Raw genomic sequence first — 57,317 nt, forward strand, 5'->3', positions numbered from 1 at the left:
CTCTTCCACAGGGGCCGCGGGCTTGTTCAGACGAGCAAAGGGCTGCACCCGGCGCAGCTCCGGCCGCAGGTCGGGTATCGAAGGACATCCGCTCATGCCGCTGGGCGCGCGTTCACCCGAGCCGTCCGGCAGCCTCCCGGCGGCCGCAACGCCGGATCGGTGTGTCGCGTCAACAGCACAGCAACTCCATGCCGCCGGGCATCCGCCCCAAAGAAGGCGACAGAACACCCGGCGGCCCATTCCTCCAAAAAGGGGACATCGAACTAGAAGCCGGCTCATCCACGACTATGCTCCGTTCCGCTCCCCGACTGCCACAGCGCCAGTCGCCGGTGCCGGCCACTGGGCACGCAACACACGCCACCCAAACCCGTCCACACGGGCGAAAGGTGTGCCTGCAACCGATCCTCAGGAGCTAGCCCGAACGGCAAAATCAGTCGCCCTACAGGACGTCCACAGGACGTCACAGGTCCACAAACGACAACAAACAGCAACCGGCAACACTCATCAACAACCACGAACCCGCAGGTCGCGCCGCTTCGCCGGACAAAACCAACCGGTCATCAGTAGCATCGAAGGATGCGATCGATCTGGAAGGGTTCCATCGCGTTCGGGCTGGTGAATGTCCCGGTGAAGGTTTACACCGCCACCGAGGACCATGACATCAGGTTTCATCAGGTCCACGCCAAGGACGGCGGACGGATCAAATACGACCGTGTCTGCACCGTGTGCGGGCAGTCGGTTGCCTTTGCCGATATCGACAAGGCCTACGAATCGCCGGAGGGCGACAAGGTCATTCTGACGGACGAGGATTTCGCGAAGCTGCCGGTCGCCGAGAAGCACGAGATTCCGGTGTTGCAGTTCGTGCCGTCCGAACAGATCGATCCGATCCTGTTCGATCGCAGCTATTACCTCGAGCCCGATTCCACTACGCCGAAGGCCTACGTGCTGCTGGCGAAGACGCTCGATCAGGTCGACCGGGTGGCGTTGGTGCATTTCACACTGCGGCAGAAGACGCGCTTGGCGGCGCTGCGGGTGCGCGACGGCGTGCTGGTGTTGCAGACGCTGCTGTGGCCGGACGAGGTGCGGGCCGCGGAGTTCGAATCGCTGGACGATGTCGCGGCCCCGCGGTCTCAGGAGGTCGCGATGGCGACCACGCTGGTCGACAGTATGTCCGAGGATTTCGACCCCGACCAGTACACCGACGAATATCAGATCGAGCTGAAGAAGCTGCTCGACGAGGCGATCGAATCGGGTTCGGATCGGGTGACCCGGCACGAAGAGGCCGAACCCGCCCAGATGGATGCCGAGGTTGTCGATCTGGTGGCGGCGTTGCAGCGCAGTCTGGAGGCGACCGGGCGTGGCGGCGAATCCGGCGGAAAGTCCGGCCGCGGTGGGCGTGCGGCGAAATCCACGTCGAAATCCACGGCCAAGGCGACGACGAAGCGCGCGGCGGCGAAATCCTCGAGCACGCGATCCGGCACCAAATCGACCGCGAAGAAGGCGGCTCCCAAGGCTACCAAGCAGACTCGCAAGGGCGCTTAGGGCGAAATCCCGCCCACCGATGCGGGATCGGGATCAACCGCCCCGTGGTCGCCGATTCCGGCAATCGTGAGATATCCGACTGATTCGGCGCGCCGATCGCGCGCGGGTCGGCCATACTTTGGCGGGGCCTGGCGGTTACCGTACGGTGCAATCACAGTTCGACCCGGTCGGGGCCCGGATCGTCCCCGTACCACCAGCTTCCGGAGGAACCACATATGACCAACCCGTCGGACCCGTACGGCCAGCAGCCAGGGCAGCCGGGCTACGGGTACCCGCCCCCGGGCCCGCAGCCGGGATACGGCGCTCCCCCGCCCGGGTACGGAGCGCCGCAGCCGGCCTACGGTGCCCCGCAGCCCGGCTACGGGCAGCCCGGATACGGCACCCCGCCGCCGGGATACGGTGCGGGACAACCCAATTACGGTGCGCAGCCGCCGGCCGGCTATCCGCCCGCCGGACCCGGCTACGGATATCCGCAACCCGGATTCGGGCCGCAGGCACCGTACGCGAGCTGGTTTCAGCGGGTCGGCGGCTACCTGGTCGACGGACTGATCATCGGCGTTCCGGGCGGCATCTTCTATCTGGTCGCCGCCCTGGCGGGGACCTCCGATGTGCACTGCACCTTCGACGACAGTTCGTACAGCAGCAGCTATTCCGTCGATTCGAGTTGTACCGGTGGCGGTTTCACCGGGCTCGGCATCGCGATGATGTTGATCGCGGTCGTGCTGTGGGCGGCGATCGGCCTGTATCTGATCTATCTCGAGGGAACCACCGGCCAGACGCCGGGTAAGAAGCTCGTCGGCATCCGCGTGATCAAGGAGGTCGACGGCCAGGTTCTCGGCTTCGGAATGGCGTTCGTGCGCAAGCTCTGCCACATCCTCGACAACGCCCTGTGCGGTCTCGGCTACCTCTGGCCGCTGTGGGACGAGAAGAAGCAGACCTTCGCCGACAAGATCATCGGCACCATCGTGGTGCAGGCGCCGCCGCAGTAGCCGGCAGCTCCGACGGCCCCGTTGCTCGGTCACGAGCGGCGGGGCCGTTGTTTTTCAGATCCCCTTCGGCGCCTGCGACGGCATGTACCCGAACAGGTAGCCCGCCACCCGGCGCATCTGAATCTCCTCCGCCCCCTCGGTGATTCGATACCGGCGGTGGTGACGGTAGATGTGTTCGAACGGCTGATGGCGCGAATATCCGAGCCCGCCGTAGATCTGCATGGCGCGGTCGGCCGCCTCACAACACAATCGATTGGCCCAGTAGTTGCACATCGAGACCTGTTCCGACGCGGCGAAGGTGCCGTAGCGGTCCATCGTCCACGCCGTCTTGTGCACGAGGGTGCGCAGCATCTCGCACTGGGTGTGCAATTCGACCAAGGGGAACTGGATCGCCTGGTTCTCGGCCAGCGCCTTACCGAAAGGCTTGCGCTGCTTGGCATATTCCACGGCTCGATCGATGCAGTACTGCGCCGCGCCCAGGCTCGACGCCGCCTGGCGGATGCGGTTCTCGTTGAAGAAATGCTGAACCACGGCCAGCCCGCGCCCTTCGGGTCCGAAAACCGCATCCTCGCCGACACGCACATCCCGCAACGTGACTCGCCCGTGGTCGGTCGGCATGTTGAACGTCCACAAATACTCCTCGACTGTGAACCCGCGGGTGTCCGGCGGCACCAGGAAGGCGGTGATGCCGATGGCGTCACCCGGTTGACCGGCGGTCCGCGCGAAGATCAGATCGGCGTCCGCGCTGTGAATGCCGGTGTTCCAGGTCTTTTCGCCGTTCAGGACCCAGCCGCTACCGTCGCGCACCGCCCGGGTTTCCATATGCGTGGCGTCGGAGCCGTGCTCGGGTTCGGTGATGCCGAAGGCGAAGAATTTCGTCCCGGCCGCCAAACCCTCCACCCACTCGGATTTCTGCTGAGACGAACCGTATTCGAGCATCAACATCAGGCCGACGTTGTTGGCGACGACGGCATGTTCGTTCTGCAGATCGCAGTGCAGCCCCAGTCCGCGGCGGGCCAGGTGTTCCCGGATGACGGCCATATCGAGATTGGTTCCGCCGCGGCCGCCGTATTCGGGTGGGAAGGCGTAGCGGTAGTGTCCGGCGGCGTCGGCGCGCCGCCGCGCCCGTGCCAGTAGCTCCTCCCACTCGGCGCTGGGTAAACCGCCCCGGTCCCAGTCGGTGCGGGCGTCCTCGCGGCGGTGATCGAAGAAGCGGATGTTGTCGTTCTCGCGCTCGAGCGGCACGATTTCGCTCTCGATGAAGGCATCGAGTTCGGCGAGATAGTCGGTCAGCTCTCGGGGAATATCGAAATCCACTGCCGCTCCTACCGTTTCGCGCGGAGCCGGACGGCACATGCGTTCCGGTGGCCGCTCGCGGTTGTCGTTCGCGGAACTCACGATAACGTGCCCGGCCGGGTGTCGGTGCTGAACAACGGGAGGAGCAGCGGGATTTCGAACTCGTGCCGGACAGGCCGACGGCCGGCCCGGATATCCGGGCCGGCCGTCGAGACCGAAGGAATCGAATCGAGATCAGCGTGCGTTGGCGGTGCAGCTGCTCAAGGCGATGGTGGCCGGGCGCGGGCTGGCACTGCCCAGATCCGGGAACGGCGGAGCGCTCAAACCCAGAAAATCCCGAGCTTGCTTCTCGGCTTCGGTCTGGGTCGGACCCCAGCCGACGGCGATCCGGCCGTCGGCGCCCTGCGCCACCGCGCCACAGCCATTGCTGAAGTCGAGAATGACCCGGCAGTCACCGCGACCGCAATGCGCCTTGGCCGCCGCATCCGCGCTCGGCGCGTCCGCGTAGTTGGCGGCCGCGGCCACCACTCCGGTGCTGTCGGAGAACGCGATCGCGCCGTGCAGGTCGCCGGCGGCCTGCGCCGAGCCGGCAGCGCCCACCGTGAGCGCCGCACCGGCGAGTGCCGCGGCGGCCGCCGCCTGCGCTCGCCGCGAAAACATCTGAGACATCCGTGAATCCACCCCGATCAACTCTGCGTAACCGACGCAGCCGATCCTGCTCCACGAGGGCCTCGTATGTCCAATTCGTGAACCGGACGGCCGGTTTCGCGTTGTCGTATCAGACGGTGAAGCCCAGGGCACGCAACTGTTCGCGGCCGTCGTCGGTGATCTTGTCCGGGCCCCACGGCGGCATCCAGACCCAGTTGATCTTCAGGTCCTCCACCAGACCGCTGCGCACCAGCGCGTTGCGCGACTGATCCTCGATCACGTCGGTCAGCGGGCAGGCCGCGGACGTGAGAGTCATATCGAGCACCGCGACCTCGTCCTCGAGGCGCATACCGTAGACCAGACCGAGATCCACCACATTGATCCCGAGTTCGGGGTCGACGACATCGCGCATCGCCTCTTCCATATCCTCGAGCAGGGCGATCTGTTCCTGGCTGAGCTCCTGCTGCGGAGCCTCCGTGTTCGTCGGCTGCTCGGTGCTCGGCTGTTCGGTTGCCGGCGTCTCACTCATGACGTTCCCCATCGTTTCCGGACCCGTTGCCCATGGTCCGCTTGGTCTCTTCGGCCGAGGTGATCCGGACCACCGCATCCTTGAATGCCATCCAGCCCAGCAGCGCGCATTTCACGCGCGCGGGATACTTCGAGACCCCCGCCAGGGCGATACCGTCGCCGATGACGTCCTCGTCGCCCTCGACCGTGCCGCGGCTCGAGATCATCTCGTTGTAGGAGTCGACCACCTTCAGCGCCTGCTGCACGGGCTGGCCGATGACCTGATCGGTGAGGATCGAGGTCGCGGCCTGGCTGATCGAACAGCCCTGCCCGTCGTAGGACACATCGGCCACATCACCGTTGTCGTCGATGTGCACCCGGAGCGTCACCTCGTCACCGCAGGTCGGGTTGACGTGATGCACTTCGGCACCGAACGGCTCCCGCAACCCGCGGTGATGCGGATGCTTGTAGTGGTCCAGGATCACTTCCTGGTACATCTGTTCCATACGCATTGCGAAATCTCACGCCCCGTTCACTGGTCGCTCGCGCTCACCGGATTCAACGGTCGGCCACACCGAAGAATTTCTGTGCCTTACGGACCGCGGCCACCAGCGCCTCCACCTCGTCGAGGGTGTTGTAGACCGCGAAGGAGGCCCGGGCGGTGGCGGGGACGCCGAGTCGGCGCATCAGGGGCCAGGCGCAGTGGTGCCCGACCCGGATGGCGACACCCTCGTCGTCCAGGATCTGCCCGACGTCGTGCGGGTGGATACCGTCGACCACGAACGACACCGCACCACCGCGATCCACGTTCTCGGTCGGTCCGACGATGTGCACGCCGTCGATCGCGCCGAGTCCCTCCAGGGCGGCGCCGACCAGCGTATGTTCGTGCGCGGCAACGGCTTCCATCCCGATCGCGTCGAGATACCGCACGGCCGCGCCCAATCCGACCACCTGCGAGGTCATCGGCACGCCGGCCTCGAACCGCTGCGGCGGCGCCGCGTAGGTGGTGGCCTCCATGGTGACCGTCTCGATCATCGACCCACCGGTGATGAACGGCGGGGTCTCCTCGAGCAGGGCGTAGCGGCCGTAGAGCACGCCGACACCGGACGGACCCAGCATCTTGTGCCCGGAGAACGCGGCGAAGTCGACGCCGAGCTCACGGAAGTTCACCGGCATGTGCGGGACCGACTGGCAGGCGTCGAGCACCACCAGCGCGCCGACCGCCTTGGCGCGGCGCACCATCTCCTGCACGTCGGCGACCGCACCGGTCACATTCGACTGATGGGTGAAGGCGACGACCTTGGTCGCGGGCGAGAGCTCCAGCGAATCCAGATCGATACGACCGTCGTCGGTGATGCCGTACCACTTCAGGGTCGCGCCGGTCCGACGCGCGAGTTCCTGCCACGGAACGAGATTCGCGTGATGCTCCAGTTCGGTGATCACGATCTCGTCGCCCGGTCCCACGTGGTACGGGAAACGGTCGTCGGAGAACGAATACGTCACCAGGTTCAGCGATTCGGTCGCGTTCTTGGTGAACACGATCTCGTTCGCGTCCACCCCCACGAAGCGCGCGATATCGGCCCGTGCGCCCTCGTAGGCGTCGGTCGCCTCCTCGGCGAGCTGATGCGCGCCGCGGTGTACGGCGGCGTTGGTGTGGGTGAGGAATTCGCGTTCGGCGTCCAGGACGGCCAGCGGTCGCTGCGAGGTGGCCCCGGAATCCAGGTACACCAACGGTTTTCCGTCACGCACCGTCCGGTTCAGGATCGGGAAATCGGCCCGGATCCTGGCGACGTCGAGTGTGCGTGGCACAGCGGTCATATCAGGCTCCCGCGGTCGCGGTCTGTGTGAAGCGGACGTAGCCGTTGGCATCGAGTTCGTCGGCCAGCTCGGAGCCACCCTCGGCGACGATGCGGCCGCCCACGAACACGTGCACGAACTGCGGCTGGATGTAGCGCAGGATCCGGGTGTAGTGGGTGATCAGCAGGATGCCGCCGTTCTCGCGCTCCTTGTAGCGGTTGACGCCCTCGGAGACGATGCGCAGCGCGTCGACGTCCAGACCGGAGTCGGTCTCGTCGAGGATCGCGATCTTCGGCTTGAGCAGGCCCAGCTGCAGGATTTCGTGGCGCTTCTTCTCACCGCCGGAGAAGCCTTCGTTGACGCTGCGGTCGGCGAAGGCGGCGTCGATCTCCAGCTCGCCCATCGATTCCTTGACTTCCTTGACCCAGTGGCGCAGCTTCGGGGCCTCGCCGCGCACGGCGGTGGCGGCGGTGCGCAGGAAGTTCGACATGGACACGCCCGGCACCTCGACGGGGTACTGCATGGCCAGGAACAGCCCGGCGCGGGCGCGCTCGTCGACGGACATCGCCAGGACGTCCTCGCCGTCGAGGGTGATCGAGCCCTGGGTCACGGTGTACTTCGGGTGCCCCGCGATGGCGTAGGACAGGGTGGACTTGCCGGAGCCGTTCGGGCCCATGATGGCGTGGGTCTCGCCCGATTTCACGGTGAGGTTCACGCCCTTGAGGATCTTGATGGGCTCGCCGTTGCCGTCCGGATTGGCGACTTCGGCGTGCAGGTCCTTGATTTCGAGGGTGGTCATTGCATTCCTTCTGGGCTGATGGAGGTTTCGGGCTGCCGGGACGCGTCGGTGCTACGCACCGATGGCGGCGAGTTCGGCCTCGATGGCCGACTCCAGCCGCTCCCGGATCTCGACGACCGCGATCTTCTGGATGATCTCGTGGAAGAAACCACGCACCACCAGACGGCGGGCGGCCTCCTCCGGAATACCGCGAGCACGCAGGTAGAACAGCTGCTCATCGTCGAATCGGCCCGTCGCCGAGGCGTGTCCGGCGCCGAGGATCTCGCCGGTCTCGATCTCGAGGTTCGGCACCGAGTCGGCGCGGGCGCCGTCGGTGAGGACCAGATTGCGATTGGCCTCGTAGGTGTCGGTGCCCTCGGCCTCGGCACGGATCAGCACGTCGCCGACCCAGACGGTGTGCGCGTCGGGCTTGTCCGAACTGGGATCGCCCTGCAGCGCACCCTTGTACAGCACATTGGACTTGCAGTGCGGCTGCGCGTGGTCGACCAGCAGGCGCTGCTCGAAATGCTGGCCGTCGTCGGCGAAGTACAGGCCGAGCAGTTCGGCGTCGCCGCCGGGGCCGTCGTAGCGCACGGTCGCGGTCAGGCGCACCAGATCACCACCGAGGGTGACGTCGGTGTGCCGCAGCACGGCATCGCGACCCAGCTTGGCGTGATGGGCGGTGACGTGCACGGCGTCGTCGGCCCAGTCCTGGACCGCGACCACGGTCAGCTTGGCGCTGTCACCGAGCACGAATTCCACATTCTCGGCGTAGGTTCCGCTGCCACGCTGATCGATCACCACGGTCGCGACCGCGAAGTTGCCGAGCCGGATCTGCAGATGACCGAACGCCGTCTTGTCCGCACCGGGACCGGTGACCCGGACGACGACCGGGCGGTCCACCTCGGTCTCGGCGCCGACCGACACCACGGTCGCCTGCTCGAAGCCCGAATAAGCCTGGGCGGCAACGCGATCGGTGGGCACGCCGCCGGCGCCGAGCCGGGGGTCGTCGCGGCCGACGGTCTCGACCGTCACACCGTCGATCGCGGCGCCGTCGACGGCGCCCACCTCGATGCCGGCCCGGCCGTCACGCACGGCGGTGCCGTCGTGCAGACCGCGCAGCCGGCGCAGCGGGGTGAACCGCCACGCCTCGTCGTGGGCCGAGGGCACCTCGAAGGCGGCCACGTCGAACGAGGCGAACAGCTCACCCTTGTTGACGGCCGGCACGCGGGCCTCGCCCGCGACAGCAACGTTCTCGACCGGCATCAGCCGACCGCTCCTTCCATCTGCAGCTCGATGAGCCGGTTCAGTTCCAGCGCGTACTCCATCGGCAATTCCTTGGCGATCGGCTCGACGAAGCCGCGCACCACCATCGCCATCGCCTCGTCCTCGGTGAGGCCGCGGCTCATCAGGTAGAACAGCTGATCCTCGGACACCTTCGAGACGGTGGCCTCGTGGCCCATCGTCACGTCGTCCTCGCGGATGTCGACATAGGGGTAGGTGTCGGAGCGGCTGATCGTATCCACCAGCAGCGCATCGCATTTCACGGTCGACTTGGAGCCGTGCGCACCCTTGTTGACCTGGACCAGGCCACGATAGGAGGCCCGGCCGCCACCGCGCGCGACCGACTTCGACACGATGGTCGACGAGGTGTGCGGCGCCAGGTGCAGCATCTTGGCGCCGGTGTCCTGGTGCTGGCCCTCACCGGCGAACGCCACCGAGAGCACCTCGCCCTTGGCGTGCTCACCGGTCATCCACACCGCGGGGTACTTCATGGTGACCTTGGAACCGATATTGCCGTCGATCCACTCCATGGTCGCGCCCGCGCCCGCCTTGGCCCGCTTGGTGACCAGGTTGTAGACGTTGTTCGACCAGTTCTGGATGGTGGTGTAGCGGCAGCGGCCCCCGTCCTTGACGATGATCTCCACGACCGCCGAGTGCAGCGAGTCCGACTTGTAGATCGGCGCGGTACAACCCTCGACGTAGTGCACGTACGCGCCCTCGTCGACGATGATCAGTGTGCGCTCGAACTGGCCCATGTTCTCGGTGTTGATCCGGAAGTAGGCCTGCAGCGGGATGTCGACGTGCACGCCCGGCGGCACGTAGATGAACGAGCCACCCGACCACACCGCGGTGTTCAGCGCGGAGAACTTGTTGTCACCGGCCGGAATGACCGAACCGAAGTACTGCTGGAAGATCTCCGGGTGCTCGCGCAGACCGGTGTCGGTGTCGAGGAAGATCACGCCCTGAGACTCGAGGTCTTCGCGGATCTGGTGGTAGACCACCTCCGACTCGTACTGGGCGGCCACACCGGCGACCAGGCGCTGCTTCTCCGCCTCCGGGATGCCCAGCTTGTCGTAGGTGTTCTTGATGTCCTCGGGCAGATCTTCCCAGCTCTCGGCCTGCTTCTCGGTCGAGCGCACGAAGTACTTGATGTTGTCGAAGTCGATGCCCTCGAGATTGGAGCCCCAGTTCGGCATCGGCTTGCGGTCGAAGATCCGCAGCGCCTTGAGGCGGATGTCGAGCATCCACTCCGGCTCGTTCTTCTTCGCCGAGATATCGCGCACGACGTCCTCGGACAGGCCGCGCTTGGCGCTGGCGCCGGCGATATCCGAATCCGCCCAGCCGTAGCCGTAATTACCCAGCGAGGCGATGGTCTCCTCTTGGGTCAGCGGCTGATTCTGGGGCGCATCGGATTCACGGCTCGCCGTGGTGGTCGACGTCATTCGGCACTCCTTCCGGAGTCGTTTCGAGCGGCCGTTGCGGGCTGGGCAACGGGGCGGGTGGGCTGAGCGGTGCTCGTAGGGGGAACGGACAGGGGGACGTGGGTGGTGCAGGCGCAATCACCGTTGGCGATGGTCGCCAGTCGCTGCACATGGGTGCCGAGCAACTCGCGAAACGCCTCCAGTTCGGCCGCGCACAGCTCCGGGAATTCCTCGGCGACATGCGAGACCGGGCAATGATGCTGGCATATCTGCACGCCGGAACCGACCTTGCGGGTGGTCGCGGCGAATCCCGCATCGCTGAACGCCTCGGCGATCTCGTCGGCCTTGGCCTCGATCTCCACCGGGGTGTGCTGGGCCAGGCGGTCGATACCGGCAACGATGGAACCCACCCGGCGCCGGGCGAATTCCATGATCGCCGAATCGCCACCGAGTTCACGCAGCTGCCGCATCGCGGCACCGGCCAGATCGTCGTAAGCGTGCCCCAGCCGGCCACGACCGGCCGCGGTCAGCTGGAACTGCTTGGCGGGACGCCCGCGGCCCTGCTGCTGCCACGGGGCCGAGCGCATCGCCCGCGCCTCGCCGGATTCGATCAGCGCATCCAGGTGCCGGCGCACACCGGCCGGACTCAGGCCCAGCCGCTGACCGATCGCGGTGGCGGTGATCGGTCCCTCCTCCAGCAACAGCTGGACGACGGCGGCCCGGGTATGTCCCTCACCGGTGGCGGCCGGGGACGCGGCGACGGACCGGGCGCCCTGCTGACGCTCGGTTTTCACCTCGTTCTCCCGCAAACCCACGGTTTTCACAACATCAGTGTGACGGAATTATTTCCCGCATTCTAGTAAGGGTCCCCTGATTAGCGGCTCGGCGCGGCTCCCACCTGGGCCTGCGCGGCCCGTGCGATGCACCACAGTCCGCTCCCCGACGGCGCGCCCGCCCCGGCACGCACCCCGGCTACGCTTGGCATCCGTGGCGGTTGTGGAAGGCGCATGGCGTAGGAGCATCGAGATCGGACGCCGGGCACTCGGCCTGGACGTCCCGCCCGCCGATCACACCATCGCGGTCCTACACACCGTCGAGCCCGACGCGCCGGGCCTGGATGCGCGCGAGACCGCGCAGTTCGCCCGCATCCGGCTGCTCGGGGCGACCGGATCGGTGCTGATGGCGATCAGCGCTCTCGGGGTCGCCGCCCAGCCGGTGCTGCAGAATCCGGTCTCAGGGGTCCGGGTGATCGGCGTGTTCGCACGCTGGCAGACCTCCTCGCTCGCGCTCTGCATGATCGGCACGGTCTTCGTCGTGATGGCCTGGCTGCTGCTCGGCCGGTTCGCGGTCGGCGGATTCGGCGGCTCCCCGGTCCACCGGCTCAGTCGCTCCCAGCTCGACCGCACGCTCCTGCTGTGGATCATCCCGCTCTCGGTGGCGCCGCCGCTGTTCTCCAACGACGTCTATTCGTATCTGGCTCAGAGCGAGATCGCCGCCCGCGGCCTGGATCCGTACGAGGTCGGTCCCGCCACCGGCCTGGGCCTGCACAACGTGCTCACCTACAACGTGCCCAACATCTGGCGCGACACCCCCGCCCCCTACGGGCCGCTGTTTCTGTGGATGGGCCGCGGAATCGCGCACCTGACCGGCGACAACATCATTCTCGGGGTATGGGCGCACCGGTTGCTGGCACTGGCCGGCGTGGCCTTGATCGTCTGGGCCCTGCCGCGGCTGTCGCGGCGTTGCGGGGTCGCGCCGGTCAGTGCGCTGTGGCTCGGCGCGGCCAATCCCCTCGTGCTGTTCCACCTGGTCGGTGGCGTGCACAACGACGCGCTGATGCTGGGCCTGATGCTCGCCGGCACGGAGTTCTGCCTGCGCGCGCTGGCCACCGAGCACGCTCCCGGTCTGGGCGGTTTCGATCAGCGCGGCTGGATGCTGCTGATCTTCGGAACCGTGGTGATCACCCTGTCGTCGTCGGTGAAGTTCACCTCGATCATCGCGCTCGGATTCGTGGGCATGGCGCTGGCCCGGCGCTGGGGGCGGGGGTGGAAGCCACTGCTGACCTCGGCCGCGGTCCTCGGCGCCATCACGATCGTCACCACCCTGTTCGTCAGCTACGCCTCCGGACTCGGGTTCGGCTGGACGCATACGCTCAATACCGCCAGCGCCGTGCGCAGTTGGATGTCGCTGCCGACCGCGATCGGCATCATCACCGGATTCGGCGGCGTGCTCCTGGGTCTGGGCGATCACACCACCGCGCTGCTGAGCATCACCCGCCCGATCGCGGGCGCGGTGGCCGCGATGATCACGCTGCGGATGCTCATCGCCACCTGGACCGGCCGGCTGCAGCCGGTGGGTGCCATGGGCGTATCACTGGCCGCGATCGTCCTGCTCTTCCCGGTGGTGCAGCCGTGGTATCTGCTGTGGGCGATCGTGCCGCTCGCGGCCTGGGCGACGACGGCCGCCTTCCGGGTGCCGGCGGTGATCTTCTCCGCGGTGGTGAGCGTGATGCTGATGCCTCGCGGCGCCGACTTCGGCGTTTTCCAGATCATCGAGGCGGCCGTCGCGGTCGTCGTCGTCGCGCTCGGTTTCATCGCCGTGACCCGGAATATGCTGCCGTGGCGCAACCGGACAGGGGTGTCTGCTCCGTCACAGCCGGGCCCGGCATACGGTGTCTCCTCGTGAGTGCGCCCTACGCCGGCGAGGCGACACCGTGACCACCGCAGCGCAGCCAGCCGTCCGCATCGACGGCGTCGTGAAACGCTACGGCGAGACCACCGCCGTCGACGGCATCGCGTTCGAGGTCGGCCGCGCGGAGGTGCTCGCGCTGCTCGGCCCGAACGGCGCCGGCAAGACCACCACCGTGGAGATGTGCGAGGGCTTCCTGTCGCCGGACGCGGGTTCGGTGCGGGTGCTGGGCCTGGACCCGGTCGCCGATTCCGACCGGCTGCGCCCGCGCATCGGCGTGATGCTGCAGGGCGGCGGCGCGTATCCGGGGTCACGCGCCGGGGAGATGCTCGACCTGGTCGCCTCCTACGCGGCCGATCCGCTCGATCCGCAGTGGCTGCTCGACACCCTCGGCCTGCACGACGCCCGCCGCACCCCCTACCGGCGGCTCTCCGGCGGTCAGCAGCAGCGACTGGCCCTGGCCTGCGCGCTGGTCGGGCGCCCGGAGCTGGTGTTTCTCGACGAGCCGACCGCCGGGATGGATGCCCAGGCCCGGCATCTGGTGTGGGAGCTGATCGATGCGCTGCGCCGCGACGGCGTCGGCGTCCTGCTCACCACGCACATGATGGACGAGGCCGAACAGCTGGCCGACCGGCTGGTCATCATCGATCACGGCCGGATCGTCGCCGCCGGCACCCCGGCCGAGGTCACCTCCGCCGGCGCCGAGGGGCAGTTGCGTTTCAGCGCACCGCCGAAACTCGATCTGTCGCTGCTGGAAAGCGCACTGCCGGAAGGCTTCTCGCCCACCGAGACCGCGCCGGGTTCCTATCTGCTGCGCGGCGACATCACCCCGCAGGTGCTGGCCACCGTGACCGCCTGGTGCGCACGAATCGACGTGCTGCCCACCGATATTCGCATCGACCAGCGCCGGCTGGAGGATGTATTCCTCGAACTGACCGGACGGGAGTTGCGCGGATGACCGAGTCACGGCCCGGAGGAGGCAGCGTGCGTAACCACGGAGGGCCCCTCGGGCATTCGCCGAAGGACGCAGCATGACCCGGACCGCCGATCGTTTCGCCCCCGGCACCTTCACCCCCGCGCCGCGCCCCGCCCCGCGCGCGGCGATGCTGGCCGCCCAGACCCGCATGGAACTGATCCTGTTGCTGCGCAACGGCGAACAGCTGCTGCTCACCATGTTCATCCCGATCACGCTGCTGATCGGACTGACCCTGCTGCCGTTGGGTTCCAGTCTCGGTGAACACCACAAGGTGGACCGCATCGTGCCCGCGGTGATGATGGTCGCGATCATGTCCACCGCCTTCACCGGCCAGGCCATCGCCGTCGGCTTCGACCGCCGCTACGGAGCGTTGAAACGCCTGGGCGCCACCGCGTTACCGCGCTGGGGCATCGTCGGCGGCAAATGCGCGGCCGTGCTGATCGTGGTCGTCCTCCAGTCGGTGCTGCTCGGGCTGATCGGCGTCGCGCTGGGCTGGCGGCCCGCGATCGGCGGGCTGCTGCTCGGCGCGCTGGTCATCGCCCTCGGCACCGCCTCCTTCGCGGCCATGGGGCTGCTGCTGGGCGGCACACTGAAGGCCGAGATCGTGCTCGCGCTCGCCAATATCCTCTGGTTCGTGATGCTCGGCGTCGCCAGCCTGGTCTTCGCCTCGGACAATCTGCCGGAGGCGGTCACGGTGATCGCCCGCCTGATTCCGTCCGGTGCGCTGGCCGAGGCCCTCGATCGGGCCCTGCACACCGGCGTGGACTGGTACGGGATCGTCGTCCTCGTGGTCTGGGGTGTGGTGACCGGCTGGCTGGCCACCCGATTCTTCCGATTCGACTGAGACGCACCGAAGCCGGCAGGCGAGAGCAACGACACAACGTAGTAGCCCCCGTGCGGGGGCAGATTCGGCTGCGTCTACCATCGTTTCGTGCTGACACGCGCATTTGTGCGACTCGTCGATTTTCTTCCGCTGCCCTCGCTCCGGGTGCAGCGCATCATCGCGCTGGCGGTCATCCTGTCCCAGGCCGGGATCTCGGTGACCGGTTCGATCGTGCGCGTCACCTCCTCCGGACTGGGCTGCCCGACCTGGCCGCAGTGCTTCCCGGGCAGCTTCACCCCCGTCGCGCACGCCGAGGTTCCGGCGCTGCATCAGGCGGTGGAGTTCTCCAACCGGCTGCTCACCTTCGCCGTGACCCTGTGCGCCGCGCTGGTGGTGCTGGCGGTCGTCCGCGCGCGCCGGCGCCGTGAAGTGATCGGCTACGCGTGGCTGATGCCCGGCGGCACGGTGCTGCAGGCCGTCATCGGTGGAATCACCGTCCGCAGCGGCCTGCTGTGGTGGACGGTGTCGGTGCATCTGCTGGCCTCGATGTTGATGGTGTGGCTGGCGACCCTGCTGTTCGCCAAGATCGGCGAGCCCGACGACGGTGTCGACGTGGTGCAGGTGCCGGCGCCGCTGCGCTGGCTCACCGCGCTCAGCGCCGTCGCGATGACCGGAACGCTGATCGCCGGAACACTCGTCACCGGCGCCGGACCGCACGCCGGGGACAAGAGCGTCGAACGGCCCGTCGCCCGCCTGCAGGTGGAGATCGTGACGCTGGTCCACGCCCACGCGGAGTTGCTGGTGGCCTATCTGGCGCTGCTGATCGGGCTCGGCTTCGGGCTGGCCGCGGTGGGCATGACGCGCGCGATCCGGATTCGGCTGATCGTGGTGATCGCGACCGTATGCGGGCAGGCGCTGGTCGGCATCGTGCAGTACTTCACCCATGTTCCGGCGGCCCTGGTGGTGGTCCACGTCGGCGGCGCGACCGCGTGCATCGCCGCAACCGCGGCACTGTGGGCGGCCATGCGGACCCGCGAACGCGTCAGCGCACCCGCCCCGGAGACCGCCCGTACCTCCTGAGCCAGGCTCGCTCGATCCGGGATTCCCGAGATCGCCCGTGCCGGGTCATAATTCACCCATGCCGACCTATGCGTACCGCTGCCGGGAATGCACGGAATCGTTCGAGCTGACCCGGCCGATGAGCGAATCCGCCGCCCCGGCGATCTGCCCGGGCGGCCACTCCGACACCGTCAAACTCCTCACCACGGTCGCCCTGACCGGCAAGGCGGCCGGTTCGGCCGCACCGGCGCCGGCGGCTGCCGGGGGTGGCTGCTGCGGCGGCGGATGTTGCGGCTGACGGTGTCCAAGCGGACAGGTGCGGGTCGTCGGCGAGCGGGTCCCGGGCGCCGGTGAGTCTGCTGGAGATCCTCATCCCTATCCGGCCGAGCCCGGCGAGCCGATTCGGCGTCGGGTAGGTGGCGATGAGCCGGCTGCCGCCGGCACTGCGCGCCGCGACCACCGCCGGCGGCGAATCGACCTGCGGCTGCGTCAGATACGGCAGCACGCCCTCCCGAAGTAGTTGTCCGGCAACGGGATCGGAGAAGAATCCGACTGCCGGCCGGTCGTCGGCCACCGCCCGGCCCTGACAGACCAGGACCGCGGTCCGGCTCGCCGCTTTATCCGCTACCCCGCCGATTATGGCCCCTCGGCGGACCGGTCAGGCCGTGGCGCCGGGCCCGATCCACTCCGCGAAGCGGCGCTCGATTCCGCCGGTGGCCAGCTGACTCGCGAGCCAACCGTTCACCACGGCCGCGGTCACGGGCTCGTTCTTCGGCAGCAGGAATACCTTGCCGAACGAATCGAACGGTTTCTCGGGGTGCAGCACGCGCAGATCCGGATGTTGCCGGGCGCGATAGCGGCCCTCGACCGAGTCGGTGACGAACACATCGGCGCGACCGGCCGAGATCTGGTCGAAGATGGTCACGTTGTCCGGCCACACGGTCAGCTGGGCGTGCGGGAAATGGGTGCGCGCGAATTGTTCGTTGGTTCCGCCCCGATTGACTATCACCCGCACCTGCGGTTGATCGATCTGGGCGATCGTGGCGTAGGCGTCGGCGTCCGCGGCGCGCACGATCGGTGTCTTGCCGTCGGTACCGTAGCTCAGCGAGAAGTCCGCGTAGGCGCGCCGTGCGGCGGAATCGGAGATCCCGCCGACGGCGAGATCGCAGCTGCGCGCGGCGAAATCGGCGCTCATCGACGACCAGGTGGTGGGCACGAATCGAAGCGGCCGATGCAGCAGCTCGGCCATGTCTCGCACCAGGTCGATATCGATGCCCCGATAGCCGCCCCGACCGTCCGCGACCGAATACGGCGGATAGTCGCCGGTGGTGCAGACGCGCATCGCCTCGGGCGCATCGGCACGCGCCGGGGCGGCAACAGCCAGGAGCGTGGCCGCAACAGCCGCCGCGACGGCCGGGATTCGGCGCGGAATCGCCTTCCCCATGCGGTCACCGCTCGTTGCGAGCCTTCGGGTACCTGCTCTGCCGGGCTACCCAGCCGGCCATCTTGGCCCAATGCCCCTTGGCGGGGTTGGCCGCGGCGCTCAGATCGCGGTCCCAGTGCTCGGTCTCGGCCAGTCCGTCGACGGCCTCGACCACGGCCTTGGCGGTGGGCAGATCGTCGACGACCCGGTCGCCGAGAACGCCGTCGGCGCCGACCAGGGTGATCCGCACGCCGATGCGTCCGATCGGCTGCAGCACGGCCATGCCCGAACCGCCGTGTTCGGCGACGAACTTCTTGACCGAATCGATGACGGCGGCCGACGGCTTCGCCGGGGCCACGGTGGCGGTTTCGCTCATGGCGGCGAGTTTACCGCCCGGTAGTGTGGCCGCGACCGCCCTGTCGGCGGGCCCGGGCGGCGCCGGGTGTAGAACTGGATTCCATGCGCGCCATTCAGGTCAGCGAACACGGTGGTCCCGAGGTGCTCGTCGCCACGGAGGTCGACGATCCCGTCATCGGTCCGAATCAGCTGCTCGTCGACACCGAGGCGGCGGGTGTCAATTTCATCGACACCTATATCCGCACCGGCACCTATCCGCAGCCGGTGCCCTACATTCCGGGGTCGGAAGGCACCGGCGTGGTGGCCGCGGTCGGCGCCGAGGTGACCGATTTCACCGTCGGCGACCGCGTGGCGTGGGCGGCCGCCCCCGGTAGTTACGCCGAGCGAGTCGCGGTGGATACGGCGGTGGCGGTCGCGGTTCCGGACAGGGTCCCGGCGGCGGTGGCGGCCTCGGCACTGCTGCAGGGAATGACCGCGCACTATCTGATCGAATCGGTCTACAAGCCGGCGCCGGGGGAAACGATTCTGGTGCATGCCGGCGCCGGCGGGGTGGGACTGTTGTTGACCCAGCTCGCGGCGGCCCGCGATATCCGCGTCATCACCACCGTATCCACCGATGCCAAGGAGGAGTTGTCGCGCGAGGCCGGGGCTACACATGTGCTGCGCTACGGCGACGATCTGGCGCAGCGGGTGCGCGAGCTCACCGCCGGTGAAGGCGTGGCGGCGGTCTACGACGGTGTGGGCGCGGCGACCTTCGAGGCGAGCCTGGCGTCGTTGCGGATTCGCGGCATGCTGGCCCTGTTCGGCGCCGCCAGCGGTCAGGTTCCCCCGTTCGATCTGCAGCGGCTCAACCCGGCGGGGTCACTGTTCGTCACCCGCCCGACGCTCGCGCACTACACCCGCGACCGCGCCGAATTGACCTGGCGCGCAGGCGATGTCATGAACGCGATCGCGGACGGAACGCTGCGGGTGCGCATCGGTGCGGAATATCCACTGGCCGAGGCTGCGCAGGCGCATCGCGACCTGCAGGCCCGCAAGACCACCGGGTCGATCGTGCTGGTGCCCTGACCGGGATCAGTAGTCGCGGCCGGTGAGCCCCCGGTAGACGAACCGGGTCAAGCCCGCCATCGCCTGCTCGTCGTCGATGTCGAGCACGCCCTCCTGGACCGCGTCGACGGCGGCTCGCACGAGCAGAAACATCAGTGCCACACTGAATCCCGGGGTCGCGGGCAGCCGTAGTCCGGCCGCGTCGAAGCCGTCGACATGGTCGACGATCTCGGCCAGTTGATCCGCCGAGAATCGACGGGCGATCCGGGCGAAGTCCTCGTCGACGAGCGCGGCCTGCGCGACCGCCCGCAGGACCGGCCAATGGTCGCGCGAGAACCTCCAGAACGCCTCGACGTGAAAGGCGACCGCCTCGGGCCGGGTGAAGTCGGGATCGTGGGCTCCCGTCTCCGCGGAGGTGTCCCCCTCGGCGGCGAAATCTTCCAGCAGCGCCTGCAGCAACTGCTCCTTCCCGGCGAAGTGGTTGTAGAACGACCCCGCCGATCGGCCCGCCGCGGCGGTGATGTCGACGATCTTGGTGTTCAGGTACCCGCGTTCGGCGAACAGGCGCCGCGCCGCGTCCTTGAGCGCCTGCTCGGTCTCCGCGGACCGTTCCTTGCGACTGCCGCCCCGCTCGCGTCCGGTCGCCATCACACCTCCTTGACTCCGGACATTAGCAACCCGCACACTGAATCTACATTCAGTGAATTTTAATTCAGCAATGGAGTCCTCATGTCAGCACGTGTACTCATCGCCGGAGCCGGCCCGACCGGACTCACCCTCGCCATCGATCTGGCCCGTCGCGGCATCGACCTGCGGATCGTGGACCGTGCCGCGACCCCGTTCGCCGGCTCCCGGGGGGACGGGATCCAGCCCCGCACCCTGGAGGTCTTCGACGACCTGGGCGTGCTGGACGCAGTGCTGGCGGCGGGTTCGCCGATGCCGCTCATCCGCATCCATCTCGGTGGCGAGCCGGTCGCCGAACGCCGGATGAGCGAAATGTGCGACCCGACCCCGGCGGTGCCGTATCCGAATCCGTGGGTGCTCGGACAGTCCGATACCGAACGGCTGCTGCGTGCCCGGCTCGCCGATTTCGGGGTGGCGGTCGAATTCGGCACGGCCGTGGCCGATTTCGCGCAGGATGCGGAGGGGGTCACCGTCACTCTGGCCGGCCCGGCGGGCATCGAGACGGCGCGGGTGGCCTATCTGGTCGGCGCCGACGGCGGCGCGAGCGCCGTCCGCCGAACTCTCGGTGTCGCGTTCGCGGGAACCACCGACGAATCGATCCGGATGCTGCTCGGCGATGTGACGGCCACCGGACTCGACCACGAATTCGGCTACTGGTTCGCACCCGCCGACGCACCGGCGGAGGGCATCTCGCTGACCCCACTGCCCGGTGGCGCCCTGTTCCAGTTCGCGACGCCGCTGAGCCGGGATGCCGAACCGACCCGGGAGCTGCTGCAGCGCCGGCTCGAGCAGGTGTCGGGGCGCGCGGACATCGTCCTCGCGGAGCCGGTCTGGTCGACGGTGTGGCGGCCGAATCTCCGGCTCGCCGAACGATTCCGGGTGGGTCGGGTGCTGCTGGCCGGCGATGCCGCGCACGTCCATCCGCCGACCGGCGGCCAGGGCATGAACACCGGGATCCAGGACGCCTACAACCTCGGTTGGAAACTGGCCGCGGCCCTCGACGGCGACGACCGTCCGCTCGACAGCTACGAGCCCGAACGCCGGGGCGTCGCCCTGCAGGTACTCGGACTGAGCTCCGAGCTCCTGACCAGACATCTCGCCGGTCGCGAGGACGCCCTCGAACGCGGACCGCAGACCCGGCAACTCGGCATCACGTACCGCTCCCCCGCCGACAACGGCGCCCTCACCGCCGGCGATCGCGCGCCGGACGCACCGCTGCGCCGCGGCGACGGCACCGTCGTGCGACTGTTCGATCTGTTCCGGGGGCCGCACGCGACGCGGTTGTCGTTCGGCACGCCCGTCACCACCGCCGCAGAGCCGGGCATCCGCGCCTACTCCATCGTCGAGCCCGGCCGACAGGTCGCGACCGGGCAATTGGTCGCGGTCGACGGGCATGCCTTCGCCGCCTACGCCGCCACAGCCGGGACCGAAGTGCTGGTGCGGCCGGACGGACACCTCGCCTGGCGCCGGCAGAGGTGACCCGCCGACGAACCGGGCCATGCCATAGTGGATGATCTGTGCTGCCGCCCAAGCCGATTCGCCCGCTTCGCCGTACCGTCGTACGGTGATCGGACGGCCGCTCGGGCCGGCCGGCAGAACAGGCATCGGTCAGGGGTTGATCCAGATGTTGGTGAAGGTTCGCAACGACGACCCGTCGCGGCTGTCCAATTCCGAACGGACGGTGGCGAACTGGCTGAAGACCTGGACCGGCGCGCACGGCCTACCGGGTATCGCGGTGGTGGCCGCCGGGGCCGCCGACGTCATCGTGTGGACGCCGAAAACCTGTGTCGTGATCGTCATCAAGGATTTCACCGAGCGGGCCAGCGGCACGCTGGCGGTGTCGGGATATCGACCCTGGACCATCGACGAGCGCATCGCGCCCCTCACCGGCACCGAGGCCGGCACCGAGCCGATGACCGAGATCCGCGCCCGCACCGGGGAGATCGCCGAACTGCTGCGCGGCGCGCCGGGACGGGAACGCGTCGGCGTGACCGGCATGGTGCTGGTGATGCCGCAACTGGGCAGCCGGGTCACCCTCGAACAGGGCGAATTGCCCGACGGCATCGATGTGGTCCTGGGGGACGGTCCGGCCGCGCTGCGCGCCTACTTCACCCGGATCACCGCCGACGCGCCCGACACCTGGGACGCCACGCAGGTCGGTCAGGCCTTGGGCACCCTCGGATTCGCGGCGGCCGCAACACATTCCGATCTGACCGCGGAGGGCTTTCCCGCCCGCTTGGACCGGACTCCCCCACCCGCCGATCCGGTACCGAGCGCGCGCCCACCGCGCGTGCCGGCTGGTGCACCGCTGCCCGGTGCCGGACCCGCCCCGGCGAGCGCGCCGATCTCCGCAGGGGGTGCTCCGGTCTCGATGGCCCGCCCGCAACCGGCCGCACCGCCCGGGCCGGTCCCGCAACCCGTATCGGCCACGGCGACATCGGGATTCGGCCCCGGCGCCCCCGCGACCGGACCGCAACCCACGTACGGCGGTAGCGCCCAACCGTATTCCGTGCCCTTCGATCCGCGGCCGCCGGCGCCGCCGCGGCGCCGCAACCGCGGCGTGGTGCCGCTGATTCTGCTGGCCCTGCTGGTGGTCGTGCTGGGGCTCGCCGCGACGTGCACCGCGGGCGGCAAGGCCGGATCCGGACCATCGCACGCACCGGCCCCCGAGCGGACCACCACGACGCACTACACTCCCGCGCCCGAACGCAGCGTTCCGACCCAGACCCCAGGCAAGGCGTGCTACCCGTTCCAGCCCGGCTGCCCCGGCTGATCCGAGCGGGCGCGGGCCGAAGCTCGCCGTGCCGGACGCGGCCGGAACATCGTCGCAGTCGGGATCGGCGGCCCAGACGTCAGCCGAACAGGGTCGAGCCGATGGTGTGCCAGCCCAGAACCGAATCCACGGCCAGACCGCAGAACACCACCGCGAGGTAGTTGTTGGACTGCAGGAAGAGCCGCAACGGTTTCACCGACGCACCGCGGCGCACACCCGAATACAGCTGATGCGCCATCAACAGGAACCACGCGCCCGCGACCAGAGCGACCGCCGCGTACACGACGCCGGTCGCCGGAATCAGCGCCAGGGTCGCGAGCACGGTCAGCCAGGTGTAGACGACGATCTGCTTGGTGACGGTCCGCTCGGTGGCCACCACCGGCAGCATCGGCACCCCGGCCGCGCGGTAGTCGTCCTTGTAGCGCATGGCCAGCGCCCAGGTGTGCGGCGGCGTCCAGAAGAAGATGACCGCGAACAGCGCGATCGCGGGCCAGCCGATGCTGCCGGTGACCGCCGACCAGCCGACCAGAGCGGGCATACATCCCGCGGCACCGCCCCAGACCACGTTCTGCGAGGTCCGGCGTTTCAGGCCGAGGGTGTAGACGAAGACGTAGAACAGAATCGTCGCCACGACCAGCAGGCCGGACAGCAGATTCGCCTGCCACCACAGCCACGCGAACGACCCCGCACCCAGGACGACGCCGAAGACGAAGGCGTTCCGCGTCGGCACCGCCTCGCGGGCCAGCGGCCGCTTGGAGGTCCGTTTCATGACCTTGTCGATGTCGGCGTCGGCGACGCAGTTGAGCGTGTTCGCGCTCGCCGCGCCCATCCACCCGCCGAAGAGGGTGGCCACGATCAGCCGGATGTCGACGTGGCCGCGGTCGGCCAGCAGCATGGTCGGGATGGTGGCGACCAGCAGCAGTTCGATCACTCGCGGCTTGGTGAGGGCGATGTAGGCGAGCACTCGGCGGGTCAGTGCCGACAGCGGGCCGCTGCCCTGGACACGGTCGGCGAGCGCCGTCGCGGAGGAGCCATGCGCATCACCCGGCTGTTGCCCAATCCGCACTGTCTCTCCTCGCAGGTGGTGCATCGATCCGGTAGGGAAGCAGCGGGTCCGGCGGCGTGGCGAGCCTGCCGCGCGCAGCCGTTTCCGCTGTCACCGCAGAGTGCGGCGCGGGCGGCGCAGCCTCTACTACAGACGATGGTAGACCCCCGCGGGTTGGGCTCCGGCACCCACCCGCCGCGAAACCGCCCGTGCCCCAGGCGATCGGCGTGGTCAGGGCGTCCACGGCAGTGGCGCGACCCACAGCCGCGGCGTGGACGGACGCGCGAGGGGGGCCGTTCCGGGACGGCGCCGGTCACCGGATCGACAGGCGGAATCGTTCACCGTAACGCCGTGGTGCGGCACGGGGTGCGGACGGCGGGTTCCCCGCTCACATGGAGAGCGTGACCTCTAGGGTGGTGGGTACACAGCCCGCAAGCCGCCGTTGTACCCCACACGAGAAGGTCAGGAGAACCTCGGTCGTGTCAGTCACAGACGACATCCGCGCCCTCACTCAGCCCGTCCACCCCGCCGACTGGACCGAACTGGACACCAGAGCGGTCGATACCGTTCGTGTCCTGGCCGCCGACGCGGTGCAGAACGCGGGCAACGGCCATCCCGGCACCGCGATGAGCTTGGCGCCGCTGGCCTACACGCTCTACCAGCGGGTGATGAACTACGACCCCAGCGACCCGGACTGGACCGGCCGCGACCGCTTCGTGCTCTCCTGCGGTCACTCCAGCCTCACCCAGTACATCCAGCTGTATTTGGCGGGTATCGGACTCGAGCTCGACGATCTGAAGCATCTGCGCCAGTGGGGTTCGCTGACCCCCGGCCACCCCGAGTTCCGGCACACCCGCGGTGTGGAGATCACCACCGGCCCGCTCGGCCAGGGTCTGGCCTCGGCGGTCGGTATGGCGATGGCTTCGCGTCGGGAGCGTGGCCTGTTCGACCCGTCCGCCCCGCACGGCGCGAGCCCGTTCGACCACTACATCTACGTCATCGCCTCCGACGGTGACATCGAAGAGGGTGTGACCTCCGAGGCGTCGTCGCTGGCCGGCACACAGCAGCTGGGCAACCTGATCGTCTTCTACGACGACAACCGGATCTCCATCGAGGACGACACCTCGATCGCGCTCACCGAGGACACCGCCGAGCGCTACCGCGCCTACGGCTGGCATGTGCAGACCGTCGAGGGCGGCGAGAACGTCACCGGCATCCTGGAGGCGATCGAGGCCGCCAAGGCGGTGACCGACAAGCCGTCGTTCATCCTGCTGCGGACCGTCATCGGCTATCCGGCGCCGAACAAGATGAACACCGGGGCCGCGCACGGCGCCGCGCTCGGCGCCGACGAGGTGGCCGAGGTGAAGAAGGCGCTCGGCTTCGACCCGGACCAGAGCTTCGTGGTCGACGACGAGGTGATCGCGCACACCCGCGGCAACGCAGCCTCCCGCGCCAAGGCCGCCCGCGCCGCCTGGCAGGAACGCTTCGACGCGTGGGCGCAGGGCAACCCCGAGAACAAGGAACTGTTCGACCGGCTGGCGCAGCGTCGGCTGCCCAAGGGCTGGACCGAGGCCCTGCCGTCGTTCGAGACCGACCCGAAGGGGATGGCCACCCGCAAGGCCTCCGGCAAGGTGCTGGCCGCGCTGGCGCCGGTGCTGCCGGAGCTCTGGGGTGGCTCGGCCGACCTGGCCGAATCCAACAACACCACGATGCCGAACGTCCCCAGCTTCGGGCCGTCGACGATCTCCACCGGAATGTGGAAGGCCGAGCCCTACGGCCGGACGCTGCACTTCGGCGTGCGTGAGCATGCGATGGGCTCGATCCTCAACGGCATCGCCCTGCACGGACCGACCCGGCCCTACGGCGGCACCTTCCTGGTGTTCTCCGACTACATGCGTCCGGCGGTGCGACTGGCCGCGCTCATGCGGGTTCCGGCGATCTACGTGTGGACCCACGACTCCATCGGCCTCGGCGAGGACGGCCCGACCCATCAGCCGATCGAGCACCTGGCGGCGCTGCGCGCCATTCCGGGTCTGAACGTGGTCCGTCCCGGCGACGCCAACGAGACCGTGTACGCCTGGCGGACCATCCTCGAACTCGAAAGCGCCGAGCAGCATTCGCATTTCGTGCCGGCCGACCACCCGCACACCGACGGCCCGTCCGCGCTGGCGCTGACCCGTCAGGACGTGCCGACCCTGGAGGGCACCAGCTACGAGGGCGTGTCCCGGGGCGGCTACATCCTGGCCGAATCCTCCACCGGCACACCGCAGGTGATCCTGATCGCCACCGGATCCGAACTACAGCTCGCTGTCGCCGCGCGCACTACGCTGGAGGAGCAGGGCATCGGCACCCGGGTGGTGTCCATGCCGTGCGTGGAGTGGTTCGACGCGCAGGACCAGTCCTACCGCGACGAGGTGCTGCCCCCGCAGATCACCGCTCGCGTCACGGTCGAGGCCGGGATCGCGATGCCCTGGCACCGCTTCACCGGCAGCGACGGCGAGAACGTGTCGATCGAGCACTTCGGTGCCTCGGCGCCGTTCAAGGTCCTGTTCGAGGAATTCGGCATCACCGCCGAGGCCGTCGTCGATGCCGCGCAGCGCTCACTCGCCAAGGTGAAGGGATAAGCAATGGCACAGAACGAGAATCTCGCCGAACTGTCGCAGGCCGGCGTATCGGTCTGGCTCGACGACCTGTCACGCAATCGAATTCGCTCGGGCAATCTGGCCGAGCTGGTGGCCACCCGCAGCGTCGTCGGCGTCACCACCAACCCGACCATCTTCCAGGTCGCGCTGAGCGACGGTCACGCCTACGACGACCAGGTCAAGGAACTGGCCGCCCAGGGCGCCGACGCCGACGCCGCCATCCGCACGATCACCACCGACGACGTCCGCTCGGCGTGTGACGTGCTGGCCGAGGTGTTCGAGGCCACCGGCGGCGTCGACGGCCGGGTGTCGATCGAGGTCGACCCGCGGCTGGCGTTCGACACCGACAAGACCGTCGCCCAGGCGGTCGAGCTGTGGAAGATCGTCGACCGGCCGAATCTGTTCATCAAGATCCCGGCCACCGAGGAAGGACTGCCGGCGATCACCAAGGTGATCGCGGAGGGTATCAGCGTCAACGTCACGCTGATCTTCTCGGTGGAGCGCTACCGCAGCGTGATGGGCGCCTACCTGGACGGCCTGCGCAAGGCGCGCATCGCCGGCCACGATCTGGCCCACATCCACTCGGTGGCATCGTTCTTCGTCTCCCGGGTGGACACCGAGATCGACAAGCGGCTCGAGCAGATCGGGACGCCGGAGGCGCTGGCGCTGCGCGGTAAGGCGGGTATCGCCAACGCGCGCCTGGCCTACGCCGCGTATCAGGACGTCTTCGACGGCGGTAAGCACACCTCGACCTATTCGCATCTGGCCTCCTCCGGCGCCAACCGGCAGCGGCCGCTGTGGGCGTCGACGGGTGTGAAGAATCCGGACTACCCCGACACCATGTACATCACCGAACTGGTGGCGCCGAATACGGTGAACACGCTGCCGGAGAAGACCCTCGAAGCCTTCGCCGACCACGGTGAGCTGCGCGGCGACACCGTCTCGGGCACCGCGGCCGAGGCGCAGGGTGTCTTCGACGCGCTCCGCGACGTCGGGGTCGATCTCGACGACGTCTTCGTGGTGCTCGAGCGCGAGGGCGTGGAGAAGTTCGAGAAGTCGTGGGACGAGCTGCTCACCGCGACGGCCACCGAATTGAAGAGCACCGGAAGCAACTGACCGCGATGGCCGGCCAGAAGAAGACGGCCGCCCCGGGGAATCCGCTGCGCGAGGAGCGCGACAAGCGGCTTCCCCGGATCGCCGGCCCGTGCAGCATGGTGATCTTCGGGGTGACAGGCGATCTGTCGCGCAAGAAGCTGATGCCGGCCATCTACGACCTCGCGAACCGGGGGCTGCTGCCGCCGGGCTTCGCGCTGGTCGGTTTCGCCCGGCGCGACTACGCCGACGAGGATTTCGCCGAGGTCGTCCTGGATGCGGTCAAGACGCACGCGCGCACCCCGTTCCGTCAGGAAGTGTGGGATCAGCTGTCGGAGGGCATTCGCTTCGTCCAGGGCACCTTCGACGACGATGCCGCCTTCGGCACGCTCGCGCAGACGCTGAAGAAGCTCGACGCCGAACGCGGCACCGGCGGCAACCACGCCTTCTACCTGTCGATTCCGCCGAACGCCTTTCCGGTTGTGCTGGAACAGCTTTCGCGCACCGGACTGGCCAAACCGCCGGAGTCCGGGCCGGGTAAACCGCAGCCCTGGCGGCGGGTGGTCATCGAAAAGCCCTTCGGTCACGATCTGCAGAGTGCGCAGGAACTCAACGCGCTGGTCAATCGGGTCTTCCCCGAGGAGACGGTGTTCCGCATCGACCACTACCTCGGCAAGGAGACGGTGCAGAACCTGTTGGCACTACGGTTCGCGAACGAACTGTTCGAGCCGATCTGGAACGCCAACTTCGTCGACCACGTGCAGATCACGATGGCCGAGGACATCGGATTGGGCGGGCGCGCAGGCTATTACGACGGCATCGGCGCCGCGCGCGATGTGATCCAGAACCATCTGCTGCAGTTGCTGGCGTTGACCGCGATGGAGGATCCGGTCAGTTTCCAGCCGCGGCAGCTGCAGATCGAGAAGATCAAGGTCCTCTCGGCGACGAAACTGGTCGAACCGCTGGAGGAGACCACGGCTCGCGGGCAGTACGCGGCCGGATGGCAGGGCAGCGAACGGGTGGTGGGCCTGCTCGAGGAGGAAGGTTTCGACCCGCATTCGCGCACCGAAACCTACGCCGCCATCACCCTCAACGTCGACACCCGGCGCTGGGCCGGGGTGCCGTTCTACCTGCGCACCGGAAAACGCCTGGGCCGCAGGGTCACCGAGATCGCCGTCATGTTCAAGCGGGCGCCGCATCTGCCCTTCGATCAGACGATGACCGAGGAACTGGGGCAGAACGCGCTGGTCATCCGGGTACAGCCGGATGAGGGCATCACCATGCGGTTCGGGTCGAAGGTGCCCGGCTCCAGCATGGAGGTCCGCGACGTCAACATGGATTTCAGCTACGGCGAGTCGTTCACCGAATCCTCCCCCGAGGCCTACGAGCGGCTCATCCTCGATGTGCTGCTGGGCGAGCCGTCGCTGTTCCCCGTCAACGAGGAGGTCGAATTGGCCTGGCGCATCCTCGATCCCGTGCTCGAGCACTGGGCGGCGGGCGGGAAGCCCGAACCCTACGAGGCCGGGACCTGGGGTCCGTCCTCCGCCGACGAGATGCTCGCCCGCACCGGGCGGGAATGGCGGCGGCCGTGATCGTCGACATGCCCGACACCAGCACGCGGGACGTGACCAAGCGGCTGGTCAGCTTGCGGGAATCCAACGGCGTGATCGCGATGGGCCGGGTGCTCACCCTGGTGGTGTGCACACTGGACTCCTCCGAGGCGGAGGACGCGATCGACGCGGCCAACGATGCCAGTCGCGAACATCCCTGTCGCGTGATCGTGCTGGCGCGTGGCGATCGGTTCGCCGAGACCAAGCTGGACGCGCAGATCCGGGTCGGCGGCGATGCGGGGGCGGCCGAGGTGATAGTGCTGCGGTTGCAGGGTGAACTGGTCAACAACGAAAGCAGTGTCGTCATCCCGTTCCTGCTGCCCGACACTCCGGTGGTCGCCTGGTGGCCGCGCGGCGCGCCGGAATTCCCGTCGCGGGACTCGGTGGGACGCTTGGCGATTCGGCGCATTACCGATTCCACCTATGCGCCCGATCCACGTGCGGCGATCACCCGGCGGCTCGATTCCTACGCACCCGGTGACACCGACCTGGCCTGGAGCCGGATCACCTTCTGGCGCGCGCTGCTGGCCTCGGCTCTCGATGTGCCGCCGTACGAACCGATCGAGTCGGTGACGGTCTCCGGACTGGCCGAGGAGCCGGCGCTCGATATCCTGGCCGGCTGGCTGGCGGCGAAGCTGGACTGCCCGATCCGCCGGCAGACCGGGGAACTGAAGGTCGAAGTGCACCGGCCGACGGTCTCGATCGGCATCGCCCGCCCGCAAACCGGCCGGACCGCGACGCTGACCCGTACGGGTGAGCCCGACCAGCGGTTCGCGCTCGCCCGCCGCGAAACCAAGGACTGCCTGGCCGAGGAGCTACGGCGCCTCGACGCCGACGAAGTGTACGCCGAGGCCCTGGCCGGAATCGGGAAGGTGATCTATGAGTAAGCCCCGGATCGAGGTTTTTCCCGGAACCGAGGAACTGGTCACGGCCGCGGCCGTGCACTTCGTCCGGGTCGTGACCCGGGCACAGGCCGAACGCGGATCGGCCTCGGTCGTGCTCACCGGCGGCGGCACCGGGATCGGGCTGCTGGAGCAGGTGCGCAAGGCGCCCGGTGCGATCGACTTCGGGCGGCTGGATATCTTCTGGGGTGATGAGCGCTTCGTGCCCGCGGGCGATCCCGAACGCAACGAGCTGCAGGCCCGCCAGGCCCTCCTCGACCACGTCCCGGTGGATCCCGCGCGTGTCCATCCGGTCGCGACCTCCGACGGCGAATATCCCGATCCGGTCGAAGCGGCGGCGGAGTATTCGGCGGCCGTTCACGCCCACCTCACCACCTACGGCGCCTTCGATCTGCATCTGCTCGGCATGGGCGGCGAAGGCCACATCAATTCGCTGTTCCCGCATACTCCGGCGGTCGCCGAGGAACACGAACTCGTGGTGGCCGTGACCGATTCGCCGAAACCGCCCCCGGTGCGGGTCACGCTGACCCTGCCCGCGGTCGCCCGCGCCCGGCACGTGGTGCTGGTGGTCGGTGGCGAGTCGAAGGCCGAGGCGGTGGCTGCCGCCCTAGCCGGTGCCTCCCCGCTGGAGGTCCCGGCGGCCGGAGCGCACGGCAGCGAATCCACCACCTGGCTGCTGGACGAGGCCGCGGCGGCGAAACTGCCCTGAGGTCGGTTTCAGGAGGTGGCGGTCTCGGTCTGCGCCCAGGCCGCCACGGGCAGGCTCAGATAGACCCCGACGAGGTACCCGGCGGGCAGCAGCCGCACCGCCGCGTCGTGGATCTGCTCCGCCCGTCGTTGGCGGTCGGCCGCGCGGTCGGGAAACCATTTCGAGTGCACTTCGATCAGCACATCGAGATCGAACCGGTCGAACGGTCCGGCGGCCCGGCACCGCACCAGGACATCGCCCGGTTGCAGGCAACCGTCGTACGGTTCGTCCGCGCAGGCGACCGCGACCGAGACGATATGCGGCAGTTCCGCGACCAGCCGTCGTGTGGCATCGTCGGTCACACGATGGGCGCAGGTGATGTCGACGAGAGGCACCCGGCAAGCATGCCAGATCCGGTCGGCGGACCTCCGGACCGGTGACGACGCAGCGTAACCCCTACTGCCCCACCGAATTCCACTGCGCCTCGCGCTCGGCCAGATCCGCGAGCCCACGCAGCAGGAATGCGTCGACCGCGTCGGTCCGTTCGAGCTGAACCAGATGTCCGGCTCCCGGCACTTCCTGGACCGCGCGCAGGTCGGGGACGTGGGCTCGCAGGACGGCGAGCGGATCGCGGCCGCTGAAGCCCTCCATATCGGGATCGTTCTCGCCGTAGAGGAAATATGTCGGCACCGCGACGGTGCTGGGCAATCCCTCGGTCAGCTCCCAATTCCGATCCAGGGCGCGGTACCAGGTCAGCCCGCCGGTGAACCCGGTGTGTTCGAATTCGGCAGCGAGCGTATCGAATTCGGATTCCGACAGCCACGGCCACGGCAACGACGGCGCCGCGGGCAGGGCGTCGAGATACCCGATGCCGGGCGGATTCTTCCAGGTGTCGAGGTAGTGGAAGTCCCCGCTCAGCGCGTAGTAGACGCGAGCGAGGAATTCGCGGGGACGCGCGGCGAGTTCGGCATCGGCCACGCCCGGTTCCTGGAAGTACGACAGATGCAGGAAATGCCGCTCGGCGGCGCGGGTCCAGAATGCCGAGGGCGCTTTGGGCGGACGTGGAGCGTAGGGATTGTTCAGCACCATGATGGCGGCCACCCGCTCGGGCGCTCGCAACGCCAGTTCCCACACCAGCTGCGCGCCGAAATCCAAGCCGACGAACACCGCCCGCTCGGCGCCGAGGTCGTCGAGCAGTCCCAGCAGGTCGCCGATCACCGCACGATTGGTGCACGACTCGACCCCGCCGGGAGCCTCGGTCCGGCCGTAGCCGCGCAGGTCCGGGGCGATCGCGTGATATCCGGCCGCCGCCAGGGCCCGCAGTTGCCGATGCCACACGAACCAGCCGTGCGGGAACCCGTGGCAGAACACCACCGGAGCCCCCTCGCCTGCTTCGGCGATGTGCAGCCGAATCCCGTTGGTTTCCACGAACCGATGTGCCGGCTCCACCGCGCCTCCCTGGTACTAGAACACGTTCTCGTTTCACGGTAGTGTCCCGGAGTCGTGAACGGAATACTGACCGATCGAGTCGCCGTCGTCACCGGGGCGAGCCGCGGGATCGGCAAGGGCATCGCGCTGGAGCTGGGGGCCGCCGGTGCGACGGTCTACGTCACCGGGCGGTCCGACCGTCCCGGGCGCCTGCCGGGTACGGTCGCCGGCACGGCTGCCGAGATCGATGCGCTGGGCGGGCGCGGAGTGCCGTTCGTCTGCGATCACCGCGACGACGATGCGGTCGCCCGGCTGTTCGAGACCGTACGGGCCGACCACGGCCGCCTGGATGTGCTGGTCAACAACGTCTACAACTCGCCCGCGTCGGCGCGCTGGCTGGGCAAGCCGTTCTGGGAGGTCCCGCCGCGCGCCTGGGACGAGGGCTTCGACATCGGCGTCCGATCGCATTACGCCGCAGCGCATTTCGCGGCGCCGCTACTGATCGAATCCGGCGGACTGATCGTCGACATCTCCTCACCGGGCGCCGACCGTTTCACCCACAACGTCGTCTACGGTGTGGGCAAGGCCGCGGTCGACCGGCTTACCGCCGATATGGCGCACGACCTCGCCGAGACCGACGTCACCGTGGTGTCGCTGTGGCCGGGAATCGTCGACACCGAGCTGCTCCAGCTCGTTCCCGCCGACGCGAACGGACGCCGGTTGATCACGCTGCCCGGCGAGGGCACCTTCGACCTCGCCCAGGCCGAAACCCCGCGCTTCGCCGGCCGGGCGGTGGTGGCTCTCGCCGCCGATCCGGATCGCCGGGCCCGCACCGGCCGAGCGTGGCGGGTCGCCGATCTCGCCGAGGCCTACGGCTTCACCGATATCGACGGCCGCGTGCCGCGGACCGGATAGGCACATATCGGTCGCGCTTTCCCCTAACCTGGGCGGCGGGTCGCAGGGCGCGGCCCGCAGCGAAGGAGGGTGGATGGACGCCACGGCGACTTTCGATGCGGTGATGGCAGCGGCCGATGCCCCGATCTACGTGGTGACTGTGGCCACCGAATCCGCACGCGCCGGATGCGTGGTCGGATTCGCCTCCCAGGTCGGCATCGAACCGCGGCGATTCCTGCTGTGCCTGTCCGAACTGAACCACACCTACCGGGTGGCCGCCGATGCCACACATGTCGCGGTCCACCTCATCGATTCCGGAGCGCGGGCGCTGGCCCAGCTGTTCGGCGCGGAAACCGGCGACGACGTCGACAAGTTCAGCTGGTGCCGCTGGCATCGCGGACCCGAACAGGTCGTGGTGCTCGACGACGCGACCGCGTGGTTCGCCGCCCGGATCCTCGAGCGGCACGATTTCGGTGATCATCTCGGGCTGCTGGTCGCCCCACTGGAGGGCGCCGCGCCGCCCGAGCACACCGTCGGACTGCGCTACCGCGACCTCGCCGATCTCACCCCCGGGCATCCGGCCTGATCCGAGGATCGGGGGCGTTCAGGGCGATATCCAGGAAGCTTTGCACCGAGCGTCCCGGCGCCGGTCGAGTACGCCAGGCCAGCCGCAACGCGGAGGCGGGGGCATCCGGAATGTCGAGATACGCCACCCCGGGATGCGGAGCCCGGACGCGTGCCAGTTCGGGCACCGCGCCGATACCGCGATCGGCGGCGATCAACTCGATCCATTCGTCGAAATTCGTGCAGGTGACGATCTCGCGCGCGGGATCGGCCGTAGCCCAACTGGATTCGTCGGTGGTGCCGGACACGGTATTGACCACCAGCGGGTAGGGCGCGAGGTCGCGCCACCGCAGCCCGGGCGTCGTCGCGAGGGTGGAGCGGTTCGAAACCGCCGCCACTCGTCGCTCGGTGCCGATGATTCGGCTCGTCAGCGTCGCCGGCAGCCGAATATCCTTGCGGTACAGCGCGATATCGATCCGGCCCGCCGCTACGGCGGCGACCGGATCGTCGATGCGATGAATCCCCACCCGTCCGCCCAGGGCTTCGAATCGGGTGCGCACCTCGGTGAACCAGTCGTCGGGAAGTAGCCAGGAGAAGCCGACCGATACCCGCGCGCGCAGGCGCAGATCGGCGGTGACCGCATCCGCCTCGGCGATGATGCGGGTCGCCGCGGCGAGCAGGTACTCCCCCTCGGCGGTGAGGGCGAAGCGGCGCGCACTGCGCTCGATCAACCGGCAGTCCAGAATCCGCTCGGCCTGCTGCACGGTGCGCGTCAGCGAGGGTTGGGTGGTGTGCAGTCGCGCCGCGGCCCGGGTGTAGTTGCGTTCCTCGCTCAGCACCACGAAAGCGCGCAGATGACGCAGCTCCAGATCCATACGTTCAGCGTATACACCGTGCGCAGGAAGCATTTCACAGCGCCGGACCCGGCCCCGTAACGTGCACGGATGTGACCATCGCACCCGCTCGACAGACCTCCTGGGCTCCGGCGTTGCGCGCCGCGGCCGGACTGGCCGCGGCCATGGGCATCGGCCGGTTCGCCTTCACCCCGTTGCTGCCGGTGATGATCGATGCCGGCCGGTTCAGCGCCCACACCGGCGCGGTGATCGCCGCGGCCAACTACGCGGGGTATCTGCTCGGCGCGGTGGCATTGGCGCGATTCCCGGAATTCAACGGCCGCACCGTCTTCCGGACCGCCGCGGCGGCGTTGATCGTCAGCGAGGCGGCGATGGCCGTACCCGCACCGGCCGTGGTTCCGGTCGTGTTGCGCACGGTGGCGGGCGTGGCCAGCGCGGTGCTGTTCATCGGCTGTGCACAGATCGCCGCCCGGCACGAGAACCGAAGGCGCGCAGCGGGTATCGCCTTCGCCGGGGTCGGCACCGGCATCGCCGCGACCGGCGCGCTGGTAATGATCGCGCAGACCGCGCTGTCCTGGCAGGCGCTGTGGCTCGCCGCCGCCGCCCTCACCGCGCTGCTGGTCTGGCCGGCGCTCGGACTCGAGGTTCGCGCGGGTACCCGCGCGGGCACCGCCACGGTCCGGTCGCCGCGGTCCTGGCGCCTGTTACTGGCGACCTATTTCCTGGAAGGTCTCGGCTATATCGTGCTCGGCACCTTCCTGGTCGCCGCCGTCGACGCCGCCGGCCACCGGACCGCCGGGACGGCCGTGTGGATCGTGGTGGGGCTGGCCGCGGCACCGGCGACGCTGGTGTGGGGTGCGCTCGCCCGCCGGATGATGCCCGCGCTCGCCCTGGTCAGCGCCCTGATTCTGCAATGTGCCTCGGCGTTGCTGCCGACGCTGTGGACGGGGGTGTGGCCCGCGGTCGCCTCGGCGGCACTGTTCGGCGCGACCTTCATGGGTATCACGCTGCTGGCCCTGGAAATTGGGGACGATCTGGCGGGGGCGGGCGCGGCGGCAACCCTGACCGCGGGTTACGGGCTCGGCCAGATGCTCGGCCCGCTGGTGGTCGCTCCGGTACTGGGCGACAGTTACGACGCCGCCTTCACCATCGCGGCGGTGATCCTCGCCGTGGCCGCGGCGGGGGCGCTGGCGATCGTGCCGCGCCGCACCCACGAAAACGGCGGCCCGGCCCAGGCCGAACCGCCGTATCCGATCAGGAGAACTTGATCTCGAAGCCGATGCCCAGCACGGCGATGAACCAGATCAGGCCCACGAAAATGGTGATTCGGTCGAGGTTCTTCTCGACCACCGTGGATCCGGACAGACTCGACTGCACCCCACCACCGAACAGGCTGGACAAGCCTCCACCCTTCGCGCGGTGCAGCAGCACCAGCAGCACCAGCAGCACGCTGGTGATCACCAGGAGGATATCCAGGAACATTTGCATGCCGACAGTTTATGCGGATGCTCAGCCCACCACCGAACCGGCCGTCATCCCGCCGTCGACGACGAATTCCGCGCCGGTGCAGTAGCTGGATTCGGTACTGGCGAGGAAAACCACCAGATCCGACACCTCGGCGGGCAGACCCAGCCGGGCCCGCACATTCGCACCGCGATCGACCTCGACCTCCTCGGTGACCCCGATCATCGGCGTCAGGATCCCGCCGGGATGCACCGAGTTGACGCGCACGCCCTCCGGAGCGAGTTCCAGCGCGGCCGACTTGGTCAGTCCACGCACACCGAATTTCGAGGCCGTATAGGCGTGCATGCCGCTCACCCCCTGGATGCCCGCGGCGGAGGAAATATTGACCACCGCGGCGGGGCGGGCGGCGACCAGGGCATCGCGGGCCGCGCTCAGTCCCAGGAACGGGCCGGTGAGGTTGATATCGATGACCCGCTGCCACTGCTTTTCGGTATAGGTCCCCAGTGGTCCGCCGTCGAGCACCCCGGCATTGTTGACCAGCACGTTCAGCAGGCCGAATCGCTGCACGGTCGCGGCGACAGCGGCCTGCCAGTCGGCCGCTTCGGTCACGTCGAGGTGAACATAGGCGGCCCGCTCGCCCAATTCCTCCGCGAGGGCGCGCCCGGCGTCGTCGGCGATATCGCCCAGCATCACGCTCGCACCCTCGGCGACGAAGGCGCGCGCATGAGCGGCGCCCATTCCCGACGCACCGCCGCTGATCAGGGCGACTCGTCCCGTCAACCGTCCACTCATGTATCCGTCTCTCGTTTCTCTCGTCGATGACCCGATCAGTGCGCCGGTACGGCCGGGCCGTCCAGCCGAAGCACACATCGGGTTCCGGTGTAGATGCTGGGCATGCACGCGTTGCAGTGAATGCAGGCCGAGCGGGTGTCCGACTCGGAACGGATGTGCTGCAACAGATCCGGTTCGCGCAGCAGGGCCCGGCCCATCGCCACGAATTCGAACCCCTCGCGCCGAGCCCGGCGCATATCCTCGAGGTCGGTGACGCCGCCCAGCAACACCAGCGGCATCGACAGTTCACGGCGGAACTGGCGCGCGCGCTCCAGCAGATAGGTGCCGTGGTACGGGTATTCGCGCAGGAAGGCCCGGCCGACCACCGTGAAACCGAGCCGGGTGGGCGCCGGCAGCGTTTCCGCGAAGGCCTTCCGCGGCGCGTCACCGTGGAACAGCAGCATGGGATTGAGCAGCGAGCTGCCGGCGGTCAGTTCGAGCGCGTCCAATCCGCCGTCGGCTTCCAGCCAGGACGCCACCCGCAGCGATTCGGCAAGCGAAAAGCCACCGCGCACACCGTCTTCCATATTCAGCTTGGCCAGGATCGCGAGTCGGCCGCCGACCGCTTCGCGCACCGCGAGCGCGATCTCCCGGGCCAGTCGGGCCCGATTGGCCAGCGGTCCGCCGTAGCCGTCCTTGCGCCGATTCAGCAGCGGGCTCAGAAACGAGCTGACCAGGTAGTTGTGACCGAAATGCAGCTCCACAGCGTCGAATCCGGCCTCCTCGGCCAGCAGCACCGCCCGCACGTGCGCGGCCACCAGGTCCTGGATCTCGGCCACCGAGGGTGACCGCATCATCTTCATACTCAGCGGCGACCACAGCCGCGTCGGCGCGAGCGCGGGTGCCCGGTTCGAGGCCGCGTTGGCCACCGGCCCCGCATGTCCGATCTGCGCGCTGACCTTCGCCCCTTCGGCATGAATGGCGTCGGTCAGCCGCCGCAGCCCCGGCACCGCCTCGGGGCGCATCCAGATCTGATGGCGGTCGGTGCGGCCGCCCGGCGCGACGGCGCAGTAGGCGATGGTGCTCATTCCCACGCCACCCGCCGCGATCTCGCGGTGGAACTCGATCAGTTCGTCGGTGACCAGGGCATCGGGCGTGCGGCCCTCGAAGGTCGCCGCCTTGATCACCCGGTTACGCAGGGTGATCGGGCCCAGATCGACGGGTTCGAAGATATCGTTCACTGCTACTCCTGTACGGCCGGCTGCGATCCGGCGGAAGTGGGTGATGGCGCGGTGAGCCCGGCGACGACGAATTCGCGCAGCGTCGCGACCGCGGGCGCTGCGATGTCGTAGTCCTCGGTGCTGCCGAAGCGCACGATGATCAGATCGAAGGCCAGCTGCCAGCGTCGGCGGGCCTCACCGGGCGTCAATTCCGGCAGCAGCTGCGACCACGACTCCATCCGGAACCACTGGTGTTGCCACGACATCGGGCGGCGGCGAAGGATCAGCCCGGCCAGCAGCCGCAGATGCAGCCGGCCCATCGGATCGGCGGCCAGCCCGACGAACGGCTCGAGTACCGCGTCGACCACCGCCGGGACCGACCGCGGTTCGGTGGCCGTGGCCGCCGCCAGCCCCTCGGCCCACAGCGGTCCGAGCCGGTCCTCGATCAACGCGGCGATCAGCGCCTCCTTGGAACCGAAGTGGTAGTGCACCGCCGCCGGATTGGCGCCCGCGGCCACGCAGATCGCCCGCACCGAGACCTCCTCGTAGCGCTCGGTGAGCAGGAGCCGCTCGGCGGCCGCCAGGAGTTTCTCGCGGGTGCTCGTCGCCACCTTCTCACTCATGCCCGCTAGTGAACCACGACACAGAACAGGTTTCAATCATTGATTGAATCAGTGAGACAAACCGGAGCTCGATCGGCACATCTGCAGTAGTGGACATGTCAAGGAATACTGGGGGACTCTCACTCGTTCAGGTGATTGAACTTTTGATCAGATCCGCAGGAGGCGGCCATGCAGTTCGGCATCTTCACCGTCGGCGACGTCACCGTCGATCCGACGACGGGCGTCGCGCCCACCGAGGGCGAGCGCATCCAGGCAATGATGCGGCTCGCGCTCGAGGCCGAGAAGGTCGGCCTCGACGTGTTCGCGACCGGCGAGCACCACAATCCCCCGTTCGTCCCGTCCTCCCCGACCACCATGCTCGGCTGGGTCGCGGCCCGCACCGAGAAGTTGCTGCTGTCGACCTCGACCACGCTGATCACCACCAACGATCCGGTGAAGATCGCCGAGGACTACGCGATGCTGCAGCATCTGGCCGGCGGCCGGGTCGACCTGATGATGGGTCGTGGCAATACCGGGCCGGTCTATCCGTGGTTCGGGAAGGACATTCGCAAGGGCGTGGAGCTGGCGATCGAGAACTACCATCTGCTGCGCCGACTGTGGCGTGAACCGGTGGTCGATTGGCAGGGGCAATTCCGTACGCCGCTGCAGGGATTCACGTCCACCCCCGCTCCGCTGGACGGCACCCCGCCGTTCGTCTGGCACGGCTCGATCCGGTCCCCGGAGATCGCCGAACAGGCCGCGTACTACGGCGACGGCTTCTTCCACAACAACATCTTCTGGAACAAGGAGCACACCCAGGAGATGGTGCGGCTGTACCGGCAGCGCTTCGAGCACTACGGTCACGGCGCCGCCGACCAGGCCATCGTCGGCCTGGGCGGCCAGGTATTCATGGCCGAAACCGAGGCCGCGGCCAAGAAGTTCTTCCGCCCGTACTTCGACAACGCGCCCGTCTACGGCCACGGTCCCTCGCTCGAGGATTTCACCGAGATGACGCCGCTGACCGTCGGCACCCCTGAACAGGTCATCGAGCGCACCCTCGGCTTCGCCGACTATGCCGGCGACTACCAGCGCCAGCTCTTCCTGATCGACCATGCCGGCCTGCCCCTGGAGGTGGCGCTCGAACAGATCCGGATCCTCGGCACCGAGGTGGTGCCGGTATTGCGCAAGGAGTTCGAATTGCGCCGTCCGGCTCACGTTCCCAGCGATCCGCCGACCCACGCCACGCTGGTGGCGGCCGGACCGGACGCCCCGCACCATCTGGTCGAGCCGGCGCGCGAGCGGCTGCTCGCCGCCGCCGACCAGGCCTGATTCGTCCACCACCGCATCGAACGAGGAGCGCACCGATGTCGCATACCGTCGTCGTACTCACCGCCGGATTGTCGCAACCCTCGAGCACCCGGCTGCTCGCCGACCAGCTCGCCGATGCGGTGGCCGCCGCCGTCGGCGCCCGCGGCGAGGCCGTCGAATTCGAGGTTATCGAATTACGCGATCTGGCAAGCGATCTCGCTGCCACCATGGTGTCGGGTGGCCTGCCCACGCCCGCGGTGGCCGCGGCACGGGAGAAGGTGTCGGCGGCCGACGGCCTCATCGCCGTCACCCCGGTCTTCGCCGCGAGCTATTCCGGCTTGTTCAAGATGTTCATCGACGTGCTCGACACCGAGGCGCTCAACGCGATGCCGGTCCTCATCGCCGCCACGGCCGGTACGGCCCGGCACGCCCTGGTGCTCGAACACGCGATGCGGCCGCTGTTCACCTATCTTCGTGCGGTCGTCGTTCCGACCGGCGTCTTCGCGGCAACGGAGGATTTCGGATCGGCCGGTCTCGGCGAACGAATCCAGCGGGCGGCCGCCGAATTCGCCACCCTGGTGGTCGCGGTGCCGACCGGCGTGGACGGATTCCTGCCGGAGCCGACTCGTGCGCGCCAGTCCGGTAATCATGTCGGCGGAGTGACACCGTTCGCCCAATTGCTGGCCGGGCATACCGGCCATGTCGAACGCCCGCATCGAACGGCCGAGCGGTAGGGAATTCCCACCCACGCAGGCCCGCGGCCGCTCGCAGCGGGGAAATCCCGTGCGCGGGCGGCCACAGGCAACATGATGGAGGGGTGACACCTGCCCCCGAAGTACTTCTCGACCACCACTTGCGCGCCTCGGTTCGGGAGGTGACGCCGGGCCCGAAGCGCGGCAGCACCGAACCGATCGGCCACGACAGTTCGATCACCGTCGGCACCTGTCTCGAGCTGTTCGACGCGCAGGCGGCGAGCCGGCATCTGGATCTGGCGGCGCGGCGGCTGGGCACGGCCAGACGCGGCTACTACAGCATCGGGTCCAGCGGACACGAGGGCAATGTGGTGTTGGGGCACACGTTGCGCAGCACCGATCCGGCTCTGCTGCACTACCGTTCGGGCGCCTTGTTCGTCCATCGCTGCCGGCAGGTTCCCGGTCTGGATCCGATTCGCGATGTGCTGCTGGGTGTCGTCGCCGCGGCCGCCGACCCGATCTCCGGTGGACGACACAAGGTTTTCGGCAGTGCGCCCGCGGGGGTGATACCGCAAACCTCCACCATCGCCTCCCATCTTCCCCGTGCGATGGGACTCGCCTTCGCGCTCGACCGGGCACGCCGCCTGAACCTGAGCACACCGTGGCCGCGAGATGCCGTGGTGCTGTGCACTTTCGGTGACGCCTCGGCCAATCATTCGACCGCGCTCGGTGCGATCAACGCCGCGATCCACACCGCGCACCAGGGCATCGCGATGCCGCTGCTGTTCGTCTGCGAGGACAACGGGCTCGGCATCAGCGTGCCCACTCCGCCGGACTGGATCGAGTCGGCCTTCGGGTCCCGGCCGGGCCTGCGCTACTACGATGCCGACGGGTCCGATCTGCTGCAGTCGCTGTCGGTGGCGTCCGCGGCCGCGGAATCGGTGCGCGCGCGGCGGCGGCCCGCCCTCCTGCGGTTGCGCACGGTGCGGTTGCTCGGTCACGCCGGATCGGATGTCGAGGCAGCATACCGGCGGCCGGAGGATATCGATGCCGACCGGCGGCGGGACCCGGTCGCGGCGACCGCGCGCCTGCTGGTCGAGATCGGCGCGGGGACGGCCGAGGAAATCCTCGCCCGCTACGACGCCATCGGAGCACAGGTCGAGGCGGCGGCGGCCCGGGTGGTGAACGAGCCACATCTCGATTCGGCCGAGGCGGTTCGGGCGCCCCTGCGGTTCGATAGCAGCCGGCCGGTCACCCCGCGCGGCAGCCGGCCGAGCGATCGAACGTCGGTGACCAGGTCATTTTCCGACGCGCGTCCGGCTCCTGACCGAGTCACCGAGTCCGGGCCCGCCGACTTCGTGACACACTCCGGCCCGGAGGGCGGCGGGTCCGTCGCCCCCGAACCCGCGCGCTCGGAGCCCGGCGCGGACGAGGCCGGTCGTCCGGGACCGATGACGCTGGCGCAGGCCGTCAACCACACGCTCGCCGCCCTGCTCGACCGCGATGCCGACATCCTGGTCTTCGGCGAGGACGTCGGCCGCAAGGGCGGCGTGTACGGCGTGACCAAGGGCTTGCAGCGGCGGTTCGGCGCCCGGCGCGTCTTCGACACTCTGCTGGACGAGCAGAGCGTCCTCGGCACCGCATTGGGCGCGGGTCTGGCCGGCCTTCTTCCCGTCCCGGAGATCCAGTATCTGGCCTATCTGCACAATGCGCTCGATCAGATCCGCGGCGAAGCGGCCACTCTGTCGTTCTTCTCCGCGGGACAGTACCGCAACCCGATGGTGGTGCGGATCGCCGCATTCGCCTACCAGCGCGGCTTCGGCGGGCATTTCCACAACGACAATTCCGTTGCGGCACTGCGGGACATCCCCGGTGTCGTGGTTGCCGCGCCGGCGCGAGCCGACGATGCCGCGGCCATGCTGCGCAGCTGTGTCGAGGCCGCGCGCACCGACGGCCGGGTCTGCCTCTTCCTCGAACCCATCGCGCTGTACCACACCCGGGATCTGCACCGTCCCGGCGACGAGGGCTGGCTGGCCACGCCGAGCGAGGGCCCGGCCGCGATCGCCCGGGGCCGAATCCACGGGGACGGCGCCCATCTGACGATCGTCACCTTCGCCAACGGGGTGCCGATGAGCCTGCGCGCCGCACAACGCCTGGCCGACAGCGGGATTCACGCCCGCGTCCTCGACCTGCGCTGGCTCGCTCCGCTTCCGATCGACGATCTGCTGCACCACGCGCACGCCACCGGAGCCGTCCTGATCGCCGACGAAACCCGGCGCAGCGGCGGGGTGTCGGAATCGGTGTGCACCGCCCTGGTCGATCACGGTTTCGACGGTCGCCTCGGTCGCGTCACCAGTGACGACAGTTTCGTACCGCTCGGGCCCGCCGCCAATTCGGTCCTGCTGACCGAAGCCGCGATCGAGTCCGCCGCGCGCCGACTGCTGGAGTCCGGGGCACCCGTGCGGAAATGACGCGCGCCGCGGCAGCGGTGCACACGACGCTGGTCAGTCGACGGACGCTGTCACTCAGCGCAGCGTGACCGTCGTCGGGAGCGCCGCGAACCCGCGATTGTTCGACGAATGGATGCGCCGCAGACCCGCCGGATCGATCTCGTAATCGCTGATGCGCGTGCTGATCTCGCCGAGCGCGGTGCGCAGTTCCAGCAATCCGAGGTTCGAGCCGAGGCAGTGGTGACGGCCGCTGCCGAACACCAGCGCGTCGCGGGTGTCACGATCGAGGTCGAATGCGTCGGGCCGGTCGAAGACCTCTGGATCCCGATTCGCCGAACCGGTCAGCAGCAGCATCCGCGCCCCCGCCGGGATCGTGACCCCGTGCAATTCCACGGCTTCGGTGGTGGTCCGCAGTTGCGACTGGGTGGCCGGGTCGTAGCGCATCCCCTCCGCGATCCAGTCGTCGAGCCGACCGCCGAGCGCCGCGGCGCGTTGCTGCGGGTGCGTCCAACCCGCGTACCAGATGTTGCCGAGGGTGAGCATGGTCGTCTCGATACCGGCACCGACCAGCAGGATGAGAACGCCCACGATCTCTTCCGGGGTGAGCCGGTCGTCGCCGTCGGCGGCATCGAGCAGACCGGACAGCAGGTCGTCGGCGCGGTTCTTACTGCGTTCGATGGTCAGTTCGGTGTAGTAGCCGACCAGTGCGCCGATGGCCTGCATCGCCTCGGGCCGCAGATCGGTCGATTCCTCCTCGGTGTACATGATCTCCATGCCGAGTTTGCGCACCAGGTCACGGTCCGCGCTCGGCACCCCCACCAGTTCGGAGATGACTTCGGTCGGGTACGGCCCGGCGAACTCGCTCATCAGATCGAAACTGCCCCGCTCGAGCAGCGGCGCCAGCAGGCCCGTGGCAATCTCGCGCAGTCGTGGCGCCAGGGCCTGGACCCGCCGGGCGGTGAACGCACGGGCGACCAGGCCCCGCATCCGGGTGTGCTTCGGCGGGTCCATCGCGACGAACGAGAAGAACCGTTCGGCCTGCGGGCCCCAGAACGCCGGCTCCATCCGCAACCCGTTGGCGCTCGAGAAGCGATCCGAATCGCGCAGTGCCGCAATCACATCGGAGTACCTCGACAGCGCCCAGAAGTCGTCGTCGGCATTGCGGTAGACCGGGGCTTCGGTGCGCAACCGGGCGTAGATCGGATAGGGATCCTCGTGAACCCCGAAATCGTACGGACTGAACTGCACTGACATATCGAGCCTCCCCAGCCGCACGGCAGGGGGCCGCGCCGGTTCGTCATCCGAGCTGACAGGATGACAGTAGACGATAATCGAGCGTCATCGTCGAAGAGAGGAGTGGTGTGATGGACCCGCTGACCGGATCACACGACCGACATGCGGATCCGGTGGCTCCCCCCGGGATCGACGTGACCACGCCGCACCCGGCCCGGCGTTACGACTACTGGCTGGGCGGCGTGGACAATTTCGAGGCCGACCGCGCCTCCGCGGAAGCCGTGGCCGAGGCGTTTCCCAGCGTGCAGATCGCGGCGTTGGAGAATCGCGCGTTCCTGCGTCGCGTCGTCGGCTACCTGGCCGCCGAGGCCGGGATTCGTCAGTTCCTCGATCTGGGCGCCGGTCTGCCTACCGCCGGGAACGTGCACGAGATCGCGCAGGCCGTCGCTCCGGAGTCGCGGATCGTCTACGTCGACAACGACCCCATCGTCGCCCTGCACGCACGCAGCCTGCTCGACAGCGCGCCCGAGGGGGCGACCAGGTATCTCGAGGCCGATGCCCGCCGGCCGGAGACGATCCTGACCCATCCGGACCTGCTCGCCACCCTGGATCTGTCGCACCCGGTGGCGCTGATCATGCTCGCGGTCATGCATTTCCTCCCCGACGACGACCGGCCCTACGACGTGGTCGAACAGCTGATCGAGGCCCTGGCGCCGGGCAGCTATCTGGTGATGTCACATGCCACCAGTGACCATCTGTCCGAAGAGGATCTGGCCGACAGCGAGCGGGCGAACAAGCGCAGCGGTATCCCGTTCCGGTTGCGGTCGACCGTCGAATTCAGCCGATTCTTCACCGGCCTGGAGCTGGTGGAGCCCGGCATCGTCTCGATCATCAACTGGCCCACCGAATCTCATCGCGCGCATCCGCGACCCGAGGCCGTCTCGATGCTCGGCGCCGTCGCCCGCAAACCCTGACCCGACCCGCATCCGGCTCATGGCTTCGGTGCCGGACCGAGTGCCGCTCCGCGGCTCGACGGTCACCGCCGTGCGCAGCGACGATGCGGCCCCGATACCGCACCAGCGGTACCGGGGCCGATTCGCGTTGTGTCGCGGGCGATTACGCGTCGTCGCCGATCAGGGCAGCGGGCCGCCCGCGGCGATCGCCGAGAGCGTCGCGAACTCGTCGCCCTTGAGCGAGGCACCGCCGACGAGCGCACCGTCGATGTCGGGGGCCGCGATCAGCTCGCCGACATTCTTGGCATTGACCGAACCGCCGTAGAGGATGCGCACACCCGCCGCAACCTCCGGACCGGCGAGTTCCGCCAGTTCGGTACGCAGCGCGCCGCAGACCTCCTGCGCATCGGCCGGCGTGGCGACCCGGCCCGTGCCGATCGCCCACACCGGTTCATAGGCGATGACCACCTTGGCGATCTGCTCGGCGGACAGGCCCTTGAGCGAACCGCGCAATTGCTCGAGGTTGTACTCCACGTGGGTCTGCGCCTCGCGGACCCCGAGACCTTCGCCGATGCACACGATCGGGGTCATGTCGTACTGCAGCACCTTCTTGGCCTTCGCCAGCACCGTGGCGTCGTCCTCGTTGTGGTACTGCCGCCGTTCGGAGTGCCCGACCACGACGAAGCTGCAGGACAGCTTCGCCAGCATCGCCGCACTGATCTCACCGGTGTAGGCACCCGAATCGTGCACCGAGACGTCCTGGGCGCCGAAGGTGAGCCGGAGCCGGTCGCCCTCGATCAGCGTCTGGATGCTGCGAATATCGGTGAACGGTGGAAGGACGGTGACGTCGACCTTGTCGAAGTACTTGTCCGGCAGGGCGAACGCGATCTTCTGCACCAGGGCGATGGCCTCGAGGTGATTGAGGTTCATCTTCCAGTTGCCGGCGATCAACGGTTTGCGTGCCATGCTCAAGCCTCCCCGTCTTCCAGAACGCTGATCCCCGGAAGCTGTTTGCCCTCCAGGTATTCCAGCGAGGCGCCACCACCGGTGGAGATATGGGAGAAACCGTCCTCCGGCAGGCCGAGGGTGCGCACGGCCGCGGCCGAGTCGCCGCCGCCGACCACGGTGAACGCGCCCTTACCGGTCGCCGTGACCAGAGCCTCGGCCACCGCGCGGGTGCCGGCCGCGAAGGCCTCGAACTCGAACACGCCCATCGGGCCGTTCCAGAACACCGTCCGTGCCTCGGTCAGCAGCGCGGCGAACCGCTTGGCCGACTCCGGACCGATGTCAAGGCCCATCCAGCCATCGGGAATCTCGTTGGCGGACACCGTCTTCGACTCCGCGTCGGCCGCGAACTTGTCGGCCACCACGATGTCGACCGGCAGATGGATCACGTCGGCGTAGCGCTCGAGCAGATCCTTGCAGGTGTCGACCATCTCCTCCTGGAGCAGCGAGGATCCGACCGAAAGGCCCTGAGCGACAAGAAAGGTGAAGCACATGCCGCCGCCGATGACGAGAGTGTCGACCTTGGGGGCCAGCGCCTCGATGACGGCGAGCTTGTCGGAGACCTTCGAGCCGCCGAGCACCACCGCGTAGGGGCGTTCGGTGTCGGTGGTCAGCTTGCGCAGCACGTCGACTTCCGCGGCCACCAGCGTGCCGGCGTAGTGCGGCAGCAGCTGGGCCACGTCGTAGACGGAGGCCTGCTTGCGGTGCACGACGCCGAAACCGTCGGAGACGAAGGCGCCGTCGTCACCGACCAGCTCGACCAGAGCACGAGCCAGCTTCTGCCGCTGCGCATCGTCCTTGCTGGTCTCACGGGGATCGAAGCGGATGTTCTCCAGCAGCAGCACGTCACCGTCGGTGAGGCCTTCCGAACGCGCGAGCGCGTCCTGGCCCACGACATCGCCGGCGAGCTGGACGTTGCGGCCCAGCTCTTCGCTCAGTTTCGCCGCGACCGGCGCGAGGGAGAGCGTCGGATCCGGCTCGCCCTTGGGACGGCCGAGGTGCGCGGTGACGACGACCTTGGCGCCGGCCTCGGCGAGCGCCTTGATGGTGGGCACGGAGGCGATGATCCGGCCCGGATCGGTGATCTGTCCGTTGTCGAGGGGGACGTTCAGGTCGGAGCGTACGAGGACGCCCCGGCCTTCGACACCCTCGGCCAGCAGATCCTGAAGGGTCTTGACTGCCATGGGTTTACAGCGACTTGCCGACGAGGCCGATCAGGTCGGCGAGACGGTTGGAGTAGCCCCACTCGTTGTCGTACCACGACACGACCTTCACCTGGTCGTCGATCACCTTGGTCAGCGGCGCGTCGTAGATCGACGAGTGCGGGTCGGTCACGATGTCGCTGGAGACGATCGGGTCGACGTTGTACTTCAGGATGCCCTTGAGCGGTCCCTCGGCGGCGGCCTGGTAGGCGGCGTTGATCTCCTCGACGGTGGCCGACTTGCGCAGAGTGGCGGTCAGGTCGGTGACCGAACCGGTCGGCACCGGCACGCGCAGCGCGTAACCGTCGAGCTTGCCGTTCAGCTCCGGCAGGACCAGGCCGATGGCCTTGGCCGCACCGGTGCCGGTGGGCACGATGTTCAGCGCGGCGGCGCGGGCGCGGCGCAGATCCTTGTGCGGGCCGTCCTGCAGGTTCTGGTCCTGGGTGTAGGCGTGGATCGTGGTCATCAGGCCACGCTCGATGCCGAATTCGTCGTTCAGGACCTTGGCCAGCGGGCCGAGGCAGTTGGTGGTGCACGACGCGTTGGAGATGATGTTCTGGCTGCCGTCGTACTGGTTGTCGTTGACGCCCATGACCACGGTCAGGTCCTCGCCCTTGGCGGGCGCGGAGATGATGACCTTCTTGGCGCCGGCGGCCAGGTGTCCCTTGGCCTTGGTGGCGTCGGTGAAGATGCCCGTCGATTCGACGACCACGTCCACACCCAGGTCGCCCCACGGCAGCGCGGACGGGCCCTCCTTGATGGCCAGTGCCTTGATCCGCTGGTCGCCGACCACGATGGTGTCGTCACCGTCGAGCGACACGTCCTGCGGCAGCCGGCCGAGGATCGAGTCGTACTTCAGCAGCGTGGCCAGGGTCGCGTTGTCGGTGAGGTCGTTGACCGCGACGATCTCGATGTCGGTGGTGCCCAGCGCTTTCTGCGCCTCCACCGCACGGAAGAAGTTACGTCCGATACGACCGAAGCCGTTGATGCCTACCCGGACAGTCACGTTATCGCTCCTCAGCTTTCAAGCGGATTCATTCCGATGCCAGACCACCCTAATGCCCGGCCATAACATCACGGACACGCCCCTGCCGCGACCTCACCGACCCGGCGCTGCGCCGGTGAGCGTGCAGATGCCGCCCGCGACCGGCGTCGTTGCCGCCGCCCGGGCTTGCCCGTCGCGGCCGGGGTACCCACCTACGCGGCTTTCACCGAACTCGGCGCAGGAAATCCGGTTACTCCGAAATCCGGATGCTCCGCCCGCCGAGGACCAGCGACCGCCGGGGGTTCGGTAGCGAGAGCCTATCGCACGACGATCGCCGCCGAAGCCGTGCCGAGCGCCGGTTGTGGACAACCATGAGCCTGTGGAGAAACCATCGGTCCTGCGCCACAAGGACATTCGCGACATCGGCCGCCGGCTCGTCCCCGTTCGGCGGCCGGCTACCCGATCCCGGGCCGGTTCGGGCGGCCCGGGATCGCGCGACTCATGCGTCTTCGAGAAGTTCGGCGGTGACCGCCGATTCGGTATCCGGAACGCCCAGTTCCTTGGCGCGCCGGTCCGCCATGGACAACAGCCGGCGAATCCGGCCGGCGACGGCATCCTTGGTCATCGGCGGGTCGGCCAGCTGGCCGAGCTCTTCCAGCGACGCCTGGCGATGCTGGACCCGCAGCCGACCGGCGGCGGCCAGATGGTCGGGCACATCCTCACCGAGGATCTCGAGCGCGCGTTCGACCCGCGCCGCGGCGGCGACCGCGGCCCGCGCCGAGCGTCGCAGATTGGCATCGTCGAAATTGGCCAGGCGGTTCGCGGTGGCGCGGACCTCGCGGCGCATGCGCCGCTCCTCCCAGGTCAGCCGGGTGTCCTGAGCGCCCATGCGAGTCAGCAGCGCGCCGATCGCCTCGCCGTCGCGCACCACGACCCGGTCGGTGCCGCGTACCTCGCGAGCCTTGGCCGAAATACCCATTCGCCGGGCGGCACCCACGAGCGCCAGCGCCGCCTCCGGGCCAGGGCAGCTCACCTCTAGTGCGGAGGAGCGTCCGGGTTCGGTCAGCGAGCCGTGTGCCAGGAAGGCGCCGCGCCAGGCCGCTTCGGAGTCACCGATACTGCCGCCGACGACCTGGGCCGGCAGGCCCCGGACCGGACGGCCGCGCACGTCGAGCAATCCGGTCTGGCGGGCTAGTGCTTCGCCCTCCTTGGACACGCGCACGACGTAGCGGGAGGTTTTCCGCAAACCGCCCGCGCCGAGCACGTGCACATCCGATCCGTAGCCGTAGAGCTCGAAGATCTCGCGCCGTAGTCGCCGCGCGATCGAACCCATGTCGACCTCGGCCTCGACGATCACCCGACCGCCGACGATGTGCAGGCCACCGGCGAACCGGAGTAGTGCCGACAGTTCCGCCTTGCGTGCGCTCACCTGCGAGACGGTCAGACGGCTCAACTCGTCTTTCACCTCGGCTGTCATCGCCACGAGACCCGCTCCTTTCCACCCAACACGGACCGCACCTGCTGGACCGGATGCCGTCCTTCGACTCGAAGCCCTGCCAATTCCGGCCGAGGTTGGCGGATCACCTGATCCAGTGCGGCGGCTAGCTTTCCAGGGTGGTGCCGGTCCGTCCCCGCCTCGGCGACATCAGCGAAGGTTACTCGTGCACGCAGCTGTTCGGCAGCTCTTGCCACATGTTCACGTTCCCTACCCTCGGGTACGGACCCGGAGTCCACCAGCACGTGGTCCACGGCGAAATCCGGTGCGTGCTGGGACAATACATGCAGATGCCGTTCGGCGGAGAATCCCGTGGTCTCGCCCGGCTCGGCCGCCAGGTTCAGGACCAGCACTTTCACCGCCCGGGTATGCATCAGCGCCTCCCGCAGATCCGGCACCAGCATGTGCGGAATGACGCTGGTGAACCACGATCCCGGGCCCAGCACCACCACGTCGGCATGTTCGATCGCCGCGGTGGCCTCCGGGCTGGCCGGCGGGTCGGACGGAATCAACCGGACCCGGCGCACCTTGCCCGGAGTGGTGGCGACCGCCACCTGACCGCGGATACAGCGGCTCACCCGCGGATCGGCCTCCAGCCCGGAGACGTCGGCCTCGATGGTCAGCGCGGTCGGCGACATGGGTAGCACCCGTCCCGTGCAGCGCAGGATCGCAGCCATCTCGTCGAGTGCGGCGATCGGGTCGCCCAGCACTTCGGCCAGGCCGGCGAGAACCAGATTGCCCACCGAATGCCCGGCCAGAGCGCCGGTTCCGCCGAAGCGGTGCTGGGCCGTGCGCGCCCACAGGCCCTCGGGATCCTCCGCCAGCGCGGCGAGGGCCATCCGGAGATCACCGGGCGGCAGCATTCCCAGTTCCGATCGCAGCCGGCCGGAGGACCCGCCGTCGTCGGCGACCGTGACGACCGCGGTGATCCGCCGGGTGAGCCGCCGCGCCGCGGTCAGGGTGGCGTAGAGGCCGTGGCCTCCGCCGAGTGCCACCAGCGCGGTCTCGTCGGCCTCGCCGGATTTCGCCGGGGCAGAGCTATCGCCCACGGCGGAGGTGTCGCCGCTATGCTCCCCGCCGCTCATTCGCGCCCCAGATCTCGGTGAACCACCCGGACCACGTCGGTCGATGCGCTGTCGGGCCGTCCCAGCAACTGGCCGAGCTCCTCGGCGATGGCCACACTGCGGTGTTTACCGCCCGTGCACCCCACTGCCACGGTCATATATCGCTTACCCTCCTGGCGGTAGCCGCTGGTGGTCACGTCGACCAGATGGCGGCAGGTGTTCACATAGTCCTCGGCGCCGGGTCGCGACAAAACGTACTCGCTCACCACCGAGTCCTGCCCGGTATGTTCCCGCAGTTCCGGGATCCAATGCGGGTTCGGGAGAAAACGCACGTCGAAAACCATGTCGGCATCCAGGGGAACGCCGTATTTGAATCCGAAGGATTGGATCGTCACCTGCAGCGCGGCCGGAGCTCCACCGCCGTAGGCCTCTTCGAGTTTGCGATGCAGCTGATGCACCGACAGTGCCGTCGTGTCGATCACGAGGTCGGCGGCGGTCTTGACCTTGGACAGCGCGCGGCGCTCGGCGGCGATACCGGCCGACAGCGTCCCGTCGGCGCTTTCGCTCTGCAGCGGATGGCGACGGCGGGCGTAGCCGAAGCGCCGGATCAGCACATCGTCGGAGGCCTCCAGAAACAGCAGCCGGGTACCGACGCCGCTGGCCCGCAACTGATCGGTCACGCCGGACAGATCACCGGTGAAGAAGCGGCTGCGCACGTCCATGACCAGGGCCAATTTGGTGATCGGCGGGTCGGCGGCGGCGCCGAGTTCGATCAGCCGTCCGATCAGTTCGGGCGGCAGATTGTCGGCGACGTACCAGCCCAGGTCCTCGAGGACCCGGGCTGCGGTGCCGCGGCCCGCTCCGGACAGGCCGGTGACGATGACCACCTCGACCGGGTGGGCCGCCGCCGAGGACCGGTTGCCGGCACTCGCACTGGGGTTGGATTCGACGCTCGTCATGTCCTATCGGGTCCGTCCATGGCTGCCATTCGATCATCCTGCCCGTCCCGACCGGCGCCGGCCGCGCGCACACCGCCGGCGCAACCGAGCCGTGATCGAGACGTCATTCCGAGTTGAGCGCCGCGAGTACGGCCTTGGCCGTCGCCACCCCGATCCCGGGCACCTCGGTGATTTCCTCCACCGTAGCCTGCTTGAGTTTGGCCACCGATCCGAAGTGGGTCACCAACGCGGTGCGCCGCGCTTCACCGAGACCGCGCACCGAATCCAGCGCGGAGGCCGTCATCCGGCGCGAACGCTTACTGCGATGGAAGGTGATGGCGAAGCGGTGCGCCTCGTCGCGCACCCGCTGCAACAGGAACAGCGACTCGCTGTTGCGCGGCATGATCACCGGATCGGGCTCCCCCGGGACCCACACCTCCTCCAGGCGTTTGGCCAGGCCGATCACCGCCACATCGGTGATGCCCAGATCGTCGAGCACCTCGGCCGCGGCCGCCACCTGCGGGGCGCCGCCGTCGACCACGTACAAATTCGGCGGGTAGGAGAATTTGCGCGGGCGACCGGTCGCGGGGTCGATACCGGGCGGCAGGTCGGCGGGCTCGGCCTCCGCGGTCGCGATCGCCGCGGTGTCCGGCCCGCCTGCGCCGGCACCGTCCGCGGGATCGGCCGGGGCGTGTGCCGCGCTCTTCGCCGCCGCACTCATCTCGTCCAGTTCCCGGCGCAACCGATAAAACCGCCGCCGGGTGACCTCGGCGATACTCGCCACATCGTCGGATCGGCCCTCCCCCGCGGCCTCCTTGATCGTGTAGTGGCGGTATTCGGATTTGCGCGGCAACCCGTCCTCGAAGACCACCAGCGAGGCGACCACATCGGTGCCCTGGACGTGGCTGATGTCGACACATTCGATCCGCAGCGGCGCGCTGTCGAGGTCGAGGGCGTCCTGAATGCCTTGCAGCGCAGCCGATCTCGCGGTCAAGTCGCCCGCGCGCTTGAGTTTGTGCTGAGCCAGGGCCTCCTGTGCATTGCGCTGCACCGTCTCCATCAAGGCCTTCTTGTCGCCGCGTTGCGGCACCCGCAGCGCTACCGACGAACCGCGCAACCTCGACAGCCAGCCCTGGACCTGATCCGGATCACCGGGCAATTCCGGCACCAGCACCTCCCGCGGGACCGCGGTCGCGGGGGTCTCGGTATCGGTGTGTTCGGCGAAGGCGGCCTGCTCGCCGTAGAACTGGGTGACGAACTGTTCGACGAGCGCGGCCAGCTCGCTCGGACCCCGGGCGCCCTCGTCGAGGGCCGCGGCACCCGCGGCATCCTCGGCGGCCGCCCAATTCAGATCGGCCGCGTCGCCGGATTTGTCGACGACCCAACCACGCTGACCGCGCACCCGGCCGTCGCGCACGTGGAAGATCTGCACCGCGACCTCGAGTTCGTCGGCGGCGAAGGCGATGACATCGGCGTCGGTACCGGTCCCCAGCACCACCGCCTGCTTCTCCAGCGCCCGTTTCAGGGCGGCCACGTCGTCGCGCAGGCGTGCCGCGGTCTCGAAGTCCAGATCCGCCGCGGCCGCCTGCATCCGGCGTTCCAGCTCACGCACCATCCGATCCGTACGACCGGACAGGAAGTCGCAGAAATCCTCGGCGATCCGGCGGTGTTCCGCGGCGTCCACCCGGCCGACGCAGGGCGCCGAACATTTGTCGATGTAGCCGAGGAGGCACGGACGCCCGATCTGCCTGTGCCGCTTGAACACTCCGGCCGAACAGGTGCGCACGGGGAACACCCGCAACAGCAGGTCCACGGTTTCGCGGATGGCCCAGGCGTGGGCATACGGTCCGAAGTAGCGCACCCCCTTCTTGCGCGCACCGCGATAGACGAAGACGCGGGGATATTCCTCGTTCATACTCACCGCGAGCATCGGATAGGTCTTGTCGTCGCGGTAGCGCACGTTGAAGCGCGGATCGAATTCCTTGATCCAGTTGTACTCCAGCTGCAGCGCCTCGACCTCGGTGGACACCACCGTCCATTCGACGCTCGCGGCCGTGGTGACCATCTGGCGCGTGCGCGGGTGCAGCGAGGAGACGTCGGCGAAGTAGGAATTCAGGCGGCTGCGCAGACTCTTGGCCTTACCGACATAGATCACCTGCCCGTAGGAGTCCCGGAACTTGTAGACGCCGGGTTCGACGGGAATGGTGCCCGGTGCGGGCCGATAGGTCGCGGGATCTGCCACGGGAACCAGGTTAACGACCGGCACCGACAGCGGTGCCGGCCCGGGAGCGAGCGGACGGCACCGCCGTCACCGATGCATCCGGTGCGCACCCGCGACGATCGCGTCGCACAGCGCCCGCTCGGGTTCCGACAACCGGCTGTGCCGGCGCAGCAGCACGAATTCGAGCTCCCCGAGTTCGGGCAGCTTGTCGTCGTCGACCGCGAAAAGACCGGGCGGAAGCAAGGTTTCGGCATGCGCCACCACGCCCAGCCCAGCCAGCACCGCCGCCCGCAGGCCGAGCTGACTGTCGCTCACGCAGGCGATCCGCCAGCTGCGGCCCTCCCGTTCGAGTGCCCGCAGCGCAACGTGGCGGGTGAGACTCGGCGGCGGGTAGGTGACCACCGGGACGGGGTCGGCGATACGACCGAGACCGGGACGCCCGGCCCACACCAGCCGATCCCGCCACAGCAGTTCCCCGTGTCGTTCACCGGTGAGCCGCTTGGCCACCATCAGGTCCAGTTCGCCGGCGGCCATGCGGGTCTTGAGATTCTCGCTGAGCCCCACGGTCAGCTCCAGATCGACACCGGGGTGGGAGCGCTGGAACTCGAGCAACATATCCGGCAGTTCGCGGGCGACCAGGTCGTCGGAGGCGCCCAGGCGGATCAATCCGGTCAGCCGGGAATCGGAGAAGTACCGGTCCGCCTCGGCCTGGGCGTCGAGAATGGCGCGGGCGAAGCCCACCATGGCGGCCCCGTCGGCGGTGAGCGCCAGATTGCGGGTGTCGCGGCGGATCAGTTCACGACCCGCGGCCTGCTCGAGCCGGGCGATATGACCGCTGACCGTCGACTGCCGCAATCCCAGAATGCGGCCGGCGGCGGTGAATCCGCCGGCCCGCTCGACGGCGAGGAAGGTACGCAGCAGTTCCGGATCGAACATATTCATCACACTACGCGTTCCTAGATATCGCACCCATCGACTTTCATGATCAGTGGCGTGGGTCGTACCGTGGCGTGGTGACGCTGCTGGCCAAACTCCGCATCGATGGATTCCTGCTGGGACTGTTCGCCGCGATGGCGATCGGCCTGCTCCTGCCCGCGCGTGGCGGCGCGGCCGACGTCCTGGACTGGGCCACCAAGGTAGCGATCGCGGTGTTGTTCCTGCTGTACGGCACCCGGCTGGAACCGCGAGAGGCACTCGCCGGGCTGCGGCACTGGCGGTTGCACACCACGGTGCTGGCCGCGACATATGTGCTGTTCCCGCTTCTCGGACTGGCGATGCGCTTGCTGGTTCCGTCGGTGCTGACCGACGACCTCTACACCGGCATGTTGTATCTGTGCCTGCTGCCGTCGACCGTGCAGTCCTCGATCGCGTTCACCGCCATCGCCAGGGGCAACGTCGCGGCCGCGGTGGTCAGCGCCTCGGTGTCGAATCTGCTGGGCGTCTTCCTCACACCGTTACTGGTGATGTTGCTGATGCAGACCACCGGCAACGCCACGGTCTCGCCGATGTCCATCGTCGAGATCGTGGTGCAACTGCTGCTGCCGTTCATCGCCGGTCAGCTGTTGCGCCCGAAGCTGCACTGGCTGCTGGCACACACCACGGTCACCAAGATCGTCGACCGCGGCTCGGTGTACCTGGTGGTGTACGCGGCCTTCAGCGCCGGCATGGTCGAACACGTCTGGCAGGGGCTCGCCGTGGGACGCCTGCTGGCGGTCGTGGGCGTAGCGATCGTCCTACTGGCGGTGGTGCTCGGGGTGACCGCGGGCGTGGCCCGGCTGCTGGGGTTCGACCGTGCCGATCGCATCGTGGTGATCTTCTGCGGGTCCAAGAAGAGCCTGGCGACCGGCCTCCCGATGGCCACCGTCCTGTTCGCCGGACATCCGGTGGGCCTGATCGTGCTGCCGCTCATGATCTTCCATCAGATCCAGCTGATCACCTGCGCCGCCCTCTCCGGGCGCTGGGGCCGGGCGGCCGACGAAGCCGAGGCGGCCCGGCTCGCCGCCGCCGCGGACGGGACCGCCACCGCCGGCGTCACCCGGATTCCGCGAGCCTGACCGCACCGGACGACGAGAACCCTTCGCGCGCGGCCACTTCGGCGTGCAATGTCGCCGCGAGATCGCCCCGCTCACCGACGACGACATCGTCCAGGCCCAGCCATTCGGCCATGGCTTCCAGCTCCGCGGCCAGCTCGTGCGCGATCCGCGCATGCGGCCGGTCGGGTTCGGCGAAGGCGCCCAGGACTCGCAGCCGGCCGGTGGCGCGGTCGGCGCGCAGGTCGACCCGCGCGACCAGTTCTCCGTCGAGCAGGAACGGGAAGACGTAGTACCCGTGCACCCGCTTGTGTTCGGGGGTGTAGATCTCGATGCGATAGTGGAAATCGAACAGCCGCTCGGTTCGCGGACGGAAGAAGATCAGCGGATCGAACGGGCACAGCAGCGCGCGCCGCTCGATCCGACGCGGAATCCGGACATCCGTGCGCAGATAGGCCGGGCGATCCCACCCATCCACCTGCACCGGTTCCAGTTCGCCCGCGTCGACCAATTCGGCCACCGCCGGTTCGCACTGACGCCGGTGCAGCCGGTAGTAGTCGCGCAGATCGGCCTCGGTGGCGACGCCGAGGGCCGCGGCGGCCCGCCGGACCAATTCCCGCACCGCGTCCGGCTCCTCGACCCGCCGGCGCACGATCTCGGCCGGCAACACCCGCTCGGTGAGGTCGTAATGACGCTGGAATCCGACCCGTTTGTCCACCGACAGCTCGCCGGTGGCGAACAACATCTCACACACCACCTTGGTGTCGCTGTGATTCCAGCCCCAATGATCCTTGCGCCGTGGGCGATTCAGTTCCAGCTGCCGCTCCACCTCGGCGGCGGTGCAGGCACCGACCTCCGCGATCACGGCGAGGACCTGCTCGGGCAGCCGTGGGTTCTCCTCGAGCACCCTACGGGCGCCACCCCAGCGGCCGTGCTCGTAACCGGCCATCCGCCACCGCAGCAACGGCCAATCCGCCACCGGGATCAGCGCGGCCTCGTGCGCCCAGTACTCGACCAGACGCCGCGGCCGTCGAGCGCTGTGTCCCCACGCCGCCTCGTCCAGCGCGGCGGGATCGTACGCACCGATCCGCGCGAACACCGGAGCGTAATGCGCGCGCACCACCGCCGCGACCGAATCCAATTGCAACAGCTGAGTATTGCGCACGACGCCGAGAACAGCGCGGCGCGACGAGGCGAGCGCAGGACCGGTGGCGCGGTCACGGGCGGGTCCGGCGAATCCCTGGGCGGCGAGCGCGGCGCGACGGGCCGCGGCGGCAGTGATGGTGCGCACTCCCCGAATCTGCCATGGACCACCGACAGATATTCCGCGGGCAGGCGCACCGCCCCCGCATCTGCTACGTTGAACACGTTCGATACACCAATGTATCCATTTCGCAGAATGCGGAGGAGTGCCCGTGGCGCCGTCAGCACAGCCGGATGTCATCGTCGTCGGAGCCGGACTGGCCGGGCTGGTCGCCACCTACGAGCTCACCCGCGCCGGTCGCCGCGTCCTGGTACTCGATCAGGAGAATCGCAACAATCTCGGCGGGCAGGCCTTCTGGTCGCTGGGCGGGTTGTTCTTCGTCGACAGCCCGGAACAGCGCCGCCTCGGCATCAAAGACTCCTTCGCCCTGGCCTGGCAGGACTGGGAGGGCTCGGCCGGCTTCGACCGGGAGGACGAGGATCACTGGGCACGACAGTGGGCCCGCGCCTACGTCGAGTTCGCCGCCGGCGAGAAGCGTCGCTACCTGCACGATCTCGGCCTGCGCGTCACTCCCCTGGTCGGCTGGGCCGAGCGCGGCGGCGCCACCGCGGACGGGCACGGCAACTCGGTGCCTCGCTTCCACCTCACCTGGGGCACCGGGCCGGAGGT

54 protein-coding genes (1 of these 54 running past the window's edge) are annotated in these 57,317 nt (G+C 68.6%); 24 read left to right on the forward strand and 30 right to left on the reverse strand.

Translation table 11 applies throughout. The annotated features are described in order from the left end of the window. Positions 1-576 precede the first annotated feature (576 nt). Both ku and ON37_RS14340 read left to right on the forward strand, forming a co-directional pair. Positions 577-1,542: a non-homologous end joining protein Ku gene (gene ku / locus ON37_RS14335; protein ID WP_040719892.1), complete on the forward strand. Its 966-nt coding sequence runs from the start codon at positions 577-579 to the stop codon at positions 1,540-1,542. A gap of 215 nt (positions 1,543-1,757) precedes the next feature. After that, entirely contained in the window at positions 1,758-2,531 is a 774-nt protein-coding gene (locus ON37_RS14340; protein WP_040719894.1) for an RDD family protein, read from the forward strand. Positions 2,532-2,585: 54 nt separating this feature from the next. Here ON37_RS14340 and ON37_RS14345 read toward each other — a convergent pair whose 3' ends face one another. From ON37_RS14345 to ON37_RS14385, 9 genes are all read right to left on the reverse strand, one after another. Beyond that, positions 2,586-3,887 (reverse strand): acyl-CoA dehydrogenase family protein, encoded by a 1,302-nt coding sequence (locus ON37_RS14345; protein WP_210741745.1) that lies wholly within the window; start codon positions 3,885-3,887, stop codon positions 2,586-2,588. A gap of 174 nt (positions 3,888-4,061) precedes the next feature. Further along, complete coding sequence (locus ON37_RS30980) at positions 4,062-4,496, reverse strand: DUF4189 domain-containing protein (protein WP_245553199.1); 435 nt, start codon at positions 4,494-4,496, stop codon at positions 4,062-4,064. A gap of 109 nt (positions 4,497-4,605) precedes the next feature. After that, a complete protein-coding gene (locus tag ON37_RS14355; RefSeq protein WP_040719898.1) occupies positions 4,606-5,004 on the reverse strand; it encodes a metal-sulfur cluster assembly factor in 399 nt (132 codons plus the stop codon). Further along, on the reverse strand, positions 4,997-5,494 hold the full coding sequence (gene sufU / locus ON37_RS14360; RefSeq protein WP_040719900.1) for a Fe-S cluster assembly sulfur transfer protein SufU: 498 nt from the start codon (positions 5,492-5,494) through the stop codon (positions 4,997-4,999). The genes ON37_RS14355 and sufU overlap by 8 nt, the downstream gene beginning before the upstream one ends. A 46-nt stretch (positions 5,495-5,540) precedes the next feature. Further along, positions 5,541-6,800: a cysteine desulfurase gene (locus ON37_RS14365; protein WP_040719901.1), complete on the reverse strand. Its 1,260-nt coding sequence runs from the start codon at positions 6,798-6,800 to the stop codon at positions 5,541-5,543. A gap of 1 nt (position 6,801) precedes the next feature. Then, the gene (sufC, locus tag ON37_RS14370) at positions 6,802-7,578 is read right to left on the reverse strand and encodes a Fe-S cluster assembly ATPase SufC (protein ID WP_040719903.1); all 777 of its coding nucleotides are present in this window, start codon (positions 7,576-7,578) and stop codon (positions 6,802-6,804) included. 51 nt (positions 7,579-7,629) lie between these two features. Then, on the reverse strand, positions 7,630-8,823 hold the full coding sequence (gene sufD / locus ON37_RS14375; protein ID WP_040719905.1) for a Fe-S cluster assembly protein SufD: 1,194 nt from the start codon (positions 8,821-8,823) through the stop codon (positions 7,630-7,632). Then, a complete protein-coding gene (gene sufB / locus ON37_RS14380) occupies positions 8,823-10,283 on the reverse strand; it encodes a Fe-S cluster assembly protein SufB (protein WP_040719906.1) in 1,461 nt (486 codons plus the stop codon). Before sufB ends, sufD begins: the two co-directional genes overlap by 1 nt. Then, on the reverse strand, positions 10,280-11,077 hold the full coding sequence (locus ON37_RS14385) for a helix-turn-helix transcriptional regulator (protein WP_051031599.1): 798 nt from the start codon (positions 11,075-11,077) through the stop codon (positions 10,280-10,282). Before ON37_RS14385 ends, sufB begins: the two co-directional genes overlap by 4 nt. 172 nt (positions 11,078-11,249) lie before the next feature. On the opposite strand from ON37_RS14385, the gene mptB reads away from it, so the two are divergent. The 5 genes from mptB (at position 11,250) to ON37_RS14410 (ending at position 16,106) form a co-directional block, all read left to right on the forward strand. Then, the gene (gene mptB, locus ON37_RS14390; protein WP_040719908.1) at positions 11,250-12,947 is read left to right on the forward strand and encodes a polyprenol phosphomannose-dependent alpha 1,6 mannosyltransferase MptB; all 1,698 of its coding nucleotides are present in this window, start codon (positions 11,250-11,252) and stop codon (positions 12,945-12,947) included. A 28-nt stretch (positions 12,948-12,975) separates the two neighbouring features. Beyond that, the gene (locus ON37_RS14395; RefSeq protein ID WP_040719910.1) at positions 12,976-13,908 is read left to right on the forward strand and encodes an ABC transporter ATP-binding protein; all 933 of its coding nucleotides are present in this window, start codon (positions 12,976-12,978) and stop codon (positions 13,906-13,908) included. 73 nt (positions 13,909-13,981) lie between these two features. Further along, entirely contained in the window at positions 13,982-14,770 is a 789-nt protein-coding gene (locus tag ON37_RS14400) for an ABC transporter permease (RefSeq protein WP_040719912.1), read from the forward strand. Positions 14,771-14,857: 87 nt separating this feature from the next. Continuing rightward, a complete protein-coding gene (locus ON37_RS14405) occupies positions 14,858-15,829 on the forward strand; it encodes a COX15/CtaA family protein (protein ID WP_040719914.1) in 972 nt (323 codons plus the stop codon). Positions 15,830-15,887: 58 nt separating this feature from the next. Continuing rightward, positions 15,888-16,106 carry an FmdB family zinc ribbon protein gene (locus tag ON37_RS14410; protein WP_040719915.1) on the forward strand — a complete coding sequence of 73 codons (219 nt, stop codon included), beginning with the start codon at positions 15,888-15,890 and terminating at the stop codon, positions 16,104-16,106. Positions 16,107-16,466: 360 nt separating this feature from the next. Here ON37_RS14410 and ON37_RS14415 read toward each other — a convergent pair whose 3' ends face one another. Further along, entirely contained in the window at positions 16,467-17,252 is a 786-nt protein-coding gene (locus ON37_RS14415) for a transporter substrate-binding domain-containing protein (RefSeq protein WP_040719917.1), read from the reverse strand. Positions 17,253-17,256: 4 nt separating this feature from the next. Next, positions 17,257-17,607 carry a hypothetical protein gene (locus tag ON37_RS14420; protein ID WP_040719918.1) on the reverse strand — a complete coding sequence of 117 codons (351 nt, stop codon included), beginning with the start codon at positions 17,605-17,607 and terminating at the stop codon, positions 17,257-17,259. Between the two features lie 83 nt (positions 17,608-17,690). On the opposite strand from ON37_RS14420, the gene ON37_RS14425 reads away from it, so the two are divergent. Beyond that, positions 17,691-18,656 carry a quinone oxidoreductase family protein gene (locus ON37_RS14425; protein ID WP_040719920.1) on the forward strand — a complete coding sequence of 322 codons (966 nt, stop codon included), beginning with the start codon at positions 17,691-17,693 and terminating at the stop codon, positions 18,654-18,656. 6 nt (positions 18,657-18,662) lie between these two features. Here the strand turns inward: ON37_RS14425 and ON37_RS14430 are convergent, their stop codons facing one another. After that, entirely contained in the window at positions 18,663-19,283 is a 621-nt protein-coding gene (locus ON37_RS14430) for a TetR/AcrR family transcriptional regulator (RefSeq protein WP_040719922.1), read from the reverse strand. Between the two features lie 81 nt (positions 19,284-19,364). Here ON37_RS14430 and ON37_RS14435 point away from each other — a divergent pair, with 81 nt between their 5' ends. Beyond that, complete coding sequence (locus ON37_RS14435; protein WP_040719924.1) at positions 19,365-20,798, forward strand: FAD-dependent monooxygenase; 1,434 nt, start codon at positions 19,365-19,367, stop codon at positions 20,796-20,798. Between the two features lie 145 nt (positions 20,799-20,943). Beyond that, positions 20,944-22,092 carry a hypothetical protein gene (locus tag ON37_RS14440; protein ID WP_040719926.1) on the forward strand — a complete coding sequence of 383 codons (1,149 nt, stop codon included), beginning with the start codon at positions 20,944-20,946 and terminating at the stop codon, positions 22,090-22,092. A gap of 79 nt (positions 22,093-22,171) precedes the next feature. Here ON37_RS14440 and ON37_RS14445 read toward each other — a convergent pair whose 3' ends face one another. Beyond that, positions 22,172-23,158, reverse strand: coding sequence for a heme o synthase (locus ON37_RS14445; RefSeq protein ID WP_040719928.1), 987 nt, complete (start codon positions 23,156-23,158; stop codon positions 22,172-22,174). A 458-nt stretch (positions 23,159-23,616) separates the two neighbouring features. On the opposite strand from ON37_RS14445, the gene tkt reads away from it, so the two are divergent. From tkt to pgl, 5 genes are read left to right on the forward strand one after another with little or no spacing between them, the layout of a single operon-like run. After that, positions 23,617-25,761 carry a transketolase gene (gene tkt / locus ON37_RS14450; protein WP_040719930.1) on the forward strand — a complete coding sequence of 715 codons (2,145 nt, stop codon included), beginning with the start codon at positions 23,617-23,619 and terminating at the stop codon, positions 25,759-25,761. 3 nt (positions 25,762-25,764) lie between these two features. Beyond that, positions 25,765-26,895 (forward strand): transaldolase, encoded by a 1,131-nt coding sequence (gene tal / locus ON37_RS14455; protein WP_040719932.1) that lies wholly within the window; start codon positions 25,765-25,767, stop codon positions 26,893-26,895. Between the two features lie 5 nt (positions 26,896-26,900). Continuing rightward, complete coding sequence (gene zwf / locus ON37_RS14460) at positions 26,901-28,463, forward strand: glucose-6-phosphate dehydrogenase (protein ID WP_040719934.1); 1,563 nt, start codon at positions 26,901-26,903, stop codon at positions 28,461-28,463. Next, positions 28,460-29,368, forward strand: coding sequence for a glucose-6-phosphate dehydrogenase assembly protein OpcA (opcA, locus tag ON37_RS14465; protein WP_312033462.1), 909 nt, complete (start codon positions 28,460-28,462; stop codon positions 29,366-29,368). The genes zwf and opcA overlap by 4 nt, the downstream gene beginning before the upstream one ends. Further along, positions 29,361-30,092, forward strand: coding sequence for a 6-phosphogluconolactonase (pgl, locus tag ON37_RS14470; RefSeq protein ID WP_040719938.1), 732 nt, complete (start codon positions 29,361-29,363; stop codon positions 30,090-30,092). Before opcA ends, pgl begins: the two co-directional genes overlap by 8 nt. Positions 30,093-30,100: 8 nt before the next feature. Here the strand turns inward: pgl and ON37_RS14475 are convergent, their stop codons facing one another. Next, the gene (locus ON37_RS14475) at positions 30,101-30,466 is read right to left on the reverse strand and encodes a hypothetical protein (protein ID WP_040719940.1); all 366 of its coding nucleotides are present in this window, start codon (positions 30,464-30,466) and stop codon (positions 30,101-30,103) included. 61 nt (positions 30,467-30,527) lie between these two features. After that, positions 30,528-31,520 (reverse strand): alpha/beta fold hydrolase, encoded by a 993-nt coding sequence (locus tag ON37_RS14480; RefSeq protein ID WP_051031590.1) that lies wholly within the window; start codon positions 31,518-31,520, stop codon positions 30,528-30,530. A gap of 54 nt (positions 31,521-31,574) precedes the next feature. On the opposite strand from ON37_RS14480, the gene ON37_RS14485 reads away from it, so the two are divergent. Together ON37_RS14485 and ON37_RS14490 are read left to right on the forward strand one after the other, a co-directional pair. Beyond that, positions 31,575-32,414 (forward strand): SDR family NAD(P)-dependent oxidoreductase, encoded by an 840-nt coding sequence (locus ON37_RS14485; protein WP_040719942.1) that lies wholly within the window; start codon positions 31,575-31,577, stop codon positions 32,412-32,414. Positions 32,415-32,487: 73 nt separating this feature from the next. Then, entirely contained in the window at positions 32,488-32,979 is a 492-nt protein-coding gene (locus ON37_RS14490) for a flavin reductase family protein (protein ID WP_040719944.1), read from the forward strand. Here ON37_RS14490 and ON37_RS14495 read toward each other — a convergent pair. Beyond that, positions 32,957-33,832 carry a LysR family transcriptional regulator gene (locus tag ON37_RS14495; protein WP_040719945.1) on the reverse strand — a complete coding sequence of 292 codons (876 nt, stop codon included), beginning with the start codon at positions 33,830-33,832 and terminating at the stop codon, positions 32,957-32,959. The two genes, ON37_RS14490 and ON37_RS14495, sit on opposite strands and share 23 nt — an antisense overlap. A 71-nt stretch (positions 33,833-33,903) precedes the next feature. On the opposite strand from ON37_RS14495, the gene ON37_RS14500 reads away from it, so the two are divergent. Then, entirely contained in the window at positions 33,904-35,079 is a 1,176-nt protein-coding gene (locus ON37_RS14500) for a YbfB/YjiJ family MFS transporter (protein ID WP_051031591.1), read from the forward strand. Here ON37_RS14500 and secG read toward each other — a convergent pair. Genes secG through ON37_RS14520 form a run of 4 tightly spaced genes read right to left on the reverse strand, consistent with a single transcriptional unit; the run spans position 35,066 to position 37,889 of the window. Beyond that, complete coding sequence (gene secG, locus ON37_RS14505) at positions 35,066-35,299, reverse strand: preprotein translocase subunit SecG (RefSeq protein ID WP_040719947.1); 234 nt, start codon at positions 35,297-35,299, stop codon at positions 35,066-35,068. The two genes, ON37_RS14500 and secG, sit on opposite strands and share 14 nt — an antisense overlap. A gap of 21 nt (positions 35,300-35,320) precedes the next feature. Next, the gene (locus tag ON37_RS14510) at positions 35,321-36,067 is read right to left on the reverse strand and encodes an SDR family oxidoreductase (RefSeq protein WP_040719949.1); all 747 of its coding nucleotides are present in this window, start codon (positions 36,065-36,067) and stop codon (positions 35,321-35,323) included. Between the two features lie 35 nt (positions 36,068-36,102). Next, on the reverse strand, positions 36,103-37,287 hold the full coding sequence (locus ON37_RS14515; RefSeq protein ID WP_040719951.1) for an NADH:flavin oxidoreductase: 1,185 nt from the start codon (positions 37,285-37,287) through the stop codon (positions 36,103-36,105). 2 nt (positions 37,288-37,289) lie between these two features. After that, positions 37,290-37,889 carry a TetR/AcrR family transcriptional regulator gene (locus ON37_RS14520; RefSeq protein ID WP_051031592.1) on the reverse strand — a complete coding sequence of 200 codons (600 nt, stop codon included), beginning with the start codon at positions 37,887-37,889 and terminating at the stop codon, positions 37,290-37,292. 168 nt (positions 37,890-38,057) lie between these two features. Here ON37_RS14520 and ON37_RS14525 point away from each other — a divergent pair, with 168 nt between their 5' ends. From ON37_RS14525 to ON37_RS14535, 3 genes are all read left to right on the forward strand, one after another. Next, positions 38,058-39,197: an LLM class flavin-dependent oxidoreductase gene (locus ON37_RS14525; RefSeq protein WP_040719952.1), complete on the forward strand. Its 1,140-nt coding sequence runs from the start codon at positions 38,058-38,060 to the stop codon at positions 39,195-39,197. Between the two features lie 35 nt (positions 39,198-39,232). Next, positions 39,233-39,910, forward strand: coding sequence for a CE1759 family FMN reductase (locus ON37_RS14530; RefSeq protein ID WP_040719954.1), 678 nt, complete (start codon positions 39,233-39,235; stop codon positions 39,908-39,910). Positions 39,911-39,993: 83 nt separating this feature from the next. Continuing rightward, complete coding sequence (locus ON37_RS14535; protein ID WP_373282024.1) at positions 39,994-42,339, forward strand: thiamine pyrophosphate-dependent enzyme; 2,346 nt, start codon at positions 39,994-39,996, stop codon at positions 42,337-42,339. Positions 42,340-42,393: 54 nt separating this feature from the next. Here ON37_RS14535 and ON37_RS14540 read toward each other — a convergent pair whose 3' ends face one another. Continuing rightward, positions 42,394-43,572 (reverse strand): cytochrome P450, encoded by a 1,179-nt coding sequence (locus ON37_RS14540; RefSeq protein ID WP_040719955.1) that lies wholly within the window; start codon positions 43,570-43,572, stop codon positions 42,394-42,396. A gap of 110 nt (positions 43,573-43,682) precedes the next feature. On the opposite strand from ON37_RS14540, the gene ON37_RS14545 reads away from it, so the two are divergent. Then, positions 43,683-44,525, forward strand: coding sequence for an SAM-dependent methyltransferase (locus tag ON37_RS14545; protein WP_051031594.1), 843 nt, complete (start codon positions 43,683-43,685; stop codon positions 44,523-44,525). A 159-nt stretch (positions 44,526-44,684) separates the two neighbouring features. Here the strand turns inward: ON37_RS14545 and tpiA are convergent, their stop codons facing one another. The 8 genes from tpiA to ON37_RS14585 form a co-directional block, all read right to left on the reverse strand. After that, complete coding sequence (gene tpiA / locus ON37_RS14550) at positions 44,685-45,470, reverse strand: triose-phosphate isomerase (RefSeq protein WP_040719957.1); 786 nt, start codon at positions 45,468-45,470, stop codon at positions 44,685-44,687. A 2-nt stretch (positions 45,471-45,472) separates the two neighbouring features. Beyond that, a complete protein-coding gene (locus ON37_RS14555; protein ID WP_040719959.1) occupies positions 45,473-46,693 on the reverse strand; it encodes a phosphoglycerate kinase in 1,221 nt (406 codons plus the stop codon). A 4-nt stretch (positions 46,694-46,697) separates the two neighbouring features. Then, on the reverse strand, positions 46,698-47,717 hold the full coding sequence (gene gap / locus ON37_RS14560; protein WP_040719960.1) for a type I glyceraldehyde-3-phosphate dehydrogenase: 1,020 nt from the start codon (positions 47,715-47,717) through the stop codon (positions 46,698-46,700). Between the two features lie 478 nt (positions 47,718-48,195). After that, entirely contained in the window at positions 48,196-49,179 is a 984-nt protein-coding gene (gene whiA / locus ON37_RS14565; protein WP_040719962.1) for a DNA-binding protein WhiA, read from the reverse strand. Next, entirely contained in the window at positions 49,170-50,276 is a 1,107-nt protein-coding gene (locus ON37_RS14570; protein ID WP_083892993.1) for a gluconeogenesis factor YvcK family protein, read from the reverse strand. The genes whiA and ON37_RS14570 overlap by 10 nt, the downstream gene beginning before the upstream one ends. Beyond that, positions 50,273-51,214 (reverse strand): RNase adapter RapZ, encoded by a 942-nt coding sequence (gene rapZ, locus ON37_RS14575; protein ID WP_040719964.1) that lies wholly within the window; start codon positions 51,212-51,214, stop codon positions 50,273-50,275. Before rapZ ends, ON37_RS14570 begins: the two co-directional genes overlap by 4 nt. 103 nt (positions 51,215-51,317) lie before the next feature. Then, positions 51,318-53,435 carry an excinuclease ABC subunit UvrC gene (gene uvrC, locus ON37_RS14580; protein WP_040719966.1) on the reverse strand — a complete coding sequence of 706 codons (2,118 nt, stop codon included), beginning with the start codon at positions 53,433-53,435 and terminating at the stop codon, positions 51,318-51,320. Between the two features lie 66 nt (positions 53,436-53,501). Next, positions 53,502-54,356, reverse strand: a complete 855-nt coding sequence (locus ON37_RS14585) for a LysR family transcriptional regulator (protein ID WP_040719968.1) — start codon at positions 54,354-54,356, stop codon at positions 53,502-53,504. Positions 54,357-54,427: 71 nt separating this feature from the next. Here ON37_RS14585 and ON37_RS14590 point away from each other — a divergent pair, with 71 nt between their 5' ends. Beyond that, entirely contained in the window at positions 54,428-55,468 is a 1,041-nt protein-coding gene (locus tag ON37_RS14590) for a bile acid:sodium symporter family protein (RefSeq protein WP_040720006.1), read from the forward strand. On the opposite strand, the gene ON37_RS14595 is transcribed toward ON37_RS14590, so the two are convergent. Further along, entirely contained in the window at positions 55,446-56,735 is a 1,290-nt protein-coding gene (locus tag ON37_RS14595; RefSeq protein WP_040719969.1) for a winged helix-turn-helix domain-containing protein, read from the reverse strand. The two genes, ON37_RS14590 and ON37_RS14595, sit on opposite strands and share 23 nt — an antisense overlap. A gap of 124 nt (positions 56,736-56,859) precedes the next feature. Between ON37_RS14595 and ON37_RS14600 the strand changes: the two genes are divergently transcribed. Next, positions 56,860-57,317: the start of an FAD-binding dehydrogenase gene (locus ON37_RS14600; protein ID WP_040720007.1), read on the forward strand. It continues 1,213 nt past the right edge of the window; the window shows 458 of its 1,671 coding nt (coding positions 1-458); it begins with the start codon at positions 56,860-56,862; its stop codon lies beyond the right edge, outside the window.

The sequence above is a fragment of the Nocardia veterana NBRC 100344 genome (genome assembly GCF_000308855.1).
GTDB lineage: Bacteria > Actinomycetota > Actinomycetes > Mycobacteriales > Mycobacteriaceae > Nocardia > Nocardia veterana.

Bases quoted from the DNA above. Each gene is read 5' to 3' on its own strand.
- ku (WP_040719892.1), top strand. From the start codon at position 577: ATGCGATCGATCTGGAAGGGTTCCATCGCGTTCGGGCTGGTGAATGTC.
- ON37_RS14340 (WP_040719894.1), top strand. From the start codon at position 1,758: ATGACCAACCCGTCGGACCCGTACGGCCAGCAGCCAGGGCAGCCGGGC.
- ON37_RS14345 (WP_210741745.1), bottom strand. From the start codon at position 3,887: ATGTGCCGTCCGGCTCCGCGCGAAACGGTAGGAGCGGCAGTGGATTTC.
- ON37_RS30980 (WP_245553199.1), bottom strand. From the start codon at position 4,496: ATGTCTCAGATGTTTTCGCGGCGAGCGCAGGCGGCGGCCGCCGCGGCA.
- ON37_RS14355 (WP_040719898.1), bottom strand. From the start codon at position 5,004: ATGAGTGAGACGCCGGCAACCGAACAGCCGAGCACCGAGCAGCCGACG.
- sufU (WP_040719900.1), bottom strand. From the start codon at position 5,494: ATGCGTATGGAACAGATGTACCAGGAAGTGATCCTGGACCACTACAAG.
- ON37_RS14365 (WP_040719901.1), bottom strand. From the start codon at position 6,800: ATGACCGCTGTGCCACGCACACTCGACGTCGCCAGGATCCGGGCCGAT.
- sufC (WP_040719903.1), bottom strand. From the start codon at position 7,578: ATGACCACCCTCGAAATCAAGGACCTGCACGCCGAAGTCGCCAATCCG.
- sufD (WP_040719905.1), bottom strand. From the start codon at position 8,823: ATGCCGGTCGAGAACGTTGCTGTCGCGGGCGAGGCCCGCGTGCCGGCC.
- sufB (WP_040719906.1), bottom strand. From the start codon at position 10,283: ATGACGTCGACCACCACGGCGAGCCGTGAATCCGATGCGCCCCAGAAT.
- ON37_RS14400 (WP_040719912.1), top strand. From the start codon at position 13,982: ATGACCCGGACCGCCGATCGTTTCGCCCCCGGCACCTTCACCCCCGCG.
- ON37_RS14410 (WP_040719915.1), top strand. From the start codon at position 15,888: ATGCCGACCTATGCGTACCGCTGCCGGGAATGCACGGAATCGTTCGAG.
- ON37_RS14415 (WP_040719917.1), bottom strand. From the start codon at position 17,252: ATGGGGAAGGCGATTCCGCGCCGAATCCCGGCCGTCGCGGCGGCTGTT.
- ON37_RS14420 (WP_040719918.1), bottom strand. From the start codon at position 17,607: ATGAGCGAAACCGCCACCGTGGCCCCGGCGAAGCCGTCGGCCGCCGTC.
- ON37_RS14425 (WP_040719920.1), top strand. From the start codon at position 17,691: ATGCGCGCCATTCAGGTCAGCGAACACGGTGGTCCCGAGGTGCTCGTC.
- ON37_RS14430 (WP_040719922.1), bottom strand. From the start codon at position 19,283: ATGGCGACCGGACGCGAGCGGGGCGGCAGTCGCAAGGAACGGTCCGCG.
- ON37_RS14435 (WP_040719924.1), top strand. From the start codon at position 19,365: ATGTCAGCACGTGTACTCATCGCCGGAGCCGGCCCGACCGGACTCACC.
- ON37_RS14440 (WP_040719926.1), top strand. From the start codon at position 20,944: ATGTTGGTGAAGGTTCGCAACGACGACCCGTCGCGGCTGTCCAATTCC.
- tal (WP_040719932.1), top strand. From the start codon at position 25,765: ATGGCACAGAACGAGAATCTCGCCGAACTGTCGCAGGCCGGCGTATCG.
- zwf (WP_040719934.1), top strand. From the start codon at position 26,901: ATGGCCGGCCAGAAGAAGACGGCCGCCCCGGGGAATCCGCTGCGCGAG.
- pgl (WP_040719938.1), top strand. From the start codon at position 29,361: ATGAGTAAGCCCCGGATCGAGGTTTTTCCCGGAACCGAGGAACTGGTC.
- ON37_RS14490 (WP_040719944.1), top strand. From the start codon at position 32,488: ATGGACGCCACGGCGACTTTCGATGCGGTGATGGCAGCGGCCGATGCC.
- ON37_RS14495 (WP_040719945.1), bottom strand. From the start codon at position 33,832: ATGGATCTGGAGCTGCGTCATCTGCGCGCTTTCGTGGTGCTGAGCGAG.
- secG (WP_040719947.1), bottom strand. From the start codon at position 35,299: ATGCAAATGTTCCTGGATATCCTCCTGGTGATCACCAGCGTGCTGCTG.
- ON37_RS14510 (WP_040719949.1), bottom strand. From the start codon at position 36,067: ATGAGTGGACGGTTGACGGGACGAGTCGCCCTGATCAGCGGCGGTGCG.
- ON37_RS14520 (WP_051031592.1), bottom strand. From the start codon at position 37,889: ATGAGTGAGAAGGTGGCGACGAGCACCCGCGAGAAACTCCTGGCGGCC.
- ON37_RS14525 (WP_040719952.1), top strand. From the start codon at position 38,058: ATGCAGTTCGGCATCTTCACCGTCGGCGACGTCACCGTCGATCCGACG.
- ON37_RS14530 (WP_040719954.1), top strand. From the start codon at position 39,233: ATGTCGCATACCGTCGTCGTACTCACCGCCGGATTGTCGCAACCCTCG.
- ON37_RS14540 (WP_040719955.1), bottom strand. From the start codon at position 43,572: ATGTCAGTGCAGTTCAGTCCGTACGATTTCGGGGTTCACGAGGATCCC.
- ON37_RS14545 (WP_051031594.1), top strand. From the start codon at position 43,683: ATGGACCCGCTGACCGGATCACACGACCGACATGCGGATCCGGTGGCT.
- tpiA (WP_040719957.1), bottom strand. From the start codon at position 45,470: ATGGCACGCAAACCGTTGATCGCCGGCAACTGGAAGATGAACCTCAAT.
- ON37_RS14555 (WP_040719959.1), bottom strand. From the start codon at position 46,693: ATGGCAGTCAAGACCCTTCAGGATCTGCTGGCCGAGGGTGTCGAAGGC.
- ON37_RS14570 (WP_083892993.1), bottom strand. From the start codon at position 50,276: ATGAGCGGCGGGGAGCATAGCGGCGACACCTCCGCCGTGGGCGATAGC.
- rapZ (WP_040719964.1), bottom strand. From the start codon at position 51,214: ATGACGAGCGTCGAATCCAACCCCAGTGCGAGTGCCGGCAACCGGTCC.
- ON37_RS14585 (WP_040719968.1), bottom strand. From the start codon at position 54,356: ATGAATATGTTCGATCCGGAACTGCTGCGTACCTTCCTCGCCGTCGAG.